Here is a 52,485-nt window from a genome sequence, read left to right on the forward strand (position 1 = left end):
AAGCCGCCACCGGTCAATCCAAGCCGACCAAAAGACCGAGCCTCTCCCAATCAGATGGCCTTCATATATGAATAACTTTCCCCGGACAGCCCTGCCGTTTACGGGGAGAAGGGAAGCTACCGCCCCTCGCGGTACCACATCGAGCCCAATGCCAGAAGCAGCAGGCCGAGGCCGAGGAACCCGCCGAACAGCGGCACGCGCGAGACGGCCTTCAGCACGCTGTCGTCGGTGGTGCGCAGGCCGATCCAGTCGTTGCCGGCCGCCGCGCCCGTGGAGCGGACCGGGACGACCGACGGCAGCGTTACGCCGCCGGTGAGGTTGCCAAGGGTCGACGATTGTGCCAGCCGGCGCACGCTGCCGCCGGTGGCCTCGGCCGGCGCTTTCAGCCGGTTCTCGGTAGAGACGACGTCGGTGAATTCCGGCGCGTTGACCGGGCCGACATGAGCAAGCGCCTTCAGGTCGCCATTGCCGACCTGATAGAGGCCGATCTCGCTGGTCTCGATGCTGCCCAGGAAGACGCCGGGTTCGGCTCTCTCGAGCTTGACGGTCATCGCCTTGCCGGACGGCGTGATGATCTGCGCCGGGCCGGGATCGTCACTCATCGTCTGGCGGCGGATTTCCAGCATCATGCCGCGGCCGTCGGCGGTCAGCCGCTCCTCCTCGAGTTCGGGCTCCTTCATCAGCCAGTGGGCGATGCGGCGATAGAGCTGGACATGCGGGCCGCCGCCCTCGAAGCCACGCGCCCACAACCAGCCCTGGTCGGACAGAAACATGCCGACGCGGCCTTCGCCTTTGCGGTCGAGCAGGAGCAGTGGACGGTTGTCCGCCCCCTTCATCACCGCCTCGCCCTCGGGGTTCTCGACGCCTATGGTGCGGAACCAGCGGCTCCAGTGCGGCGGCTCGGTGGCGGAGCCGTCGAGCCCGCGCGTCACCGGATGGCGCTGGCCGAGCTCGGTGAGGCGCGGGTAGAAGGCCTTGTCGACGACTTCGCCGGTCGGCATCGCCGGCAGCGCCGACATCAAAGGCGTGCGGGCGATGGAGCTTTCGCCGGCATATTCGGGCCCTGCCGCGATCAGCAGCGCGCCGCCCTTTTCGACATATTCGGCGATGTAGTCGTAGTAGAGGATCGGCAGCACGTCGCGGTGCTGATAGCGGTCGAAGATGATCAGGTCGAAATCCTTGATCTTCTCGACGAACAGCTCGCGCGTGGGGAAGGCGATCAGCGACAATTCGTTGATCGGCGTGCCGTCCTGCTTTTCCGGCGGCCGCAGAATGGTGAAGTGGACCAGATCGACCGAGGCGTCGGATTTCAGAAGGTTGCGCCAGGTGCGCTCACCGGCATGCGGCTCGCCGGAGACCAGCAGCACGCGCAAATTCTCGCGGATGCCGTCGATCAGCGCGATAGCGCGGTTGTTGGTGTCGGTGAGTTCGTCGGGCTCGGGATCGATAGCGAGTTCGACGATGTTGCGGCCGGCGCCGGGAATGGTCACTTGCAGCGGCATAGCCTGGCCGATGGTGGCGCGCTCGACCGAAACCTGCTCGCCATTGACCGACACGCGCACGTCGACCGAGCCGGCCTCGTTGTTGGTGCCGAGGACGCGATAGGTCATTTCGAGTGGCTTGCCGACCAGACCGAAGCGCGGCGCATTCTCGAAGCGGATGCGGCGATCCTTTTCCTGGTCGTTGCCGGTGATCAGCGCGTGCAGCGGGGCGTTGAAGTCGGGCGTGCCGCCGGGGGCGTCATGCACCTCGCCATCGGTGATCATGATGGCGCCGCCGATGCGCGAAGGCGGCACGTCGCGGAAAGCGCTTTCAAGCGCGCCGAAAAGCCGCGTTTCGGTGCGCTCCTCGGCGGCTTCCGACTTGCCGGCCTCGACGACGCGGACGTCGAACTGCTTGTTGCGGCCAAGGCGCTGCTGATGCCCGGCCAGCGCCTCGTCGGTCTGCTTGGTGCGCTCGCCAATATCCTGGCTCTGGCTGCGGTCGACGACGACGGCCACGACGCTTTTCAGCGCCTCGCGCTCTTCGTCGAGGAACACCGGGTTGAGCAGGGCCGCACCCAGCGCGAGCAGGCCGGCGAGACGGAAGACCGCGCCGCGCTGGCGAAACCACAGGCCGACCAATGCCAGCAGCAACAACGGCGCCAGCACCAAGCCGAGCAGCGGCCAGGAGATGAGGGGTTCGAAGGCGAGCGACCAGTTCATGGCTTATTGCCCCAGCCGTTCGAGCAACACAGGCACGTGCACCTGATCGGATTTGTAGTTGCCGGTCAGCATGTACATCATGATGTTGACGCCGGCGCGCAGCGCATAAATGCGCTGCATCGGGTCTGACGGCACGGTCGGTAAAAGCGGGTCGCCATTCTCGTCGACCGCCCAGGCGCCGGCGAAATCATTGGCGGTGATCATGATCGGCGAGACGCCGTCGCCGGTGCGCACCGGGCGGTTCTCGGTGTTGGCGGCTTCGAGCGACGCCGCGACCCAGAGGGGACCGCCGGCGAAACGTCCGGGAAACTCAGGCAGGATGTAGAAGGATTTGGTCAGCACGTGGTCCGACGGCACCGGCTCCAGCGCCGGCACGTTGAGGTTGCCGAGGATGTCGCGCAGCCGCTCCGTCGCCGGGCTGGCCGAATCCGCGCCGATGCCGGTGGCGAACTGGTCGCGCGTGTCGAACAGCACCGTGCCGCCCTGCTGCATATAGGCGTCGACGCGGGCGATCGCGGCCTGGCTCGGCATCGGTGCGGCAGGGTCGATCGGCCAGTAAATCAGGGGATAGAAGGACAGCTGGTCCTTCGAGATATCGACGCTGGCCGGCGCCCCCGGCTCGAGCGCGGTCTTTTCGATCAGGAAGCGGGTCAGGCCCTCCAGCCCGGCTTGGCTGATCGAATCGACGCTCCGTTCGCCGGTCTGTACATAGGCGATCCGGGTCTTGGAAATGTCCTCGATCGCCCGAGCGTCGCCGGGTTTGGCATCGCCGGGTTGGGCATCGTCGGCGCGGGCGATGTCGCTGTGGCCGACCAGGGCGCCGAGCGCAATCAGCAGCGCGGCGGTGGTCGCAGCAGCCGTGCCGGCGCGGCGCGGCCGGCGCGAGAACAGGCCGCCCATCCAGAACACGGCCAGCGTGTCGAGCACCATCAGCAAGAGAGCTGCCGCCACCAGCGGGCCCTTCAAATTTTGCGATTCGTCGAAGGCGTACTGGATGGTGGTGACCGGCACGGTGATCTGAGGACGGACCAGCGGTGCGAATCTGCTTTCAGCATTGAGCAGATTGTGGGCGAGGACGCCGGTTTCGGAGCCGTAGAGGCCGGGCGGGTTCTCGAACGTCACCGGCAGCGGGCCGGCGACCGGCACCAGCGGCCGTGCATCCGGCGTCGGCGGCACCAGCGTGCCGTCGGCTGATATCATGCGGTAGGGCGCCAGAGAGGTGACGGCGGCCTCGGCATTGGCGACCGCTGCACCCTGGTTGCGTGACAGTTGCACGATGCGGCGCAGCATCTCGACGAAGCTGCCGGAGATCGGCAGGTTCGACCAGGTCGCCTCCGGCGTGACATGGAACAGGACGAGCGTGCCTTTGCCCTTCTTCATCCCGGTCACCAGCGGCGTGCCGTCGGCAAGCGTCGCCCAGGTGCGCTCGACGATGTCGGGCGTCGGCTCGGCCAGCACCTGCCTGGTGACGGTGACCTCGGCGGGCGGCGCGAGGTCCGAGAAGGGACCGGTCTTCGGAAAATCGGTGACCGGCTGCGGCGTCGTCCATGACAGCGCGCCGCCGAGCGAGCGCTCTCCGGTGCGCAGCCTGACCGGCAGCAGGTCGTCGTCATTGCCGGCGGCGACCAGCCGCGAGCCGGCGAACCGCACCAGCGTGCCGCCATTGTCGACCCAGTCGATCAGCCTTTGCCGCACCTGCTCCGGAATGGTGCCGACATCGGCCATCACGATCATCGCCGGCTTCTGGTCGAGGAGTTGCGGGATGGCGTCGGCAAGATCGGCGCTCGACGGTTCGGCTAGATCGGCGAAGGGCTGCAGCGCGCGGCGGATGTAGTAGAGCGGCGACAAAAGCGGCTGCGCCTGGTCGGCTTCGGCCTGCGACAGCAGCCCGACGCGGCGGCGCTTGGAATTCTCGTCGAGCACGCGGACGGCGCCGGCCTGCCGCTGGCCGTCGAGCGCGATCGAGGCGAAATCATTGCGCAGTTCGAACGGCACCGCCATGGTGCCGGTGGCGGTGGATTCGCCCGGTGAGAAGGTCAGCGTGGCGTCGGCGATACGGCGGCCCTTGTCGTCGAAGGCGCCGGCGGTCACCTGAGCCGGCGCCGGATCGCCCGGCGCGCGGATGGCGGTCAGCTCGAAGCCGTCCACCTGGTTGTCGGCGCCGGTCAGGCCGATCAGGCCCGGCCGGTCGGAGGCGGCCCAGACGACGCGGGCGGCGTTCTTCGACAAAAGCGTGTTGAAGGCTGCCTCGTCGCCTTCCGCCGCCAGACCGTCGGCGAGCACGGCGACGCTGGCGCCCGGCAAGGTCTCCAGGGTTGCCGCGACGCGGGCGTAGACGGCAGGGCGGTCGGTCGGGATCGGCCGCGGCTTTGCCGCGCGCAGCCGGTCGAGCGCGGTGGCGGCGTCGAAGGGGCCGATCTCGGCATTCGGCTTCTCGGCGGTGAAGGCGATGATGACGGGCACGCCGTTGGAGCTGGCATCGGTGATCAGCCGTTCGGCGGTGGCGACGCGCTGGCCCCAGTCGGCGGCACTTGCCCAGTCATTGTCGATGACCAGCGCAAGAGCGGCGCCCTCGGCCGGCAGTCTTTCACGCGGATTGAAGACAGGTTCGGCCAGCGCCGCAACGATAAGGGCCGCCACCAGCAGCCTGAGCAGCGTGAGCCACCACGGGCTCTGCTGCGGCGTCTCCTCGCGCTTCAGCACCCGGGCCAGGATCTTCAGCGGCGGGAAGACCTCGGTCTGTGGCTTGGGCGGGGTGAACCGCAAAAGCCACCAGATCACCGGCAGCGCCAGAAGACCCCACAGCACCATCGGCGCCCCGAAGGAGAGCGGCAGCCAACTCATGCGCGGATCCTCCCGGCTGAGCTGCCATCGACGGTCATCGCCATGTGGACACGCACCAGTGCATCGGAGGCGAGGCGGTCGGTGTGGTTGACGGTGAAGCTCCAACCAAGCCGCTTGCACCAGTCGGTCAGTTCCTGGCGGCGGGCGATGTAAAGCAGGCGGTATTCATCGCCCAGCGTTTCGGCACGGCCGGCGGTCAGCTTGTCGCCGGTCTCCGGATCGGTGAATTCGGTGCGGCCGGCATAGGGGAATCTCTCCTCGGCGGGGTCGGCGACCTCGATCAGATGGGCACGCACGCCGTGGCGGGCGAGCACGTCGAGCCAGGCGATGGTGTCCTCGGCCGGATCGAGGAAGTCGCTGACGATGACGATGTCGCAGAAGCGGCGGATGGCGGACAGGTCGGGCTTTGCCGGCAGATCGCCGGCATGGGTGAGCTGCGCCGCGATGCGTTCGGCGCCGTTGCGGGCGGTGAACGGATCGGTCAGTCCGGGCCAGGCGATGCGCTCGCCGCTGCGCGACAGAAGCTCAGCCATGGCGAGCGCCAGCACCAGCGCGCGGGACTCCTTCGAGACGGTGGCTCCGGTCGATTTGTAGAGCATGGAAGGCGAGGGGTCGGCCCACAGCCACACCGTATGGGCGGCCTCCCATTCGCGGTCGCGCACATAGATGTGGTCGTCGCGGGCCGAGCGGCGCCAGTCGATACGCGACGAGTCGCCCTCGACATAGGGCCGGAACTGCCAGAAGTTCTCGCCGATGCCGCGCTTGCGGCGGCCGTGCCAGCCGGCGATCACCGTGTTGACGATGCGGCGCGCCTCGACCAGCAGGTCCGGCACCAGCGACGCCCGCAACCGGCCGCGGGCGAGCGCGTCACGCGTCGCCGCCGGTGCCTGGGCCTCGCCTATACGCGCCATCAGATGCCTTTTGCCAGTTTCGCCACCACGTCGCGCACGGTCGTGCCCTCGGCACGGGCGGCAAAGGTCAGCGCCATGCGGTGCTGCAGCACCGGCTCGGCGAGCGCTCTGATATCGTCGATCGACGGCGCCAGCCGTCCGTCGTAGAGGGCGCGGGCGCGGGCGCACAGCGTCAGCGCCTGGCTGGCGCGCGGGCCTGGGCCCCAGGCGACGTGCTTGTCGGTCTCGGCATTGCCCTGGCCGGGGCGCGCCGAGCGCACCAGCTGGAGGATCGCCTCGACGACGCTTTCCGGCACCGGCATGCGGCGGATGAGGGTCTGGATCTCCTTCAGCCGCGCCGGCTGCAGCACGTTCTGCGCCTTGGCGTCCTCGATGCCGGTGGTTTCCAGAAGAATGCGGCGCTCCGCCTCGATTTCCGGATAGAGGATGTCGACCTGCATCAGGAAGCGGTCGAGCTGCGCCTCGGGCAGCGGATAGGTGCCCTCCTGCTCCAGCGGGTTCTGCGTCGCCAGCACATGGAAGGGCGCCGGCAGGTCGTGGCGGACACCGGCAATGGTGACGTGGTATTCCTGCATCGACTGCAGCAGGGCCGACTGGGTGCGCGGCGAAGCGCGGTTGATCTCGTCGGCCATCAGCAGTTGCGCGAAGATCGGCCCGGAGATGAAGCGGAACGAACGCTTGCCGAATTCGTCCTGCTCCATCACCTCGGAGCCGAGAATGTCGGACGGCATCAGGTCGGGCGTGAACTGGATGCGGCGAGAATCGAGGCCGAGCACGATGCCCAGCGTCTCGACCAGCTTGGTCTTGGCGAGGCCGGGCACGCCAACCAGCAGCGCATGGCCGCCGGCCAGCAGCGCCACCAGGGTGCGTTCGACGACGCTTTCCTGGCCGAAGATGACGCGGCCGACGCCATCGCGAACCCTGGAAATGTCGGCCAGCGCCGTCTCGGCCTGTCCGATCATATCCTTTTCGCTGATCGGGCTTTCCTTGATCATCACGCTCATGCAGCATCGATCCTTCTCGTTGGAAATACCGGCTTGCACCTTCGACGCTGCAGAGTGCCGCGATTCGGCCTCGCGTGGCGCCTGTCTTTGAACTTAAATCACTGACTTATGCTGACAAGCGGAACAACAGTGACTATTTCGTGACCATGACGGAACGCGCCGACGATCGTGAAGAGAACCTGACGGCCGCCACCGAGGCGCGCGGACTCGAGGCGCTCGTCTCCCGCGCAACGCGTGCAGGCAAGGGGCCGGCGCCGGTGGAGCGCTGGAATCCGGCTTTTTGCGGCGATCTCGATATGGAGATCAGAGAGGACGGCACCTGGTTCTATCAGGGCACGCCGATCGGCCGCATGCCGCTGGTGCAGCTGTTTTCCTCCGTGCTGCGCAAGGACGAAGACGGCAAGACCTATCTGGTGACGCCGGTGGAAAGGGTCGGCATCCGCGTCGTCGATGCGCCCTTCATCGCCGTCGAGATGGACGTTTCCGGCACCGGCGATGGCCAAGTCATCACCTTCCGCACCAATGTCGGCGATGTGGTCGAGGCCGGTCCGGAGCATCCGCTGCGCTTTGTCGACGAGGATGCGACCGGTGGCCTGAAACCCTATGTGCTGGTGCGCGGGCGGCTGGAAGCGCTGGTGGCGCGGCCGGTCATGTATGAACTGGTCGAGCATGGCGAAGAGATCGAGGTCGGCGGCAGAAGGATGTTTGCCGTCCGTTCGAGGGGCGCGGTCTATCCGATCATGCCGGCCGAAAAACTGCAGCGGCTGAGCGCATGATGGATAGCGAATGATGGACCAGGGTGACGCGATGGACCAGATGACACGGGCGCCGTTTTCCGCCGCGGATTTTCGCGCCCGCGTCGCCGCGCAGCCGCTGGCGCATGCCGCCGACGATTATGGCGACCATCGCTTCAACCCCGGCCATCCGCGTTTGAAGCTCGCAAAGGCGCTGCGCGATGCCGCGGTGCTGATCCCGGTGGTCGATCACGGACGCGACGCCACGGTTCTGCTCACCAAGCGGGCGGAAAAGCTCCGCAACCATTCGGGGCAGGTGGCCTTTCCGGGCGGCACGATCGACCCTACCGACCCGAGCCCGGAGGCGGCGGCCCTTCGCGAGACATTCGAGGAGATCGGCCTCGGGTCGGACCGGGTCGAGATCATCGGCCGCATGCCCGATTACGTCTCCGGCAGCGGCTACCGCATCGCCCCGGTGCTGGGAATAGTGCGGCCGGGTTTTTCACTGACGCTGAATCCCGAGGAGGTCGACGCCGCTTTCGAAGTGCCGCTGCGCTTCCTGATGGACCCGGCCAACCACGGCCGCGACAGCCGTATGTGGAACGACCTCGAATGGGTCTTTTACGAGATGCCTTATGACGGGCAACGCATCTGGGGCGTCACCGCCGGCATCATCCGCACGCTTTATGAAAGGCTCTATACGTGAGCGGCCGGGTGTCGCTCGCGGGCAAAGCCGACTGGCTCGGCGAACGGCACCTGCAGCGCCTGCTGACGGTTCTGGCGGATGGCGGCGAGGAGGCGCGCGTCGCCGGCGGCGCGGTGCGCAATGCGCTCATCGGCCAGCCGGTCGCCGACGTCGATATCGCCACCACGACCGTGCCTGATGAAACCATCCGCCGCGCCGAGGCGGCGGGCTTCAAGGCCGTGCCGACCGGCATCGAGCACGGCACCATCACGATTGTCGCCGGCGGGAAGCCGTTCGAGGTGACCACGCTGCGTGCCGACATCGAGACCGACGGACGGCGGGCCAAGGTGTCGTTCGGGCGTGATTGGAAGGCCGATGCGGAACGGCGCGATTTCACCATCAACGCGCTTTATGCCGAGGCCGACGGCACAATCGTCGACCTGGTCGGCGGCGTCGCCGATATCGAGGCGCGCCGGCTGCGCTTCATCGGCGATCCGGAGGCGCGCATCCGCGAGGATTATCTGCGCATCCTGCGCTTTTTCCGCTTCTTCGCCTGGTATGGCAACGGCCGGCCGGATGCGGAAGGGCTGAAGGCTTGCGCCCGGCTTAAGGAGGGGCTTGGCCAACTCTCGGTCGAGCGCGTCTGGTCCGAGTTGAAGAAGCTGCTGTCGGCCCCCGATCCATCGCGCGCCTTGCTGTGGATGCGCCAAGCCAGCGTGCTCACCAGCGTTCTGCCGGAGAGTGAGAAATGGGGCATCGATACGATCCATGCGCTGACCAGGGCCGAGAAGGATCTGGGCTGGATGCCGGACCCGCTGCTCAGGCTGGAAGCGATCGTGCCGCCGGACGCCGCGCGGATGAAGATGCTCGCTGAGCGGCTGAGATTCTCCGTCAGCGATGCCGGCCGTCTGAGGCAGTGGGCGCTGACAGCGCCTGTCGAGCCGAAGACGACCGAAGCGGACCTCGCAAAACGGCTCTATCGTGGCGATCGTCAGGGCTTCGTCGATCGCTTGCGGCTGTCGCTCGCTTCCGCTCGAGCCCGCGCCGTCGAGGACAATGACGCGCTGCTCGAAGCCGGCGGCTTCTCGCGCCTGCTGGCCTTCGCTGGAAAGTGGAAAAAGCCCGACTTTCCGCTCAAGGGCGCCGATCTGACGACGCTTGGCGCGTCGCCCGGACCGAAACTCGGCGCAACCTTGAAGAACCTCGAAAACGAATGGGTCGAGTCCGGCTTTGCGCTGGATCGCGGCGCACTCCTCGAGCGCGCCGCAGAAGCACTCGAAAATTAGGCAAAGTCAGGCCGCGTCGCGGGGCTTTTCGATGCGCGAACGGATGGCTTCGATCATCGTCTCGCGGATGATCGTCTCGCCATGCGTCTCACGCATGTGCTCGACCGCACGCCGCATGATCTCGGCTTCCTCGTCGGCGCGCGTATGCCAGTCACAACCCGGAACGAGCGAGCCGCAGTGGAATTCCTTCATCGGATTTCTCCCTTCCTCCTCGGAGCGTCGCATCTGCTCTGACACGGAAGCTCCAGCACCTTTGATCGACGCATGATCCCTGCCGAAAACCGGTTCGGTTTTCGGGACGCGCAGGCCGAGCCAGCATAACACGATCGAATGGTTTTGGTTGCTGCGGAGACCAAAAAAGGCGGCGCAGCGCTGCTCCGCCTTCTTACGCTACCCTAGAGACAAGACGGTGTCTTGCTCTCGGGGCAAGACCTCGTCCTGCTCCAGCGGGCAGGCGATCACTTCATGATCCTGACTGCCTCGGCAATTTTGTGCTTGCCGCTCATGTCCCACGAAACGCGGACCTTTTCGCCGGCCTTCAGGCCAGGATTCTTGAAGGCCTTGGGCAACGTAAAGGTAGATCCGTCATCCAGAACAAGGCTCATGGCCGTTCCATCATAGGTCTTGACCGTGCCCGTTGTGTGCTTGACCGCTGCAAAGGCAGCGCCACCAGAGGCAAGAACGGCAGCAGCCGCAACCGACATAATAAGCTTGCGCATGACATGCTCTCCTGGAAAATGAAGGCACCTTTTTGGGAAGGTGCCCCACTCAATTATGGGCCGTCCGGTCGCGTCGGGTCGCGGTTCTAGGGAGGCGAGAACCGCCGGCGTTTCCCGGCCCGGAACGAAAAATAGTCCTGTTTTTTCAAGTGGATATTTAGACGAAAAAGATATTCTGCGCGCCACATTCGCCGCCAAAATCAAACGATTTGGACCTCATTGCGGCTCACGTCCGACTCACCGAGATTTTACGGCTCGTCTATGCGAGCGGCGCCGAGATACTAAGTCTTCGGCTGGAGTCTTCGGAATCCCCATCGCTGGTCGCATGCCTCCACGAACTTCCTAGCGTCAATCGCCGGATCTGATGCGTCCTGATTTGAAACGCTTTGAACGAGACTATAATCGGCGGTGTCCCGATCGATCTGAGCACGGATAAGGAAAAGACCCGTTTCAGCCAAGACTCCTTGTTCCCGCTCTACGATCTTTCCATAGGCCTCGATAATGTGCTTGTGGCTCTGAGGAAAATCCTTTCGCTTACCGACCCCACCCGCAGCGAGGATTGCTGCCGCTGCGCAGTGGTGCATGGCGTAATAGGCCGAATCCACACATGCATTTGGCGTTGTAGCCGCTTTCGCAAGCAATTCCGCCTCCTTAAGATGTATTTCCGATTTGATGAATTCTTGGCGTGCAAGCGTCAGCCGCTGTTCTTCCGTCAGAGGTATTACCGGTTCAGAACGGGGTCGTGTGGCGTGCTTTTTCTTAGGAGGATGACTTCTTTGCCTTTTTTTCACCTGATTACAACGCCATCGCGTGCGATATTCAGTGCGAGCAATTCATCATCAGAATTCAAGTAGTTTGAAGGCACTGAAACAGGACTGATGTGGACACCCGCCAGTATATGTTTGTAGGCGGCATCTTCCAGCGCATGGTCCACGAATCGCCGATTGTTTAAGTCGCTGATGAAGACAGCCACGTCGTAATCTGATCCACGTCGTGAATCACCGCGTGCCCTTGACCCAAACAAAACAACATTGGTCACTTTGCCGGGGAATATGCGCTCGGCTTCACTTCGAAATGATCGCAAATGTCGTGCCGCTCGCTCAGATACGATACTGTCCAAATCGGCCTTTGTAAGCATCGACATCATAAATCATTTTACCTTATCGAAGCCGAGCTTGGCAATCGTGGGGGGTGCTACGGCCATTTCGCCTCTGGCGGCAGGCTGGACAGGATCGAGGCGACGTTGCCGCCGGTCTTCAGTCCGAAGATGGTGCCGCGATCGTGAAGCAAGTTGAATTCGACATAGCGGCCACGGCGAATGAGCTGTTCTTCGCGGTCGCCGTCGGTCCAGTTGTCGTTGAAATTGGCCCGCACCAGATATCCGTAGACGACGAGAAAAGATCGCCCGACATCCTGGACGAAGTTGAAATCGGCATTCCAGCCGCCTTTGTCTTCATCCGAATGCAGCCAGTCGAAAAAGATGCCGCCGGTGCCGCGCGGTTCGTCGCGGTGCGGCAGATAGAAATACTCGTCGCACCAGGCCTTGAATTTCGCGTGGTCGGCAACGCCAGCATTCTTCTGGCAGGCGAATTGCATGGCCCGGTGGAAGGCGACCGTGTCCGGATCGTCCTGGGTGCGGCGACGGTCGAGCACCGGGGTCAGGTCGGCGCCGCCGCCGAACCACTGGCGCGAGGTGACGACCATGCGCGTGTTCATGTGCACCGCCGGCACGTTGGGATTCCAGGGATGGGCGATCAGCGAAATGCCGCTTGCCCAGAAGCGCGGGTCTTCCTCGGCGCCCGGCATCTGCTTCCTGAACTCCGGCGAGAACTCGCCATAGACTGTGGAGGTGTGGACGCCGACCTTCTCGAAGACGCGGCCACGCATCATCGACATAATGCCGCCGCCGCCCTTGCCGGCGTCGCGCTCCCATGGCGTCTTTTCGAAGCGGCCGGGCGACCATGAGGCCTGCGGCCCCTGCAGGTCCTGTTCGATCTGCTCGAAGGCGGCGCAGATGCGCTCGCGCAACGTCTCGAACCACAGCCGCGCCTTCATCTTCTTCTGTTCGATGTCGGCCGGCAGCCCCGCCGGTATTTCGGGTCGTTGCAAATGCTGTCTCCGTTGTGGGGGCGCGTACCCCGACAAATGACTCGTCTTTTCCGGCCGCGATCCCTAATCTCTTAGGTGCAAGGGTCAAGTGTGAATGGAGTTCTTTCGTGCGCACCCCGGCAAGACCGCCGCTGGATGGCCTGAAGAAGAGGCTCGACCGTTCGCGCGCCGAGCGCGCGCGCATGCCGCGCGACGGATTCCTGCGCGAGACCTTCGTCCTGCCGCGCTCCGATGCGCGGCTTAAGGCGAAGGAGTGGTTCGAGCGCTTTCCCAAGCAGGCCTACTGGACCGAGATCGAAAGCTGGTTCGAGCGGCCGGGCGACGTCATCGAATTCACCATCAGGCGATTGCCCGCGGCAGATTAACGAGCGACCAACAACCGCCTTGCTCCTGGGCCTTGGGCGCTCAATCGGTCGTCCTTGTTCCGCAGCGGGCATTTGTCGATCGACATGCAGCCGCAGCCGATGCAGTCGGTCAGCCCGTCGCGCAGCTTCTTCAGCTGGGCAATCTTGCGATCGAGCTGGTCGCGCCAGGCCGTTGAAAGCAGGTTCCAGTCCTCGCGCGTCGGCGTGCGGCCTTCAGGCAGCGATTCAAGTGCGGCACCGATCTCGGCCAGCGAGATGCCGACCTCCTGCGCGATCCTGATGATCGCCACACGCCGCAGCACGTCGCGGCCGTAGCGCCGCTGGTTGCCTGATGTGCGGTGGCTGCGGATCAGTCCGCGATCCTCGTAGAAATGCAGCGCCGACACCGCCACGCCGCTGCGCATTGCCACCTGGCCGACCGTCAGTTCCGTCACCGCAGCCATTCGAATTTTCCGCTTGACCTCAAGTTAGGTTGAGCTTGTAACGAAGAAACCCTGGACATGCAAACCGCAGGAGAAGGCTATGTGCGCCTGGGTGAGAATGACTAGAGAGGGTGCGGTCATTGGCCAAGAAGCAGCCGGGGGCCAGAAAGCGGCCATAATCGTTGCGCCCACTGAGGGGCTGCGAATGCTATCCGAGCTGCCGGATCGCCTCACCGGCCACCATGGCGACGGACAGCGCGACGTTGAGGCTGCGCGCGCCCGGCTGCATCGGGATGATCAGTCGCGCATCCGCCGCCTGGTGGACAGGATCCGGCACGCCTGCGGATTCACGGCCGAACAAAAGAATGTCGGCGTCGGCGAAGGCGAAATCGGTGTAGGCGGTCGCGGCTCTGGTCGACAGCAGCACCAGCCGCCGCGCTTCGCCTCTGCGCCAGTTCTCGAAGGCGTGCCAGTCGACATGCCGGGTCAGAGCCGCCATTTCGAGATAGTCCATGCCGGCCCGTTTCAGCGCCCGGTCGGAGAGCGGGAAGCCGGCCGGTTCAATGATGTCGACGTCGAGACCGAGGCAAGCCGCAAAGCGCAGGATTGTCCCGGTGTTGCCGGCGATATCCGGCTGGTAGAGCGCGATGCGGAGACGGTTGTTCATTTCCGCATCCTTCTAATAAGTGGCAGATCGGCCACAGCAGGTTCGCGGTTTTGGAAATTGCTGGACTGGCGGGTGGTCATTTTCTGCGAAGTCGGTTATACGCCGGGCATTGTCAACCCGAACCGATGGAGGGGTAATTCATGATGATCATGTACATCCAGCGCCCCTCTTGTGGGCTTACCAGCCTGCCGGCGGTTTCGGTACGACGATTCTCCTGACTTTTTAGACTTCGATCGCACCGATTCTTCGCCGAAACCTTTTTCGGCCTTCGAAGGAATCCTGCGATGTTTTTCAAGCTGTCGAAGGGGCTGAACGCCCCGCCTGAACACGCCTCTGTTCAATGCCTGCCATTCGCCGGCCATTCGCCTGCGAACAGGCCGGACTTTTTCCGTATTTTCACATGGAGGACGGACGGATGTTCGATCCCTGCAAAATTCCCGGTTCAAGAAGCCTGCACGAGCGCAGGATGGCGACATGTGCGCTTTTGATCGGCGAAACCTATTCGTCTGCGGCTCACGCCGAGACCCGTCGGCGCCCGCATCGCGGCATGCTGCCGGACGTCGATTTCTCGCGCGCGGTTCCCGATCGCAGCCGGCCGTCGCTGGTGCGCCGGATCATCAGGCTGATCCGGCCCGGCGCAAAAACCGGCGCGAAACTCCGGGTCGTCGACACGGCGCTGTCAGGATCGTCAAGGGAGCCTGTCGGCGAAAAGCCCGCGACATCCTATATTGCGCGAAGCAGGACCGGCGGCCCGGGTGGTTCCGGGACGCCGGTTCTTGCCGCCACGCGATGCCATGACGCTACCCCGGACGCTAAGCGCTCCCAGGACGCTAAGTGCTCCCGCGCCGCGTGAGCGAAAACGAGCATGTGAGTACCGAGACAATGTTCCGCTGGTTTGAAACAAGGCTCGATCCGTTCCCTGCCGAGGAGCCGGTCGAGCCGCCGAAGACGCTGATCGCCTTCTGCGTGCACTATACGCGCGGGGCCTGGCCCTACATCGCTGTCGATGCGATGCTGGTGACGGCTATCGCCCTTGCCGAGGTTTGGATGTTCGGCTTCATGGGCCGGATCGTCGACTGGCTGTCGGCGCAGAACCGCGAGACGTTCCTGCAGACCGAGGGCTGGAAGCTCGCCGGCATGGCTTTCATCGTGGTGTTCGCGCTGCCGGCGACGGTCTGTTTCCATGCGCTCCTCAACCAGCAGACGCTGATGGGCAACTATCCAATGCGTATCCGCTGGCAGGTGCATCGCTACCTGCTCAAGCAGTCGATGGCCTTCTATCAGGACGAGTTCGCCGGACGCATCGCGACCAAGCTGATGCAGACCGCACTCGCCGTGCGTGAGTGCGTCATCAAGCTCATCGACGTGCTCAACTATGTCGTGGTCTATTTCCTCGGCATGCTGTTCATCGTCGGCTCGGCCGACTGGCGGCTGGCGGCGCCGCTTGCCGTCTGGCTTGCCGGCTATGTCCTGCTCTTGCGCTACTTCATCCCGCGGCTGGGCAAGGTCGGCGAGGAGCAGGCCAATGCGCGCTCGACCATGACCGGCCGCGTCGTCGACAGCTACTCCAACATCCAGACGGTCAAGCTGTTCTCGCATGCGCGGCGCGAGGCGTCCTTCGCCCGGGAAGGCATGGCCGGCTTTCTCGATACGGTCTACCGGTCGATGCGGCTGGTGACACAGCTCTACGGCCTGCTCTACGTCCTGAACTCGCTGCTGTTGTTTTCGGTCACCGCGATCTCACTGTGGCTGTGGCTCGGCCAGGTAGTGACGATCGGCGCCGTCGCTCTGGTCATCGGCCTGGTTCTTCGGCTTTGGGGCATGTCGCAATGGATCATGTGGGAGATGTCCACGCTGTTCGAGAATATCGGCACGGTGCAGGACGGCATCAGCTCGATCTCGTTGCCGCGCGTCGTCGAAGACAGGCCTGGCGCCAAGGACATTGTCGTGACCAAGGGCGAGATCCGCTTCGAGGACATCCGCTTCCACTACGGCAAGCAGAAAGGCATGATCGAAAGCCTGTCGATGACGGTGAAGCCGGGCGAAAAGGTCGGCATCATCGGCCGCTCGGGCGCCGGCAAGTCAACGCTGGTCAACCTTCTCTTGCGCTTCTACGACCTTGAAAGCGGCAAGATCCTGATCGACGGCCAGGACATCGCCGCGGTGACGCAGGATTCGCTGCGCGCCCAGATCGCAATGGTCACGCAGGACACCTCGCTGCTGCATCGTTCGGTGCGCGAGAACATCCTGTATGGCCGGCCGGACGCCAGCGACGAGATGCTGGTCGAGGCAGCACGCCGCGCCGAGGCACTTGATTTCATATCAAAGCTTTCGGACGCCAGTGGCCGCACCGGTTTCGATGCGCATGTCGGCGATCGCGGCGTCAAATTGTCCGGTGGCCAGCGGCAACGCATCGCCATTGCCCGTGTTATGCTGAAGGACGCGCCGATCCTCATTCTCGACGAGGCGACGTCTGCGCTCGATTCGGAGGCCGAGGCGGCGATCCAGGAGAACCTTTACAAGCTCATGCAAGGCAAGACCGTCATCGCCATCGCGCACCGGCTCTCGACCATCGCGGCGATGGACCGGCTCGTCGTCATGGACAAGGGCCGCGTCATCGAGGAAGGTTCGCACGAGGAACTCGTCGCCAGCGGCGGCCTTTATGCGCAGCTTTGGCAGCGCCAGTCGGGCGGCTTCCTGCTCGACGACGGTGCCACCGCCAACGATGCCATCGCTCGGGGTCAAGCAGCAGAATGATGGCCGCCGAATGATGATTGCCGTCTATCGCTGGTTCGAGAACTGGGTCTATCCGTTCAGGGAGCCTGCGAATCTTCGGCCACCGGTCAGCGTCAGCGGGTTCCTCTGGCACTATGTCGGCCAGGCGAAGGTCGCCTTCTTCGCCATGCTGGTCATCGGCGGCATTGCGCCGCTGGTCGAAGCTGGGCTGTTCTACTTCGTCGGGCGGCTGGTCGACATTCTCGACCAGCTCCCCGGCGAGCGCAGCTGGGACGCGCTGTGGACTGCCGCCGGTCCCGAACTTGTCTTCATGGCCGCCGTAGTGCTGGTCATCCGCACCATCGTCGTCGGCCTGGCGGCGCTGGTCGACGAGCAGACGATCACCCCCGGCTTCTACAATCTGGTGCGCTGGCAGGCGCACCGCCATGTCTCGCGGCAGTCCTACGACTTCTTCCAGAACGATTTCGCCGGCCGCATCGCAACCAAGGTCTGGCAGGCGGGGCAGGCGACCGGCGATTTGATGGAAAGCTTCATCGGGGTGGTCTGGTTCATGGTCGTCTACACGGTGACGACGCTGGTGCTGGTCGCCGGCCTCGACTTGCGGCTGGCGGTGCTGGTGGTGATCTGGATCACCGCCTTCGGCTGGCTCGCCAAGCGCTATCTGCCGGCGATCCGCAAACACGCCGAGGCAACCGCCGAGGCCGGTTCGATGATTACCGGCCGCATCGTCGATTCCTATTCGAACGTGCAGACGCTGAAGCTGTTCTCCGCCGACGGCGACGACCGCTACATCAGGAGCGGCTTCGATATCTATCTCGACGCGCTGCGGCCGTTCACCCGCCGGCTGACCGGCGTGCGCATGGCGCTGACGACACTGTCGGGGATCATGATCACGGCGATCGCATGTTTTGCCGTCTATCTCTGGGTCGAAGGCTCGATCACCGTCGGCGCCGTCGCCTTCACGCTGTCGCTGGTGCTGCGGCTCAACATGCTGCTCGGCCGGCTGATGATGCAGCTCAACGGCATCCTGCGGAATCTCGGCGTGCTGGAAAACTCCAAGGCGCTGATCTCGCAGCCGCTCGGCCTGATCGACGCACCCGACGCCAGGGAGCTTGTCGTGACCGGCGGCCGGATCGACATGAAAAAGGTCGAGTTCCACTACGGCAAGGGATTCGGCGTGCTCAACGGCATCGACCTTGTCGTGCGGCCCGGCGAGAAGGTCGGACTGGTCGGTCCGTCCGGCGCCGGCAAGACGACGCTGGCCAATCTGATCCTGCGCCTCTACGACCTCGAGGCCGGCAAGATCACCATCGACGGCCAGGATGTTTCAAAGGTGACGCAGGATTCGCTGCGCGCCAATATCGGCGTCGTCAGCCAGGATACTGCGCTTTTCCACCGCTCGCTTCGCGACAACATCAAGCTCGGTATGCCGGAAGCGACCGACGCGGAGGTGATCGCGGCCGCGAAGAAGGCCGAGGCGCACGACTTCATCCTCGACTTGCGCGACAATCGCGATCGCCAGGGCTACGAGGCCTTTGTCGGCGAACGCGGCGTGAAATTGTCTGGCGGCCAGCGCCAGCGCGTGGCGATCGCCCGCGTCTTCCTCAAGGACGCGCCGATCCTGATACTCGACGAGGCAACGTCGGCGCTTGATTCCGATATCGAAGCGGCCATCCAGGAAAATCTGGCGATGCTGATGGAGAACAAAACGGTCATCGCCATCGCGCACCGGCTGTCGACCATCGCGGCACTCGATCGTCTGGTGGTGCTCGACGGCGGCCGGATCGTCGAGCAAGGCACGCATGACGAACTGGTGGCGCTCGACGGGCTCTATGCGCGGCTGTGGAAGCGGCAGTCCGGCGGCTTCCTGTTCAACGAGGAGAGCGTGCTGGAGGAAACGCGGCCGGCGGAGTAGGGCCAGATTTCAGCAAAAACCGGAGTGGACCATGTCGGTGCGAATGCCATCGAATTTCGGACGGTCGGGGACGCAGGAGAGCGCGCTCGACCTGCTCGGCCATGAAATCGTCGGCGAAAAGGCGGCGGCGCTCGGCCGCGCCGGCCGGCGCGTGGATGAGACGCTGGCGAGATTGCGTGAACATGGCGACGATGGCGAACATCGTGCCCGGCTGCTCAAGGACGCGGCGGAGGCGGTCCACGGCTATTTCATCCAGCGCGAATTGTGCGGTTTACGCAAGCACGACGCGGTGATCCGGGAATACAACATTCCCAAGGCCGTACTGGCCAAGCTTGGTGCGAAGTAGACAATTAGTGTTGAAAATCTGATGGAACCGAAGACGAAATACCGATTTCGACCCGTTCCAGAAGTTCGGGTGCGAGCGCACTTTGGCGCATAGGCGGCCCCATTGCCGACTTTTCCGCACCCAATATTGCTTGCGAAAGATGATCCTTCATTGAGGGCAATCAGCGCTCATGCGCCCAAAGACTTCACAGGTTTAGCGGCCAATCGGTGTTCTCCCGGGTCGCATACGGTCAGCCGTCACTCCGGCAGCCCCGCGATCCGCATGTGTTCGATCCAGCGCTCGAGGCTGGGAGCGGCCCACATCTTCCCCCACTGCTTGCGTTGCTTGCTGATGGAGTCGCCGGGCGAGTCTTTGAGGAAAACCGCAAGCGCTTCCTGTGCCTCCCGCTTGTTTCCCAGACAAGCGTGAATCCCCGCAAGCATTCGGTGCGCGCCGCTCGGGATTCTGGACATTTTCCGCATCGCCGTCAGCGCAGCCCCGCAATCGTTCTTTTCCCAGAGCGCCCAGCCCATGTCCCAGTGGAACCAGTCAGGGTGGAAAGGATCGATGCCCTTGGCCTGCTCGATCCGATCGATAGCTTCGTCGATTCGGCCGGCAAAGATCAGCGGGGACGCACTGCCGGCGAGGATATTCGAGGCGCTCGGATTCAGGGCGATCGCCTGATCGTACCGCGCAATGGCCTGCTCGATCTCTCCGGCTTCGGTATGAATTTTGGCGCGGACATAATGCGCGTTGGCATCGTCCGGAGCGAGCAGGATTGCCTTGTCGGCATACTCGGCGCCGCGCTTCAACGCCTCGTCGGGGTTATTTTCCTGCTTGTGCCAGAATAGCGCGTCATTGCGATAGGCAAAGGCCAGCCCGATATAGCCGAACTGGGAGTTCGAATCCGCTTCGATCGCCTTGAGGCTGAACTGCCGAAGCAGCTCGTTCCCCGCGGCAGAGAAATCCTTCTCTGTCTCGGCAAACCCCATCTGGACATAGTGAAGCGCGCTGACCTGCGCGGCGTCGCTCTTCGGCAGCGGGCGCTCGATCCTGCGCCCGACCCGATCCGCAAGCGTGCGGATGATTTCCTCCTGGACGACGAAAAGATCGCCAATCTCCTGGTTGTAGGTGTTGGCCCAGACATGCGACCCGTCATGCGCGTTCAGCAACTGGGCGGTCACTTTCAGCCGGTCTCCGATCTTCTGCTGGCTGCCTTCGAGCAGGTAGTCGACGCCGAGTTCTTCTCCGATCTGTCTGACATCACTCGGCTGATCTCGATACCTGAAGCTCGAGTTCCGGGCGATGACGGCATAAGTCTTGCTCCGGGCCAGCTCGGTGATGATCCCCTCGGCGACGGCATCGCTGAGATATCCCTTGTCCGCGCCGGTACTGAAGTCCTCGAAGGGAAGCACCGCGATCCTCGACATGTCTGTCGAACGAACCGGAGCGGCTCGCCATACTTCCGCGCCGCAGTATGCGCCGATGGCTGCCGCAACGAGAACGATTGCACCAAGTATGAAGCCGCGCCGCGAGGATCGCGTCTTGGCACGTTCCGTGCCGGCTGCGGCGTTTGGGTCCGCCGCGTCCAATGGATCGGCGGCATTCAGCCGGTAACCTCGCTTGGGGAGGGTTTCCACGATCACGTGCGCGTCGTCCCCCACCGCGCGGCGAATATCGGCAATGCATTGAGTGAGGCTGTCGTCGGTCACGAAGGTATCGGGCCAAACCGCCTGCATCAGCACATCCTTGGACACGATCTCGCCCGGTCGCGCCGCGAGCACTGAGAGCACCTCGGCGGACTGACTGCGAAGATTGACCGCTTTGCCTTCGACCGTCTGAAGCTGTTCGCATTTTGTCATGAAGACAAAACCGCGAAACCTGATCGTTTCAGCAGATTTCGGGTCAATTTCAGGAGTCTTTCGGGACATTTCACCTTCCTGGCGCGCTTCCTGGCGCAGCCAATTCGGTCGTCGCTTCCAACTGATCCCAACAACACCGGATTGGAAAGGAGGATAACATGAAAAGCGCCAAGCTCATCATCGCTCTCGCTCTTCTCTTGGCGGCGCAAACGGCCGCAAAAGCGGATTCCCGCATCGCGAAACTCAGCGGCCCTGACCATGTCAACGAGGTTGCCTCAGACGACGCACGTCCTAACCCCGGCGGTTATTACGTCGCCAGCCTTAAGCCGATGGATGACTGGGCCATGTTCACCGCCATCGCTGTCACAATCCTTCTGACCAACCAGGGGGAGCTAATCAGGCTCCCCCTCGTAAAACCCATGACCTCCATGGCCGAGTGCAGAGCTTGGACCCATCAACAGGAGTTCATGCGCGTACTCCCCGGCTATCTCGCTACCTTCCATTACTGCGACTACGCATCAGAACCATAATGTTGCAAAGGTTCTGTGTTCGCGCTTGGACCGAAGGATGGAACTAAGGTCGTGAGATCGGACCGGTCCCTCCGATCAGCGAAAGCCTTTGCTGCGCGTCAACCGCGCCGGTGGATCACCTGGCGTCAAGACGCCGTTGTCTAACCTCGGGCACCAAGCGTCAGATTTTCACCACTACTTTTTTGGCCATGGTCTTTTTCCGAAAACCGGTTTCCGATTTTTGCTAACGCGGACCTTCGGTTCGGGATCATGATCTACTCCAGCCACTCGGTGACGAAGCTGCCGTTTTCGTGGATGTCGGTGGTCTCCAGCGGGCCTGGGCCGAGATTGGTGAATTTGTGCGGCGTGTTCGGCGGCACGATCAGGATCTGGCCAGCCGACGCCTCGATCTGCCGGTCGCCGACGGTGAACAGCCCGGTTCCGGCGCGGATGATGAAGATCTCACAATAGGGATGCGTGTGCAGCCGCGGGCCGCCGCCGATCTCCGGCAGATAGTTGAAGATCAGGCAGCTTTTGGAGCCGTAGGCGCCGCACTGCAGTTCGCCCTGCCAATGGTCGAGGCAACGGTCGGGCGTCCTGGCCCATTTGTCGCGATCGATGACGTGCGCCATGAGCCGAGGATAGACCGAGGCTGGGGCTTCTGTCGAGGCAAACACCGGCGCCGGTTTTGCCATTGTTTTCATGTGGTTTCGCCGTCTTCGTCGCCATGCCGCCCGACGCCGAATTGCGTCCCCGCGACAATCTGCCCTTGTGCCTTCACCCGTCTGGACAAAAACGGGCTTCACGCATAAACCGAAGGCCAATTGCCGGAGGAATTCGCTAGCCTGTTCGCCATGCGCTGTCGGGTTGGCGTGAAAGAGCGGGGAACAAGCCTCGGCCCACTGGCACGGAAGAGGCGAAAGGATCAGGCACCCGTGAGCGCAACCGACATCCAGGATCCCAACCGTCGTGATTTTCTCTACGTCGCCACGGGCATGGCCGCGGTGGTCGGCGCGGGTGCCGTCGCTTGGCCGTTCATCGACCAGATGCGCCCGGATGCCTCGACGCTGGCGCTCGCCTCGGTCGAGGTCGACGTCTCCTCGCTGACGCCGGGGATGTCGCTTGTCGTGAAATGGCGCGGCAAGCCGGTGGTGGTGCGCAACCGCACCGAACAAGAGATGAAGGACGGCGAGGCGGTCGATCTGGCCCAGCTCAAGGATCCGCTCGCCCGCAACGCCAATTTGCCGGCCGATGCCCCGGCAACGGACGCCAACCGCACCATGCCGGGCAAGGAAGCCTGGATAGTGATGGTCCAGGTCTGCACCCATCTCGGCTGCATCCCGCTCGGCCAGGAAGGCGAGTTCGGCGGCTGGTTCTGCCCGTGCCACGGCTCGGTATACGACACCTCCGGCCGCGTCCGCGGCGGGCCGGCGCCGGAGAACATGTCGGTGCCGGTGTTCCAGTTCATTTCCGACACCAAGATCCGTATCGGCTAAGGCTAAGGGATATTTCGATGAGCGAGGGACACTCGACCTATACGCCCAAGACCGGTATCGGACGCTGGTTCGACGCCCGCATGCCGCTGCCGCGGCTGGTCTATGACAGCTTCGTCGCCTATCCGGTGCCGCGCAACCTCAACTATGCGTGGACCTTCGGCGGCATCCTGGCGCTCATGCTGACGGCGCAGATGCTGACCGGCATCGTGCTGGCTATGCACTATGCGGCGGACAGCACTCTCGCCTTCGATTCGGTCGAAAAGATCATGCGCGACGTAAATTCGGGCTGGCTGTTGCGCTACATGCATTCGAACGGCGCGTCGTTCTTCTTCGTCGCTGTCTACATCCACATCTTCCGCGGCCTCTATTACGGTTCCTACAAGGCGCCGCGCGAGCTTCTGTGGATCCTCGGCTGTATCATCTACCTTCTGATGATGGCGACAGGTTTCATGGGCTATGTGCTGCCCTGGGGACAGATGAGCTTCTGGGGCGCCACCGTCATCACCGGTTTCTTCAGCGCCATCCCGCTGGTCGGCGACTGGATCCAGCAGCTTTTGCTCGGCGGCTACGCTGTCGACAACCCGACGCTGAACCGCTTCTTTTCACTGCACTATCTGCTGCCGTTCATGATCGCCGGCGTCGTCGTGCTGCATATATGGGCGCTGCATGTGGTCGGCCAGTCGAACCCGACCGGCATCGAGGTCAAGTCGAAAACCGATACCGTCGCCTTCACCCCTTACGCGACCATCAAGGACGCGTTCGGGATGCTCGTGTTCCTGTTCATCTTCGCCTATTTCGTTTTCTACCTGCCGAACTTTCTCGGTCACCCGGACAACTATGTAGTCGCCGACCCATTGAAGACGCCTGCCCATATCGTGCCGGAATGGTACTTCCTGCCGTTCTACGCGATCTTGCGCGCCATCACCTTCAATATCGGGCCGATCAACTCCAAGCTCGGTGGCGTGCTGGCGATGTTCGGCTCCATCGCCATGCTGTTCCTGGTGCCGTGGCTCGACACCTCGAAGGTGCGCTCGGCCGTCTACCGGCCCTGGTACAAGCTGTTCTTCTGGCTGTTCGTGATCGATGCCGTCCTGCTTGGCTGGCTGGGTTCGCAACCGGCCGAAGGCAGCTACGTGTTCATGGCGCAGATGGCGACATTGTTCTATTTCGCCTTCTTCCTGGTCGCGCTGCCGGTGCTTGGCCTGATCGAGACTCCGCGGCGGTTGCCGAATTCGATCACCGAGGCGGTGCTCGAGAAGAACAAGCATGGCGGTGGCGGGCATCCGGCTCGCGCGACAGCCGCACCGGAAACCAAGAGCTGAGCATGTTGCCGAAAAGTGGAGACCGGTTTTCGGAAAGATCATGCTCGAGACGACGGCGCGGCAGAGAATCTCAAGGGGATTTGGTATGAAGACGATTCTCACCTCGCTGGCGCTGCTCGGCCTTGTGTTGGCAGGCACAGCGGCCGCGACCACTGGGGCGACCGCCCAGGAGGAGGCGCACAACGAGGCCGCGCCGACGCATTTCCCGATACACGAGCCGAAGGAGATGGACTGGACCTTCGCCGGGCCGTTCGGCACCTACGACAAGGCGCAGTTGCAGCGCGGGCTGAAGGTCTACAAGGAAGTCTGCGCGGCCTGCCATTCGATGAAGTTGGTGGCGTTCCGCACGCTGGAAGACCTTGGCTATTCGGAAGCGCAGGTCAAGGCGCTGGCCGCCGAGTACACGATCAATGATGGTCCCAACGATGCCGGCGACATGTTCGATCGTCCCGGCATACCGTCAGACTATTTCCCGGCGCCGTTCCCCAACGATCAGGCGGCAGCGGCCGCCAATGGCGGGGCTGCCCCGCCCGACATGTCGCTGCTGGCCAAGGCGCGCGGCGTCACGCGCGGTTTTCCGCGTTTCGTCTTCGACATCTTCACGCAATACGCCCAGGGCGGTCCCGACTATATTCACTCGCTGCTGACCGGCTATGACGAGCAGCCGCCGGCGGGTATGGAGATACCGGAAGGCACGCACTACAATCCCTACTTCATAGCCGGCGTGTCGCTGAAGATGCCCAACCCGCTTTCCGACGATCAGGTGACCTATGACGACGGGGCGCCGCAGACGGTCGACCAGTATTCCCGCGACGTGTCGGCGTTCCTGATGTGGGCGGCCGAGCCGCATCTGGAAGCCCGCAAGAAAACCGGCTTTCGCGTGCTGGTCTTCCTGTTGCTGTTCGGCGCGCTGGTCTATCTGACCAAGCGCAAGGTGTGGGCCGGCGTGGCGCACTGAGCTACGCAAAGCCATCAGATCGAAAGGGCGTCGAAAGGCGCCCTTTTGCATTTCCGAACACTGCCTCCGAAGACCGCCGGCCCAATCCTTTGCCGGACAATTTTCTTGCAGGCGCTATATCGCGATAGCCGTCGCCGGCCGCGCCGGGTTACGATCGGCCGGAGTTCCTTTTCACGTCTTCAAGTCGAATCGGACGAATGCCCGGAGAGCCGCCCCATGAAACCTTCGCTCGAAGACACGCTGCTTGCCGCGATCCGCACCATTCCGGACTATCCCAAGCCGGGTATCCTGTTTCGCGACATCACCACCCTGCTAAGCAATGCGCGCGCCTTCCGCCGCGCCATCGACGAGCTGGTGCATCCCTATGCCGGCCAGAAGATCGACAAGATCGCCGGCATCGAGGCGCGCGGCTTCATCCTTGGCGGCGCCGTCGCCCATCAGCTCTCGGCCGGCTTCGTGCCGATCCGCAAGAAGGGCAAGCTGCCTTACGAGACGGTGCGCGTCGCCTACAGCCTCGAATACGGGCTGGACGAGATGGAGATGCACAGGGACGGCGTGTCTCCGGGTGAAAAGGTGATCCTCGTCGACGACCTGATCGCCACCGGCGGCACGGCGGCGGCGGCGGTCCAGCTGTTGCGCCAGATCGGCGCCGACATTCTCGCCGCCTGCTTCGTCATCGACCTGCCGGACCTCGGCGGCCGCGAAAAACTCGAAGCGCTCGGCGTGCCGGTCAGGACGCTGATCGGGTTTGAAGGGCATTGATACGCTTTTTCCTTCTTCCCCTTGTTGTGGGAGAAGGTGGCCTCGCGAAGCGAGGTCGGATGAGGGGTGTTCGACCGATCGCAGCGCTGAAGGCGTAAGTGCTTCAAATAATTTGATTTTTAGACGCATCGTTTCTTCCAACACCCCTCATCCGTCTCGGCGCTTTGCGCCGATCCACCTTCTCCCACAAGGGGAGAAGGAAAGAACTCTGTTCACCCCATCTTCACCAGCACAGCGCTTTCGAACTCGATGACCTTGTCGCCGGTCGAATCGAAGGCTTCCGAGCGCAGCGTCAGCAGCCGCCAGCCCGGCCGTGACATGATGGGGCGGTGGGCAAGCGCGGTGCGGGTGAAGGTCACGGTTTCTCCGGCATAGACAGGCTTCAGCCATTTGAGGTTCTTGAAGCCGGGCGAGGGGCCGAATTCGGGCGCCGGCCCAGCGCCGGCCCAGCGGGCGCCCTCGGCCTCCACGCCGGTCTCTAGGTTCAGTTTCATCCAGGTTGCAGCGGTGTGCCAGCCCGAGGCGCACAGGCCGCCGAACACGCTTTTCGTCGCCGCCTGTTCGTCGAGATGGAATATCTGCGGATCGTATTTCGTGGCGAACGCCTTGATCGCCTCGGGCTCGAATGTATGCGACCCAAGGGTGACGGTGACGCCGATGCAGAAGAACTCGTCCAAAGTCATGAGGGGCCCTGCGCGGCATCACGGGCGAGGAACATGACGGTGTTCTCAAGTTCGAACACGCCTTCGCCACGCTGGTTGAAAAGCTCGCTGCGCATAGTGACGAGGCCGAGCTGGGGCTTGGACCTGGACAGGCGCTTGGCAAGGACGGTGGTGTTGCCGCTCAAGATGTCGCCGGCCAGCACCGGCTTCTTCCACCGGACCTGGTCGACGCCGGGGGCGCCTTGCGAGGTCGAGTCCAGCAAGAAGGCATCGCACAGCATGCGCATGAACATCGCGCAGGTGTGCCAGCCGGAGGCCGCCAGCCCGCCAAGGATGCTGGCCTTGCCCGCCGTCTCGTCGAGATGCATCGGCTGCGCATCGAACTCTTGCGCGAATTCGATGATCTCGGCCGCACTCACCAGCTTCGTGCCGAGGTCGAGCGAAGCGCCCTCGACGAAATCCTCATAGGCCCAAGTCTTTCCGGTCATGGTCTGGAACTCTTTCCGGTCATGGTCTGGAATCCGGTTCAAGGTTGTACGATCGCCACGGATCGGGGTTCCCGGATGCAGGCGGGGCGCAATTTGGTCAAGTAATTTCTGATGCGCCAGGCCATCACACCCAACGGAATAGAAGCTCCGAAGGCCCTACAACCAGCCGCGGCGGCGGAAATACCAGAAGGGCAGGATCGCCGATAGGATCATCAAGCCGATGGCGAAGGGGTAACCGAAATGCCAGTTCAGCTCGGGCATGACATTGAAATTCATGCCGTAGATCGACGCGACCAGCGTCGGCGGCAGGAAGATGACCGCGGCGACGGAGAAGATCTTGATGATGGCGTTCTGCTCGATCGAGATCATGCCCAGCGTCGCGTCGAGCAGGAAGTTGATCTTCTGCGACAGGAAGGTGGCGTGGTCGGCGAGCGACAGCACGTCGCGCGATAAGGTCTTGATGCGCGCGCGGATGTCCTTGCTCATCTTGGTCTGGGTTGAGGCGTGGGTGAGGAAGCCGGCGAGCCGCTGCAGCGAGATCAGGCTGTCGCGGATCGAGGAGGCAATGTCCTCCTTGCGGCCGATGGCCTTCAGCAATTCCTGAAAATCGCGGTTGCGTTTGGAAGCCTTGGTCGAGCTTGCCTGGAAGATGTCTCGCGAGATCGTCTCGATGTCGCGGCCGGCGCGCTCCAGAATGTCGGCGAGGCGGTCGACGATTGCCTCCAGCAGGCCGATCAGGATGGTGTCGCCGCTGGTGCAGCCGGTCGCCACCTTCTCGGCGCGCAGCGGAAACGTCTTGAACGCCTTGGGTTCGTGATAGCGCACGGTGATCAGCCTGTTGCCGGCCAGCACGAAGGTGACCGGCGACATCAGGGGATCGTCGGCCTCGGTCTGGGCCGGCAGAATGGCGATCATGAAATAGGCGCCGTCTTCGACGTAAAGGCGGCTGGAAATCTCGATCTCCTCCATCTCCTCGCGCGTCGGAATGGCAACGCCGAGCCAGGCCTCGATGGCCGCTTCCTCTTCCTTTGTCGGGTTCAGAAGATCGGCCCAGACGATTTTGTCGCTGTTTTGCAAGAGATCGTCGGCAAGGCGCAGGCGATCATTGTCCACGACGAATGCCTTGATCATCACCGGGTCTCCCTTGCTGAGGCCAAAAGGATGGGTTCGAGCGGGCGCGTCGTTTCGGATTGCACGGGACAGGCGCTTTCGACGAAAGCACGGGCCGGTGCAGACGCCCCTTAGACCGGGCATTGCGGGCAGTCAAGCCGCGCGGAAACGGCCTGTGCGGCGTGCACGAGGCTGTGATCGCGCCGGCGGCATGAGGGCTTCCGACGCGCCGTCGGTCCGGTCAGGTGTTGAACTTGAACAGCATGATGTCGCCGTCCTGGACGACATACTCCTTGCCTTCGTCGCGCGCCTTGCCGGCTTCCTTGGCCGCCACTTCGCCGCCCAGCGTGACGAAATCGTTGTAGGCGATGGTCTGGGCGCGGATGAAGCCGCGTTCGAAATCGGTGTGGATGACGCCTGCCGCCTGCGGCGCCTTGGCGCCCTTGTGCACGGTCCAGGCGCGTGTCTCCTTCGGCCCGACGGTGAAATAGGTGATGAGCTGCAGCAGCTCGTAGCCGGCGCGGATCACCTTGTTCAGGCCAGGCTCATCGAGGCCCAGCGTCGCCAGGAATTCCATTTCCTCTTCGTCGCTGAGCTGCGCGACCTCGGCTTCGATCGCCGCGGAAATCACCACGGTGCGGGCGCCTTGCGCGGCAGCCATCTGTTCGACCGCTTTGGTGTGCGCGTTGCCGGTGGCAGCATCGGCCTCGGCGACATTGCAGACATAGAGCACAGGGTGTGACGTCAGCAGGTTAAGCCCCTGCAGGATGCGCAGATCCTCCGCAGAGATATCTTTGAGCAGGATGCGGGCTGGCTTGCCGGCCTGCAGGAGTTCGAGAGCGGCTTCCATCATCGGCAGCACGGTCAGCGCCTCCTTGTCCTTGCCGGAGGCGCGCTTGCGGAACTGCACGATGCGGCGCTCGAGGCTGTCGAGATCGGCGAGCATCAGCTCGGTCTCGACGGTCTCGGCGTCGGCGACGGGATCGATGCGGCCTTCGACATGGGTGATGTCGTCATCCTCGAAGCAACGCAGCACATGGACGATGGCGTCGACCTCGCGGATGTTGGCCAGGAACTGGTTGCCCAGTCCTTCGCCCTTCGAGGCGCCGCGCACCAGGCCGGCGATGTCGACGAAGGAGATGCGGGTCGGGATGATCTCCTTCGACTTGCCGATTGCCGCGATCTTCTGCAGGCGGGGGTCGGGCACCGCCACCTCGCCGGTATTCGGTTCGATGGTGCAGAACGGGTAGTTGGCGGCCTGCGCCGCCGCCGTCCTGGTCAGCGCGTTGAATAGCGTCGACTTGCCGACGTTGGGCAAGCCAACGATGCCGCATTTGAAACCCATTTTTATCCGGTCCTATCGGGAAATCGAAATTTGATGAGGGCTATGGGCGAAAGGGGTGACGAACGTCAAGCCCTCCGGCTCCGTTCACGCGGAAGCTCACTCCTTGCCGCCAAACAGCTTCTTTAGCATGGCGGCCATCGGGCCGGTTTCGGGCAGCTTGACCGCCGGCTGCTGCGGCCGCGCCTGACGGACGTGACTTTGTGCTTTTGGCGCCTTGGGTGGCGGGCGGTCGTCGTCGCCTGTCGGCGTGAGCTTGTCGCGCAAGGCCAGCGTCACGCGATTCATGAAGGAATTGTCGTCGCCCTTGGCAAGCAGTCCAGCATCGTCGGCGATGGTGTCGAGCAGCGCGTCCAGCCACTCGCGGTCGCTTTTGGCGAAATCGCCAAGCACATGACCATGTACCATTTCCTTGATGCCGGGGTGGCCGACGCCAATGCGCACGCGGCGGAAATCCTTGCCGACATGCTGGTCGAGCGAGCGGATACCGTTGTGGCCGCCGGAACCGCCACCGACCTTGACCCGCACCTTGCCGGCGGCAAGGTCGAGCTCGTCATAGAAGACCGTCAGCGCCGAGGGGCCGAGCTTGTAAAAGCGCAGCGCTTCGCCGATCGACTGGCCTGAATTGTTCATGAAGGTCTGCGGCTTGATCAGGATGGTCTTTTCGCCGGCAAGCGTGCCTTCCGCGATCAGGCCCTGGAACTTTTTCGACCAGGGCGAAAAGGAATGGCGGCGGGCGATTGCGTCCGCCGCCATGAAGCCGACGTTGTGCCGGTTGTTGGCGTACTTCGCGCCCGGATTGCCGAGGCCTGCAAACAGCAGCATCGTCACCTCTAGTGTGGTGGATTTGAAGTTCCTGTTGCTTTGACGGTATCAGCGTTCAGGAACTTCAAATCCAAAAACCACACTAGAACTCATGGTTGCTAATGTGGCCTTAGAATCCGAAATTCGCCCAGTGCGCTGCTCCAAGGTGATGCGAATTTCGGATTCGTCACACTAGGCGAAAAGGGATTACTTCTCTTCGTCGGCAGGAGCCGCCGCTTCGGGTTCAGCCGCTTCGACCGTCTCTTCCGCCTCCGGCTTCATCGCCGAGGAGCCGGCAATGGTCGCGACGGTGAAGTCGCGGTCGGAGATCACCGGCTTGACGCCGGCCGGCAGCTTGACCGCCGAGATGTGGATCGAATCGCCGATATCGGTGCCGGTGAGATCGACGGTGATGAATTCCGGGATCGCATTGGCCGGGCAGTGGAACTCGACTTCGTGACGCACGATGTTGAGCACGCCGCCACGCTTGATGCCGGGCGACTTGTCCTCGTTGATGAAGTGGACCGGCACGTCGACATTGACTTCGGTGTCCTTGCCGATGCGCAGGAAGTCGACATGGACCGGGAAATCCTTGACCGGGTCGAGCTGGTAGTCCTTGGGCAGGACCTGGATCTTCTTGCCGTCGACATCGATCGTGGCGATCGTGGTCAGGAACCCGCCGCCATGGATCTTGTAGTAGATGTCCTTGTAGGTCAGCGCAATTGCCAGGGGAGGCTGCTTGTCGCCGTAAATTACTGCAGGCACTTTACCGTTGCGGCGAACTGCACGGGCGGACCCCTTACCGACCTGTTCGCGCGCTTCGGCCTTGAGCTCGTAAGAATCTTGGCTCATGGCATTTCCTTTCGCGTTGTTCTGGAGCGTTCGCGGCCGGCGAGATGCCTGGGCCGTAAACGTCGAAAGCCGTCATGGCCTTACATGATCTGGTCCAAAATCTATTTTGGGATCACGCAGGCCGGACAGCCTTCCGCCGCGTTGCCTCCAAGGGTGTCTACGCGGGTGGCGGCTCTATAGCGGAAGGTGGGGCGGGGTGCAAGCCAAAGGCGGGTGGACAGTGTCTCGCTTTGAACTACCCCTTTGTCAGACATTTGGGTCGTGTCTTGAATGCCGACCGCAACCGATCAGTGTCAGACCGGAAACAGGAGTGCGGAAAGCAACGCAGCGACATGCAGCCCGACCCCGAAGGACAGATGAGTCATGAGGCCGCGCAGACGCGCAGTGTGCGGATTGGGCGTTTTCGAGGCTGCAACTCCGGCTCCAAAAGCTGGCTGCATTATGAAGAATGGGGCGACAACAGTGGATATGCCGACAAGAAGGGCGGGTAGCAATGTCGGATGTCGAGCCCAGTTGAGGCCCCATACTCCCATCAGCAATGCAGCAAAGACGATGCCGATCGCGTAATGCGCGACCCATCCAACGGGCGTTTCACCCCGAATTCGGGGAGCCTGCGCGATATTCGCATGCGCGAAACGTCCTTGCGGGAAGTGCCCGATCCAGCGGCCGACCCAGGCATAATCAAGCGATGGGATCGCCAACGCTCGCTTCAGAAACAATCCCCAAAGATCCATCACCGCCGTCGCGCCCGCTCCGATCGCGGCTGCGCGGACAACGAATTCCACCTGCTCGTTCATTCTATGCTTCTGTCCTGTCCATGCTTCGCTCGGCCGCAGACACTAGCTGATTGAAATCCGTCATTCAATGTATTGATTGATTGATGAGTTCATGGTAGGCGATGCGATATGAAAAACGCAGATGTCCATCATCCGATCTTTGACGAAATAGCGGATATCGCCCGCACGCTGGGGCATGCACACCGGCTGGTTCTTCTTCGCCACATTGCCGACGGCGAACTGGCCGTGGAGCAGCTGACGCAACTTTCCGGGATCGCGTTAGCCAACACGTCGCAGCATCTTCAACACCTCAAGCGGGCCGGCCTGGTGCAGACCCGGCGAGACGGGAAACGCGTGCTCTATCGTTTGGCCGATGGCCCGATCGAAAACGTGCTCGCGGCCCTGCGGAGCCTTGCGAACCATAGGCGCGAGCAAATCCGTGAGCTCATCAACGACACTATGAGCCGGCCGGACAGGCTGGAGAACATCTCGCGCGAGGAACTCGTGCGCCGCATGCGGAACGACGAAATCGTGCTGCTCGACGTCCGGCCGCAGGAGGAATACGCGGCGGGGCATTTGCCGGGTGCGATCAACATTCCCGTGGATGAGCTGGAAGAACGACTTGCGGAACTTCCACGAGAGAAGGTCATCGTCGCCTATTGCCGGGGTGTCCAGTGCGTTCTCTCTGCCGACGCGCTGGCAATCCTGAGGGCGCGAGGCCGGGCCTCACGCCGGTTCGAAGGCGGCTTTCCCGAGTGGCTGACCTCAAGCCTTGATGTCGACGGCATGAACTACGATAGCGGCTGACAGAAGCCGAGGTCGGGGTCGATCCAGCGCGGCTTGGAGAGCGGTGCGCTGGTTGCGGCCATCTGCGCGCATAGCGGCCGATTGGTTCTTGAACCTGCTGAGCGGTGATCTGCAGATCCGGCGGGTCATTCACGCTCTGCCGGTTCCTTCAGACAGGGATGTCCATTCAAGAGTGGTTGCCGCAATCAGTGCATTTAGAAAGCTTTGCAGCGCGTGAGGGCAAAAATCGATCTGTGCCCGGTCCACGCATGAGGTGGCAGGAAGAGAGAGCTCCCGACCCTCTACGGGGCGGGCCGAGGTCCAACTCAAGCTTCACCCGATCGTGGGCTCTTCCTCGAGCTTCCTCGCGTGCTTCATATTCGGCAAGAAAACCGTCAGCAGCCCGAGCAGCGGCAAATACGAGCAGACCTGAAAAACGAAGTCGATGCCTTTCATGTCGGCGACGACGCCGAGCACGGCGGCGGCGATGCCGCCCATGCCAAAAGCGAAGCCGAAGAAGATGCCGGCGATCATGCCAACGCGGCCGGGCACCAGTTCCTGAGCGAAGACGACGACGTTCGAGAAGGCCGAGGACAGGATCAGGCCGATCAGCACGGTCAGGATCATCGTCCATTCGAAATTGGCGTAGGGCAGAGCCAGCGTAAAAGGCAGCACACCAACGATCGAGAACCAGATCATCGGCTTCTGCCCGTAGCGGTCGCCGAACGGGCCGCCGAGCAGGATGCCCAGCGCCGAGGCGCCGAGGAACAGGAACAGCATGACCTGCGACATCTGCACCGAAACGCCGAATTTATCGATGGCGTAGAAGGTGTAGTAGCTGGCGAGGCTGGCGATGTAGGCGTTCTTGGTCAGCACCAGCAAGGTCAGCACCGCCAGCGCGCCCATCACCTTGCGGCGCGGGAAGGGCGAGACAAAACCTGGCGCCTTGCTGTTGGCGAGCGAGGCGCGCAGGCGGCTGTACCAGCCGCCGACCCGCCACAGCACGACGATGCCGATCAGCGATCCGGCGGCAAACCAGGCTATGCTGGTCTGGCCGAAGGGTACAACGATGAAGGCAGCCAGCAGGGGCCCTATGGCCTGGCCGAAATTGCCGCCGACCTGGAACAGCGATTGCGCCAGGCCGAACCTGCCGCCCGAGGCGAAGCGGGCGATGCGCGAGGATTCCGGGTGGAAGATCGCCGAGCCGATGCCGATCAGCGACGCACCGATCAGCAGCAGCCAATAGTGTCCGGCATAGGCCAGCACGATCAGGCCGATCAGCGAGGACGCCATGCCGTAGGGCAGCGAATAGGGCATTGGCCGCTTGTCGGTGACCATGCCGATCAGCGGCTGCAGCAATGAGGCCGTCACCTGGAAGGTGAAGGTCAAAAGGCCGATCTGCCAGAAATCGAGACCGTAATTGTCCTTCAGCAGCGGATAGATCGCCGACAGCAGCGACTGCATGATGTCGTTGACACAATGACAGAAGCTCACCGCAAGGATGACGGTGAAGGCCGTCGCCTGCGCCGAAGTGTGGCTGGCCGTCGCAGGCGTAGCGACGGTGGTGGCTGTCGTGTCGGTCAAGGCATGCTCCGTGGTCTTTTGGCGGGCGCTGCAGCAGGCGGCCTCATAACCCGTTTGCTTTATATAGGCCACTTGCCGGGTGACTTCTTTCGTGGTTTGGTCCAATAGTTTCGCGAGTGGGCCAATACCCAATGCCGCATGACAACGAAATCTTCAAAGCGGGCGACACCGATCTCGGCCAGTTTACCGACCTTGGGCAGTTGCATGAGCGCCGCTGGCAGTGGCTGGAGCAGGCCGTCGGGCCGGCGGTGGCCCTGCCGACCGAATATCCCGACGGCTACCACGTGCCGCAGCACCGTCACAGTCGCAGTCAATTGCTGCATGCGCTTGTCGGCGTCGTGCTGGTGACGACGCGGCATGGTCGCTGGATGGTGCCTCCCGATCATGCCATGTGGATTCCCGCCGGCACCGAGCATTCCGTCGAGATGCTTGGCGACGTCAGCATGCGCTCGGTCTATGTGATGCCGGACGCCATTGCGGGGCTGCCGCATGGGCTGCGCGTCGTCGGCATCACCGATCTGATGCACAGCCTGATCGTGGAATCGGAAAAGCTGCCGCAGGGCGCCGAGCTGGAGGGGCGCGGCGGGCTGATCATGAGCCCTCCTGTTGCATGAAATCCCGAACCTGCCGGAACGGCCGCTCGGCCTGCCTTTTCCCATGGATCCAAAGCTTGCGGCACTGTGCCGGCGCTTCGTCGCAGCACCCCTCGCCGCACGCGACAATCGACGAATGGGCCGATATCGTCGGCATGAGCCGCCGTTCCTTCACCCGCGCCTTTCATCGCCAGACCGGATTGTCCCTGTCGACATGGCGCCAGCAGGCCTGCCTGTTCGCGGCCTTGCCGAGGCTGGCCGACGGCGAGCCGATCACGAGGGTGGCGCTCGATCTCGGCTATGACAGCGTGCCGGCCTTCATCACCATGTTCAAGCGTATGCTGGGGGCATCGCCGCGCGGCTATATGCGCGGGTCAAGGGACAACATCAGGGCGTCGAACGGGTAGCGCATGACCCCGAACCTTCGGTTGCGCAAAATCAAAGTGCTACAGCGTCCGCTGGACGCGCGGCACTGTAGCGCTGGCGGAGTTTCAGTCGAACAGGCTCGATACCGATTCCTCGGTCGCCGTGCGCGAGATCGCCTCACCCATCAGGTCGGCGATGGAGATGACGCGGATGTTGCTGGCGTCAAGCACCGCCTGGGTCGGTTGGATGGAATCAGTAATGACCAGTTCCTGCAGCTTCGAGGCGCCGATGCGGGCGATGGCGCCGCCCGACAAAACGCCATGGGTGGTATAGGCAGTGACGCTGGTAGCGCCGGCGGCAAGCAGTGCATCGGCCGCATTGCACAAGGTGCCGCCCGAATCGATGATATCGTCGATCAGCAGGCAATCCTTGCCGCGCACGTCGCCGATGACGTTCATGACTTCCGATTCACCGGGGCGCTCGCGACGCTTGTCGACGATGGCGAGCTGGGCATCGATGCGCTTGGCCAGCGCGCGGGCGCGGACCACGCCACCAACATCCGGCGATACGACCATGACATTGGCAAGCTGCTTGTATTTCGCCTTCACGTCCCGGGCCATGACCGGCACCGAGAAGAGATTGTCGGTCGGGATGTCGAAAAAGCCCTGGATCTGGCCGGCATGGAGATCCAGCGTCAAGACGCGATCGACGCCCGCCCGCGTGATCATGTTGGCGACCAGCTTGGCCGAGATCGGCGTGCGGCCCGAGGCGCGGCGGTCTTGCCTGGCATAGCCGAAATAGGGAATCACCGCCGTGATGCGCTTGGCCGACGAGCGCATGAAGGCATCGATCATGATGAGCAGTTCCATCAGGTGATCGTTGGTCGGGAACGAGGTGGACTGTAGGATGAATACATCCTCGCCGCGCACATTCTCCTGGATCTCGACGAAGATTTCCTGATCGGCGAAGCGCCTGACGCTGGCTTTGCCCAGCGGGATGTTGAGATAGCGGGCGACCGCTTCGGCCAGCACCCTGTTGGAATTGCCCGCGAAAAGCTTCATGCACCGTTCCTGGTGAAGGATGGAGACTCTGGCAGACTCTCTTGAGCCCCTTAGTCGGGGCTTTTAGCGGCCCGTGCCGGTATTGCAAGCGTCGTGATCGGAATCCGCCGGCTAATCTCAATAAACGTCTACGACGAGGGAAGCCGGCAACATGTCAGCCCGCCAGTCACCCCGCTTGGCCGCCAAGCCATGTGGCAAACTGGTCGATCGTCTGGTCGGCGATCGCCTGCATGGTCTCCGGCGCGACCGCAGCCCAGCCTTCGCCATCATTGACCGAGGGCGCCTTCTGCTGGCCATTGATGCGATGCAGCCGGTTGCCTGCCGGGTCATAGATGTCCCAGACATAGATGACGGTGGTCTCCTTGCCTTCCGACATCGTCGAGAAATAGCCCTTCAGCACGTGCGTAGGGGTCTGGCCGGCGCTGCCTGCCAAGGTGATGCCGCGCTGCTTGGCTCGCGTCTGAAGCTCCGCGGTCAGCGGTGTGGCGGCTTCCACCGAGGCGCCGACAATCGGCGCTACCTGCAGGCGAGTTCGCGCGATGACGGCGGCGCTCTTTGCGGGCGGTACGGTCGTGGTTGCGGGCTGCGTAGGGGCGGAAGGTTCTGTTGCTGCGGAAGGCTGTGCAGTCGTTGCAGGCGTGGTCGGCGTAGCCGTGCCGGTTCCGGTCGTTGGTACCGCCGGTGTCGACTGCGAGGCGATCGCGGAGGGTTCGAGAACGTCCTTCGCGTTGGTGCAGGCGGCCAGCGTCAGCGCCGCGAGCAATGACACGGTCGTCACATGCGATCGCCTCATTTGCTCAAAACTCCCTGGCGATGGACGCCCCTTGCATTCTTACCATTATGGATTCATTGCACAATCAAGTCGAGATCATGGCGGGACAGCGGTTTCGGCTGCGATTCAGTCGTCAGATAGGTGCGGCCGAGCGTCATTGCCGTCTCGGTTTCGGAGTCCATGATGATCATGTGGGCGAACAGCGTCATGTTTGGCGCGATGGGTTCCGGATTGCCCTGATAGAACATCGGCATGTCCATCCATGACGGGGTGAAGCGGGCGCCGAGCGAATAGCCGCAGGCGTTGAGCCGGTGCTTGGTCAAGTTGTGCGCTTCGAGCGTGCGGGCATGCGCGTCGAACACATCGCCGAAGGTATTTCCGGGCGTCATCGCCTTTTCGACCGCCAGAAGTGCGGCGCGCGCGGCATCGAACAGTTCCTGGTGACGTTTCGACACTTTGCCGGTCAGCACCGTGCGCATCATCGCCGCATGGTAATGGTGGAAGACGCCGGCCCATTCGAGCGTCAGCTGGTCGTTCTTGCTCAGCTTGCGGCGGCCGGCCTTGTAACGGCAAAGCAATGCGTCCACGCCAGAGCCGATGATGAATTCGTTGGCCGGATAATCGCCGCCGCCGGCAAAGATCGCGCCCTGCATGGCAGCAAGGATCAAGGCTTCGTCGCCACCCTGCTTTATCAGCGGCAGGGACGCGTCCAGCGCGTCGTCGGCGAGATTTGCGGCCTTTTCCACCTTGGCGATCTCGGCCGGGCTCTTGAACAAGCGCAGCCGGCTGACGATGCCGGACGCGTCGGCGATCTGGCCAAAGGTCTGCAATTGCTCGTCCAGGCGCCGGCCATTGTAGGCGGTCAGGCCGTGAGTGTCGTATTCGACGCCGATGCGGGCGCCGAGCAGGTCGAGGTCGTTGAGCAAATTGCGCAGGTCGATCGCCGGATTGGCGCCGTCGCGATCGGTCCACAGCACGATATTGTCGATGATCGAGGTGTGGCGCGCCTGGCGCAGATCGGCCGAGCGCGTGAGCAGGATCATCGAGCCGTCCGCCTTCACCACCAGGCACTGGAAGAAGCAGAAGCCGAACGTATCGTAGCCGGTCAGCCAGTACATGCTCTCCTGCGCAAACAGCAGGACGGCATCGAGCTTCTTCTCGGCGATCTCGATCATCAGCCGATCGCGCCGCGCGTCAAATTCCGACCGTTCGAAATGCAGCGCCATTATTCTGTCTCCAAAACGATTGCCGAAATCTGCCGCCCGTAATCCGGCTCCTTGCGATGCGTGCTGCGCCGGTAGGAATAGAACAGATCCTCCTCGGCGTAGGTGCAGCGGCTGAGCCCATCGGCGGTGACGCCGGCCCGGGTCAGCCGATCGACCGTATAGCGGTTGAGGTCGAACATTGCATGTTCCGGCTTCGCCGAGGGCGCGAAATAGCCGAGATTGTCGGCATCGGCCTCGACGAAACGAGCGATGAATTCCGGCCCGACTTCATAGTTTTCCGGGCCGATGGACGGACCGAGTACCGCAACGATGCGCTCGCGCCGGGCGCCGAGGCTTTCCATTGCCGCAATTGTGTTTTCCAGCACGCCTGACAAGGCGCCCTTCCAGCCGGCATGGGCTGCGCCGATGACACGCGCCTCGGCATCGGCGAACAGCACCGGTCCGCAATCGGCGGTCGAGGCGCCGACGGCGATGCCCGGCCGGTCGGTGACGACGGCGTCGGCCTTCGGCCGCTCGCTGGGAAAGGGCTCTCTGGCGATGACGACGTCGGGCGAATGGATTTGATGGGCGGTCAAGAGATGGTTTGATGGCACGCCCATCCAGTCGGCGACGCGGCGGCGGTTCTCGGCTACTTGCGTCTGGTCGTCGCTCGAGCCGGTGCCGATGTTGAGGCCCCGATAGATGCCGCTGGAGACGCCGCCGATGCGGGTGAAATAGCCGTGGCGAATGCCTTGCGCCCGCGCCTTTTCCAGCAAGGGCGACCGAACGGGATCCGGTTTGGTCTGATTCAGCATGGCGGCGTTGTTGTCCGTGTGGGCGATTTCGTCAAGCGACAGTCCAAAGATCGCGACAGTCCACAGATGAGTTACACTCCAAAGATCGGCGACGGTCGGAAGTTGGGAGAGTGGGAGAGGCGGCAGTGAAAAGTCAATCCGCCGTTGCAAAGGGCGGAACGGCGATGCCGGCAGGCAGGACGGCAAGCACCTTGAACAGGTCGCCCATGGCTTGCGGACCGGCGAGGCGTTCGACCTCGCCTGCAATCTTTTCGCGAGCCGCCTCATTGGCATTGGCGCCGAGCTGGCCGGCGCGTTCGAGCAGGCCCATTTCCACCAGGAATTCGCCTTGCGTGGAGAGATGGGCATCGAGGCCATGCGCCCGCACGATCGCGGCAAGGGCGGCGAAATCGACATGGGCGGTGAGATCGGCTTCGCCCGGATTGGCCAGCACATCTTCGTGATCGTGCTTGCGCAAGGCCTGCAACGTGTCGCCGGTCCCTGGCTGGAGATAGCCATAGTCGAGGAACAGGCCGGCGCCATTGAGCCGGGCCAATCGCTCAGCGATGGTCGCCATCAGCGCGGCACGGGCCGGCGCGACTTCGACGATCGCGCCCTGTGGTGCGTTTTCGGCATCGTTCGGCAACAGCGTTGGATCGACCGAGCCGGCGCCGGCGAAGAAGTGCAATTCGTCCGCGCTGTCGAGGCCGATCATCCGTTCGCGCCAGCCTGTTCCGGCGCGGACGAACTGGCGGATCGGCACCGCGTCGAACAATTCGTTGCCGACGATGAAAAGCGGGGCCTGCGGCAGCGTGTCGATGCTTTCGTGCCAGCCGATCGCGGCAGGCGTGGCGGCAAGCGTTTGCTTCTGGACATCGGCCAGCCGCGGGCTGGTCTCGATCATGGCAAACGATGCGCCGGCGGTCAGCCCCGGATCGAGCCGCGAAAGCGTGCGCAACATGTCCTTCATCAGCGTGCCGCGGCCGGGGCCGATCTCGGCGATGGTGACCGGCATCGGCCGGCCGGTCGCCAGCCAGGCTTCATAGAGCCAGACGGCGATCAGCTCGCCGAACATCTGGCTGATCTCCGGTGCGGTGACGAAGTCGCCGGCAGCCCCGAACGGCTCGCGCGTCGTATAGTAGCCGTCCCGCGGATCGAACAGGCAAAGCGCCATGTATTGGTTGACGGGGATCGGCCCCGCCGCACCGATCAGCTCGACGATGCGGGTTTTCAGTCGGGTCATACCGGCTGTGGCTGCGTAACCGGCTTTGCGGTCGCCATCGCCCATATGCCGGCCAGCAGCATCGGCAGTGACAGCACCATGCCCATCGTCAGCCAGCCGGTGGCGAGGAGGTAGCCGAGCTGCTGATCGGGCTCGCGGAAGAATTCGACGAAGATGCGCGAGAGACCGTAGCCGGCGATGAAGGCGCCGCCTACGAAGCGCGGCGTCTTCAACTTAAGCTTGGAATGGGTGAGGAAGCGCAGGACCAGGAACAGCACCAGACCTTCGAGCAGCGCCTCGTAGAGCTGGCTCGGATGGCGCGCAAATGGCCCGCCATTGGGGAATTCGACCGCCCATGGCACGTCGGTCGGCCTGCCCCAAAGTTCGGAGTTGATGAAATTCGCCATACGGACGATGCCAAGGCCGACCGGCACGCCGGCCGCCACCACGTCGAACAGCGACCATGTGCGGATGCCGCGCGACCAGGAAAACAGCGTCATGGCGAGGACGACGCCGAGCAGCCCGCCATGGAAAGACATGCCGCCCTGCCAGACGGCAAGGATATCGAACGGATGAGCGATGTAGCGCGGCAGGTCGTAAAACAGCACGTAGCCGATACGCCCGCCAAGCACCACGCCGATGGCCGCCCAGACGATGAAGTCGTCGAGATCCTCGGGCCTCATGGGCGCGGTGCAGTCGGGCCAGAGCCTTGCATTGGTGACGAGCCGCTTGGCATACCACCAGGCGAAGAGAATGCCGACGATGTAGCCGACGCCATACCAATGCACCGCCAGCGGCCCGATCTGGACGATGACCGGGTCGATGTTGGGGAAGGGCAGGGCGGCCAGCGGCAGCATAAGATACTCGCTCAACAGGATCTCCGGGTTGCGATCACGTTCGGGCGCGGACCATGCGGCAGGGTTTTGGCGGGGTCAAGGCGACGTGGGTGCTGTCATTTCGCAGGGAACAGGATGGCATCAAAATCCATCGCGCCGTGCAGGACGTGCAGTATCTCCACTGCGTCGGTGTTAACGCGGTAGAAGATCAGATAGGTGCCATGAACGCGACGGCGGACGCCGGAAGATCGATGACGCTGCAAGAGCGGATATCGCTCCGGCATGGTCCGTAGTTCCAGGCAATCGGCACGCAATTCCCGGATGATGTCACGCCTCGAAGCGGGCTGTCCAAGGCGATGTGATCGTCAATGGCTCCAATATCTGCCTCAGCCTGATGGGTGAAGATCAGCCGCTTCACCGGGCCTTCTCGGCCATCGTCTTATATCTGGCCTCTAGGCGGTCAAGCACGTCTTCCCCGGGCTTCACCCGCCCTGCGTCGGCATCACCGATGCCTTTGGCGAGCGTGGCGTCGAGTGCTGCCAGGCGCTTCTCTCGCTCTTCAACGAGGCGAACACCTTCGCGCAGCACTTCACTCTTCGAATTGTGGCGGCCCGTGCTAACAAGCTGGTTTACAACGTCCTCCAGACGGTTGCCCAAATCTGCGCTGATGGCCATGGAGTGCTCCTCGAAGATGCCTTTCGGGGTGATAATAATAGTTATTGATCCGCTCAGCCAGTGTTCAGTTGACCAAAGTGCACCGGCAGTCGATGCTCGCCGGTTTCAAACGTTCTTGCATTCCGCCTCGCGCGCCACTACGTCAAATCGAGCAAGCGAGGATTTGCCATGTCGACCGGACCGAACCGCATTCTCGATGAATTCGCCAAGCTGATGACCGACGCCGCGGGTGCCGCGCAAGGCGTGCGTCGCGAAGTGGAAACCGCCTTCAAGGGGCAGGCCGAGCGCGTTCTCAACTCAATGGACCTGGTGCAGCGCGAAGAATTCGAGGCCGCCCGCGATATGGCTGTCAAGGCCAGGGAAGAAAACACCCGTCTCGCTGTGTGCATCGAGGCGCTCGAGGCGAAGCTCGCCGAATTGACCGGACAGGCAGCACCTGTGGCTGCGGCAAAGCCCAGATCAAAAAAATAATCGTTAAACTTTTCCACAAAGCACAATCGCAAAAAGCGCTTTGTCGTGAATCGCTTACCGGCATTGCGTGAATCTTTGTGACAGCGGCTTTCCACATGCGAATGACGCAGTGCGAAAAATTGGGCTGGTCACGCGACTCCCGATCAATAGACTGAATTTGTTGCATGATTCGGAGCAGGGTCATGCGCCGGGCGGTGGGGTCCGGTCTGGGGTCTTTGCGTTGACGAAGTCCCGGCCGTCCGAGTTCTAGACAAGATTGTTCGTTGTGTGTGCCCCGCGGAGCGTGTGGCGCTCACTAGAGCGACGTGCGTCCACTTGGACGCACAAAATACGCTCTAGAACTTTGAACGTTCGCATCGTGCTTTCCGAAAATCGAACCGATTTTCGGGCCGATGCGAAGGAACGACAGGAAGCATTCATGGAACTTCTCGAACTCGAATTCTCGCGCGAAATCCATCCGGTGGATGTTATCGAGCAAGTAGCCCACAACAATGAGTGGTCCTTCGAACGGGCCGGCGACGACGAGATTTCGATTTCGGTTGCCGGAAGCTGGACCGACTACCACGTCTCATTCTCCTGGATGGAGGATTTCGAGGCGCTGCATCTGGCCTGCGCTTTCGACATCAAGGTGCCGGAGGCGCGTGCGCTCGAAGTGATGCGGCTGCTCTCGCTGATCAACGAGCAGATGCTGTTCGGCCATTTCGACCTCTGGGAACAGGAAGGCGCGATCATGTTCCGCCAGTCGCTGCTGCTCGCCGGTGGGGTCGAGCCGTCGAGCCAGCAGGTCGAGGTGCTGTTGTCGTCGGCGCTGGAAGCCTGCGAATGCTATTTCCAGGCGTTCCAGTTCGTCGTCTGGTCGGGAACCTCGGCCAAGGATGCGCTGGCCGGCGTCCTGTTCGAGACCTACGGAAACGCCTGAATCAGGTCCTCAATGAGTTCGAGCAGCCAGCGCAAGCCCGAGATCAGCTTCGCCGATTTCGACCGTGTCGATATCCGTGCCGGCACGATCGTCGAGGCCGAGCCTTTTCCGGAGGCGCGAAAGCCGGCGTTCAAGCTGAAGATCGATTTCGGCCCGGCGATCGGGATAAAGAAATCGTCGGCGCAGATCACCAAATATTATGCGCCCGAGACGCTGATCGGCCGGCAGGTGTTCGCGGTAGTCAATTTTCCGCCGCGGCAGATCGGACCCTTCATATCGGAAGTGCTGACGCTTGGTTTTCCCGACGAGGAGGGTGCTGTCGTCCTCGGCGCAATCGAACGCAGGGTGCCAAACGGCGGCCGACTGTTCTAGCTTCGTCGTCCACCTCGGGTCTGCGCGTCGGCTTCGCCGCCGCTTTGCCCGTGGATGACGAAAGTTGGTGTCAGTTTGCGTGGGGTGCCCAGCGCCTCTTCAACCGTCTCCAGGAACATCTCCCCGCAAGCCTTCCAGCTATAGCGCATTGCCCGTTGGCGCGCCTCGGCGCGGTTGACATGGAGCGCGGCGAGCGCGGCCTCACGCAAATCGTTCGACACCGCTCCGCCAACGCCGTCGCCGACAATGTCGATCGGCCCGGTCACCGGATAGGCTGCGACCGGCGTGCCGCTGGCCAGCGCCTCGATGATGACATTGCCGAACGTGTCGGTGCGGCTGGGAAAGACGAAGACGTCGGCCGAGGCGTAGATTTCGGCCAGTTCGTCGTTCGGGCGGTGGCCAAGGAAATGGGCATCGGGGTATCTGGCCTTGAGCCGGGCCAACTCCGGTCCCTCGCCGACGATCACCTTGCTGCCGGGCAGGTCCAGGTCGAGGAAGGCGGCCAGGTTCTTTTCGATCGCAACGCGGCCGACGCAGAGGAAGATCGGTCGCTTGAGCCCCAGATCCTTCCTCTTGTCCGGCCGGAAATGGTCAGTGTCGACGCCGCGCGTCCATGGCCTTAGCTTGGTGAAGCCGCGCGCCGACAGATCGTCCGCCAGCGACTGGGTGGCGACCAGCGTGCATTGTCCGGAATTGTGGAAATCGCGAAGCCAGCGATAGGCCCAGGCTTCCGGTATTGGCAGCCGCGCGCTCAGATATTCTGGAAAGCGTGTGTGATAGCTCGTTGTGAACGGCCGGCCGGCCTTGCGGCAATAGCGCCGCGCCATGATGCCGAGCGGGCCTTCGGTGACGATATGGATATGATCGGCTTTGCGCACTTCGATCAGGCGCGCGACGTGGCTTGGCGTCGTCAGCGCCAGCCGGATGTCGGGGTAGGTCGGCAGGGGCAAGGTGCGAAAGATGTTCGGGGTCAGGAAGTCCGTCTCGACGTCGAAGGATTTCAGGGTTTCCGAAAGCCGTTCCAGCGTGTGGACGACGCCGTTGACTTGCGGGCGCCAGGCGTCGGTGACCATCAGGATGCGCATAGCAGCCCTTTGCTTGAAAGGTCGTCGGTTTCCTTGACGCGAGGCCGCAAGGCCGAATCAATCAGGATCACGCGCTTCATGCGCGCTCTTCAGCATGGTTTCATGACGCGCCGATGAAGGCATAGCCGATGGTCGTTTACAACCGCCGGAAAGCAGCGCATCGGCCCGAAAATCGAATTCGTTTTTCGGAAAGCACGATGCGTAGGTTCAAAGTGTTAGAGCGTACTTTGTGCGTCCAATTGGACGCACGTCGCTCTAATCAGGCCGGAACCTTGATGACGGCGCGCAAGCCGCCGAGCGGGCTCTTGTCCAGCATGATGTCGCCGCCATGGCTGCGGGCAATGTCGCGGGCGATGGAAAGACCAAGGCCGGTGCCGCTGGCGTCGAGATTGCGGGCTTCGTCAAGCCGCACGAAAGGCTTGAACACGTCCTCGCGCTTTTCGGGCGGAATGCCCGGGCCGTCGTCGTCGATGGTGACGAGCAGCGAGCCGCGGCCGTGGTTGGCGTTGATCTCAACCGTCTTGGCGTAACGGAAGGCGTTGCCGACGACATTGGACAACAGCCGAGCAAAGGCGTGGGGCCGCACATGCACATTTGGATCGCCGGCGAGAGCGGTCGACAGTTTGCGCTTGCGCAGCGTGGCCTCCTCGCCGAGCTTCTCGAAATAAGCTTCAAGATTGAAACGGCCGGCGTCTTCCGCTGCCTCACCGCGGGCAAAGGCGAGATAGCCTTCCAGCATAGACTGCATGTCATCGATATCCTGGCCGAGCGCCTCGGTGTCGGCCTTGGTCCCGGTCAGCGCAAGCTGCAGCTTGAAGCGGGTGAGGATGGTTCTCAAATCGTGACTGACGCCGGTCAGCATGGCGGTGCGCTGTTCGAGCTGGCGTTCGATGCGTTCGCGCATCTGGATGAAGGCAAAGCCGGCGCGGCGAACCTCCTCGGCGCCGCGCGGACGGAAATCGAGCGGCATCGGCCGGCCCTTGCCGAAACTTTCGGCGGCCTCGGCCAGCGTCAGGATCGGCCGGATCTGATTGCGCAGGAAAGGGATAGCGATCATCAGCAGCACCAACGAGGTGCCGACCATCCAGATCAGGAAAATGTGCGTGTTCGAGGCATAGGCTTGGCTGCGGCGCACGAAGGCGCGCAGCACCTTGCCCTCGAGCTGGACACGGACCTCGATGATATTGGAATTGCCGACCGTATCGATCCAGAACGGGCGGTTGATCTGATGGGTGATCTCGGACGAGAGAATTTCGTCTAGGATCGAGAAGAACGGCTTTGGACCGGGCGCCGGCAGCGGATCGGGCGGAAGCAAATCGATCTTCAGCTGCATGCGATCCTGCGCGATGCGGATGATGTTGGCGTAATCGGCGTCGTTCGGATAGGTTTCTACCAGGTCGACGATCGCGGCAATGTCGCGAACCGTGGCCTGCGACAGGCGCTGCGTCACGGTCTGCCAGTGCCGTTCCATGAAGACAAAGGCGAGGACCGATTGCAGCAGGATCATCGGTGCGATGACGATGATCAGCGAGCGGGCATAGAGCCGCTTCGGCATGTAAAGCGAAACGAGGCGCCAGAACCGTTTCCAGGCAAGCGGCACCGCCTTGAGCGCCCGCGTGGCGCGAGCGCTCAAGCCGCGATCTCCCGGCCGTTCCAGTTGTGTGGTCGCCATTCGCCCTTTTTGCTCATCTTCAGCCACTCAACAAGGGGCTGCGGGCGGCAGTCTATTCCACGCTGAGCCGATACCCAATACCGCGCACGGTCTGCAGCCAGACCGGATTGGACGGATCGCGTTCGATCTTGCGGCGCAGCCTGTTGATCTGGACGTCGATGGTGCGCTCGCCGACTTCCGACTCGTCGCCGACAAGCTCATGCCGCGGTATCGTTTCGCCGGCCCGCGCCGCGAAGATCGCCAGGATCTCCTGCTCGCGGTCGGTCAGCTTCAGAGCCTCGCCGCCGCGCTTGAGCTCCCGCCTGGCGATTTGGAACGTGTAGGGACCGAAGACCAGTTGCTCGACCTTGGGCGTCGTTGCCGGACCGCCGCGGCGCAGGATGTTGTTGATGCGCAGGATCAATTCGCGGGGATCGAAAGGCTTCGGCAGATAGTCGTCGGCGCCGGCCTCGAGGCCGGTGATCCGGCTGTCGGTCTCGGCGAGCGCGGTAAGCATCAGGATCGGCACGTTCTTGCTTGCCCGCAGCGCTTTGGCGAGATCGACACCGGTTTCGCCCGGCATCATGATATCGAGCACGAGCAGATCGAAATCGAGGCCGGCGAGCTTGCGCCGCGCTTCGCCGGAATTTCCGGCAACGGTGACGCGAAAGCCGTTTTCGGTCAGATATTGTTTGAGAAGATTGCGGATACGGGTATCGTCATCAATCACCAGCAGATGCGGCGCGTCGTCGTCCGGTGCTGCCGGTTGATCAACCCTTTCAATGGTCTCCATGGCTTTTCCCTGACGTTTTTGCCGGCGCAATGTCGATCTGCGCCCTTAGTTCCGGATTGACCATCGCTTCCAGGAAGCGCTCGATCAAGGCGCGTTCGGTGGCTCCGGAATCTTCCAATGCAGCATGGATGCGGCGTGACTGTGGCCGTGCCAGCGCCAGTGCCAGGGCGCGGCCCTTGGCTGTCGGATAGAGCTCGCGCTGGCGGCGGTCGCGCGGACCCTGCAACTGGACGATGTGGTCGGTGTCGATCAGTTGCTTGAGCACGCGCGCCAGGCTCTGCTTGGTGATCTTCAACACGTCGAGGAGTTCGGCGACCGTCAGGCCAGGCCTGCGATTGACGAAATGCAGAACCCGGTGGTGGGCGCGGCCGAAGCCATAGTCGGACAGGATCTGGTCCGGATCGGAGGTAAAATCGCGATAGGCGAAGAAGAACAATTCGATGATGGCAAAGTCGATGCCGTCCTCGTCGGTGATCGCCGTCCTGATCGGTTTTCCGGCTGGGTGGCTGCGATCCGTCATCTTTTCTCCGTGCGAAAGGGAAATTATGTCAGTACTATTGACGTAATTTCCCGGCAATGGTAATTTTTGACAAGCTTTGCGGCGGATTGCGAACGAAAAGGCAAGGGAAAGCCGTTTTTCCGGAACTTCCTGTGTTTGCCAGAGCTTATATATCCGCCTACGCTTCGAGATACCGGCCGCCCGGTGCGGCTGACAAGAAACGCGCAACGACAATGTGCGGGCGGTCGCCCGCGGGAGGTTACCATGGCATCCGTTCCCTTTGACCAAATGGACGGCTTCATCTGGATGAACGGCGAGTTCGTCAAATGGGCCGACGCCAAGATCCACGTGCTGACCCATGGCCTGCACTATGCTAGCGCGGTGTTCGAGGGCGAGCGAGCCTATGGCGGCGAGATTTTCAAGCTGACCGACCACAGCGAGCGCCTGCACGAATCGGCACGCCTGCTCGGCTTCAAGATTCCCTATTCGGTTGCCGAGATCGACGACGCCTGCCGCACGCTGTTGAAGAAGCAGGGTTTCCAGGATGCCTATGTCCGGCCGATCGCCTGGCGCGGCAGCGAACAAATGGGCGTTTCGGCGCAAAACAGCCGGATCAACTGCGCTATCGCCATCTGGCAGTGGCCGAGCTATTTCGATCCGGCACAGAAGCTGAAGGGCATCCGTCTCGATCTGGCCGAATGGCGCCGCCCCGATCCGCGCACCGCGCCGTCGAAATCGAAGGCTGCCGGCCTCTACATGATCTGCACCATGTCCAAGCATGCCGCCGAAGCCAAGGGCTATGCCGACGCCATGATGCTCGACTGGCGCGGCCAGGTTGCGGAAGCGACCGGCGCCAATATCTTCTTCGTCAAGGACGGCAAGATCCACACGCCCACCCCCGATTGCTTCCTCGACGGCATCACCCGCCGTACGGTGATCGGGCTTGCCAAGGATCGCGGCTTCGAGGTGATCGAGCGCACCATTATGCCGGAAGAGCTCGAAGGCTTCCAGCAGTGCTTCCTCACAGGAACAGCGGCCGAGGTGACGCCCGTTTCAGAGATCGGTCCATACCGATTCGAGGTGGGTGAAATTGCCAAGACTCTGATGAACGACTATTCTTCAGCCGTTCAACCCAAGCACGCAATCGCAGCAGAATAACGAAAGTCACAGCTTTTTTTATAAGTAGGGGCGGTTTTCGGGCCGCCCCTTTTATTTAAGCACTTCTGCATTTGACTTTCGTCCAATTCGGCGTCTCATGATGCTGTCGGCCCGGGAGGCTGGCAGCTATGGAGGGACTGGTAATATGGACATGAACACGCTTCTTCCGATCATTGTTCAGGTGATTATGGGTATCATCGGTGGCCAGGCGGTGGGCGCGGCGCTCAAGACAGCGGCAGTGGGGCAGCTTACCAAAATCCTGGGCGGCGCCCTTGGCGGCGTCGGCGGTGCGGCCATCCTCGGCAGCCTGCTCGGCGGTGGCACGATCGATCCGGCTGCAGCCGCAGCGGCAACGGGCGGATTGGGCAGCGCGCTGAATGTGCAGAACATCCTCGGCGGTGCCGGTGGTGGCGCCATTCTGACGGCCATCATCGGCGCGGTCATGAATGCGACGAAGAAGGCAGCCTAGCGGTTTCGGGCTTTTGCATGGGCGGCTTCGGCCGCCCATTTCTTTTTTGCGTTGTGGCGACAGCCGGATGCGGTGGACGACGTTCGCGTGTGTATCTACATCAGGGGCGACACAGCGAAAGGACGATCATGGGTCAGCTCAACGCCGGCGTCGTGCCGGTCACGGCCTTCCAGCAAAACTGCACCATCCTCTTCGACATGGACGACAGACAAGGCGTCGTCGTCGATCCGGGCGGCGACATCGAGAAGGTGCTGGCGGTGCTCAAGGACAATGCGATCAACGCCGGTGCGATCTGGATCACGCATGGTCATATCGACCATGCCGGCGGCGCCATGGAACTGAAGGAGGCGCTTGGCGTCGAGATCATCGGCCCGCATGAGGCCGATCGTCCGTTGCTTGCCAATCTCGAGAAACAGGCGAAACACTACGGCATCACCGATCCGGTGCGCAACTGCGTGCCCGACCGCTTTCTCAGCGAGGGCGATACAGTCTCGTTCGGCCAGCACGCGTTCGAAGTCTTTCATTGCCCCGGCCACGCGCCCGGCCATGTCGTCTACTTCAATCGTGCTGCGAAGTTCGCCCATGTCGGCGACGTGCTGTTCCGCGGCTCGGTCGGGCGCACCGACCTGCCGGGTGGCGACCACGCCGCGCTGATCGCCTCGATCAAGGACAAGCTTCTGCCGCTCGGCGACGACATCGGCTTCATCTGCGGCCATGGTCCCGGCGGCCGCTTCGGCGAGGAGCGTCGGAGCAATCCATTCCTGATTTAAAACGCGTTGCGGCTGAGGAGCCTCACGCGACGCGCATCGGTTCTCTTGTCTTACCTTAATGTATGCCGACGACAAAAAGCGCTGGCCTGGCGGACAGCGCTTTTGTTTGGGGCAGGGAAGCCTCAGTTCGCGGTGCAGAAATGCTGTTCGCCGTCATAGCCGGTGAACGTGCCGGTGCGGGCGTTGAAAGAACGATAGCGATCCGAACAATATTCATACCAGCCACGGGTCCATGGCTCGGCATAGCCGTCATTGTAGACGACTCGCGGTTCCGCGTAGTAGCGGCGCACCGGGGCGGGCCGTGGGTAACGAACATAATCGTCATAGCCGGGGTCGTAATAGCTGGGCTGCGGGTTATTGAGCGCACCAACGATCAGGGCGCCGGCCGCGAGGCCAAGGACGCCTGCCGCGATCGCATCGCCATTGTCACGATGGTGGTGCCGGTGACGCCAGTCACCAGCGCTGGCCGCTGGCAAGGTCGCGAGCGTGGTCGCAACAATCGCGGCGGACAGGATGGTGGTCTTGAAAATTCGGTTCATGTCGGTCTCCTTCGTGCCGGCCCGGGTAATCTGGGGGATGCGGTCCGGCTTTACTGAAGCTAATAGGCGACCGTGGCTGAACGGGGGCTGAACGAAATTGACGGGATGGGACCAGTCGATATTGATTGGTCAAGCACGGCGCAAGGCACAAATATCGTACGCTCAACAAGGAGCGGACCTGCACGACGGGACCGTCCGACGCTGTCTCGAGCTCGGCTCAGCCGATCGACAGGTTGACGGCTTTCGGACCCTTGCCGCGCTTGTCCGGCTCGGTGTCGAATGTTACCTTCTGCCCATCCTCAAGACCGGGAAGACCCGACGCCTGCACGGCCGAAATGTGGACGAAGACATCCTTCGCGCCATCATCCGGCGTGATGAAGCCGAAGCCTTTGGCATGATTGAAGAATTTGACGGTGCCGGTCTGCGGCATGGGAAGCTCCTTTGATCCCATCAAGTCCAGTCTCGGGCCGGCAAATGCCCGAGTGAAATTTGTCCTTTATTTTAGCGCTATCGGCAAGAGAAAGTTTTGCGAGCATTTGGCATGCCGCCCTGCCACGAAAAAGGCGCGACGAAAACCGCCGCGCCTTCGAAACTCGGGTCCGGCCCTGAAAGCCGGTTCAAGGCCTTTGGAGTGCCTCGGGCGCATTCTTGGCACGTCCCGACGCACGTGCGCGCCGACGGTTCAGTCCGCGCGGAGATTGACCGCCTTCGGCCCCTTGCCCATGCGGTCGGGCTCGACGTCGAAGGTGACCTTCTGGCCATCGACGAGCGTGCGCAGGCCCGAAGCCTCGATCGCGGAGATGTGGACGAACACGTCCTTGGCGCCGTCATCTGGCGTGATGAAGCCGAAGCCTTTGGTAGCGTTGAAGAATTTAACGGTGCCGGTCTGGGCCATTGGGGAAACTCCTTCACCCGTGTCAGTCTTTGTGGTTTGCCCGCCGCCTGACGCCGTGGGCAAGTCCGGTGGTTGCTTCGGCAGTCATGCATTGGCGCATGGTCAAAACCCCCCGCCGAAAAACGGGGCCGTCAGAGATTCACAGTATCGGGGAAAGGTCGTCCAAAACGTTCCGCTCTCCGGGTCGCAAATGCCCGAACACGAAATTTATCGCACGGAAAGGTGATCGTTGCAAGGTAGCGCCCGCGGGCCGCCAGATGGGCGCATTCCGACGCATAGCATCGATAGAACGGGGGCTCGCCCGGTCATCGGCCAGAGCCTGGCCACGGATGGTCCAGCGGGCTGGGGCAGCTTGCAAACAGGGGTTGCATTTGGCAGCGGAATAGCGAGGATCGGCCTAGAGTGGAGCGCATCTTGCGCCGGAGCGGGGGCTCGGGAGGTATAGTTATGAAATTTCTTGCGGCAATCTTCTCGCGGCAGGGTTTTGCCATCCTGTTGCTGTCGGCAGTTCTTGCAGCCTGTACCGCGGTGGTGGTGGAGGAAGGACCGGGGTACCGCCCGCCAAGGCCCGAGCCGCAATTCTGCACCAGGCAGTATGATCCGGTCTGCGCCCGGCGCGGTGGCGACCGCCAGACCTTCGCCAATGCCTGCCTTGCCGAGCGGGCCGGGTACCGCATCATCCGCGACGGCCAGTGCCGCGACGGCGGCGGCGGTGGTGAAGAGCAAACATTCTGCACGCGCGAGTATGCCCCTGTCTGCGCACGCCGCCGTGGCGAATTGCGCACCTTCCCCAACGCCTGCGAGGCTCGCGCCGCCGACTATCGCATCGTCGACGACGGTCCCTGCTGAGAGGCTGATTTCCTCCCCGTCTCCGGACGGGGAGGGGCCCCATCTGTTAACTGGACACAGGCGGGCGACGGCAGCTGGCACCTCTTGCCTCTACGCCGGCAGCCTAGCGTTATGGCAATGGGCGATGAACTCGGCCCTAGCCAATCCTAACCATATGGCTTCGACGTTACGTGATCTTTAATCCGATCCGCGCGGTGGCTGGATGAATGCAGGGCTGCTCATCCGGCACTAGCCCTTGGATTTCGGCTTCAA

Annotated in this window: 59 protein-coding genes and 1 pseudogene (1 of these 60 only partly in view); 22 read left to right on the top strand and 38 right to left on the bottom strand. The window is 62.7% G+C overall.

Annotated features, from left to right (window positions below):
• Positions 1 to 116 precede the first annotated feature (116 nt).
• From NKH12_RS10295 to NKH12_RS10310, 4 genes are read right to left on the bottom strand one after another with little or no spacing between them, the layout of a single operon-like run.
• Positions 117 to 2,204 carry a hypothetical protein gene (locus NKH12_RS10295; protein WP_352953010.1) on the bottom strand — a complete coding sequence of 696 codons (2,088 nt, stop codon included), beginning with the start codon at positions 2,202 to 2,204 and terminating at the stop codon, positions 117 to 119.
• 3 nt (positions 2,205 to 2,207) lie between these two features.
• Positions 2,208 to 5,048, bottom strand: a complete 2,841-nt coding sequence (locus NKH12_RS10300) for a DUF4159 domain-containing protein (protein ID WP_352953011.1) — start codon at positions 5,046 to 5,048, stop codon at positions 2,208 to 2,210.
• Positions 5,045 to 5,959: a DUF58 domain-containing protein gene (locus NKH12_RS10305; protein ID WP_352953012.1), complete on the bottom strand. Its 915-nt coding sequence runs from the start codon at positions 5,957 to 5,959 to the stop codon at positions 5,045 to 5,047. The genes NKH12_RS10300 and NKH12_RS10305 overlap by 4 nt, the downstream gene beginning before the upstream one ends.
• Positions 5,959 to 6,963 carry an AAA family ATPase gene (locus NKH12_RS10310; RefSeq protein ID WP_352953013.1) on the bottom strand — a complete coding sequence of 335 codons (1,005 nt, stop codon included), beginning with the start codon at positions 6,961 to 6,963 and terminating at the stop codon, positions 5,959 to 5,961. The genes NKH12_RS10305 and NKH12_RS10310 overlap by 1 nt, the downstream gene beginning before the upstream one ends.
• 146 nt (positions 6,964 to 7,109) lie before the next feature.
• Between NKH12_RS10310 and NKH12_RS10315 the strand changes: the two genes are divergently transcribed.
• From NKH12_RS10315 to NKH12_RS10325, 3 genes are read left to right on the top strand one after another with little or no spacing between them, the layout of a single operon-like run.
• Positions 7,110 to 7,739 (top strand): DUF1285 domain-containing protein, encoded by a 630-nt coding sequence (locus NKH12_RS10315; protein WP_352953079.1) that lies wholly within the window; start codon positions 7,110 to 7,112, stop codon positions 7,737 to 7,739.
• A gap of 31 nt (positions 7,740 to 7,770) precedes the next feature.
• The gene (locus tag NKH12_RS10320) at positions 7,771 to 8,403 is read left to right on the top strand and encodes a CoA pyrophosphatase (RefSeq protein ID WP_352953080.1); all 633 of its coding nucleotides are present in this window, start codon (positions 7,771 to 7,773) and stop codon (positions 8,401 to 8,403) included.
• Positions 8,400 to 9,668, top strand: coding sequence for a CCA tRNA nucleotidyltransferase (locus NKH12_RS10325; RefSeq protein ID WP_352953014.1), 1,269 nt, complete (start codon positions 8,400 to 8,402; stop codon positions 9,666 to 9,668). The genes NKH12_RS10320 and NKH12_RS10325 overlap by 4 nt, the downstream gene beginning before the upstream one ends.
• A 6-nt stretch (positions 9,669 to 9,674) precedes the next feature.
• Here the strand turns inward: NKH12_RS10325 and NKH12_RS10330 are convergent, their stop codons facing one another.
• The 5 genes from NKH12_RS10330 to hemF all read right to left on the bottom strand — a co-directional run bounded on the left by NKH12_RS10330 (position 9,675) and on the right by hemF (position 12,496).
• On the bottom strand, positions 9,675 to 9,860 hold the full coding sequence (locus tag NKH12_RS10330) for a DUF1059 domain-containing protein (protein WP_029349897.1): 186 nt from the start codon (positions 9,858 to 9,860) through the stop codon (positions 9,675 to 9,677).
• Positions 9,861 to 10,126: 266 nt separating this feature from the next.
• Complete coding sequence (locus NKH12_RS10335; RefSeq protein WP_352953015.1) at positions 10,127 to 10,387, bottom strand: DUF1344 domain-containing protein; 261 nt, start codon at positions 10,385 to 10,387, stop codon at positions 10,127 to 10,129.
• 281 nt (positions 10,388 to 10,668) lie between these two features.
• Positions 10,669 to 11,178, bottom strand: a complete 510-nt coding sequence (locus NKH12_RS10340) for a hypothetical protein (RefSeq protein ID WP_352953016.1) — start codon at positions 11,176 to 11,178, stop codon at positions 10,669 to 10,671.
• Positions 11,175 to 11,534, bottom strand: a complete 360-nt coding sequence (locus NKH12_RS10345; RefSeq protein WP_352953017.1) for a nucleotidyltransferase family protein — start codon at positions 11,532 to 11,534, stop codon at positions 11,175 to 11,177. Before NKH12_RS10345 ends, NKH12_RS10340 begins: the two co-directional genes overlap by 4 nt.
• Before the next feature lie 47 nt (positions 11,535 to 11,581).
• Positions 11,582 to 12,496, bottom strand: coding sequence for an oxygen-dependent coproporphyrinogen oxidase (gene hemF / locus NKH12_RS10350; RefSeq protein WP_352953018.1), 915 nt, complete (start codon positions 12,494 to 12,496; stop codon positions 11,582 to 11,584).
• Positions 12,497 to 12,603: 107 nt separating this feature from the next.
• On the opposite strand from hemF, the gene NKH12_RS10355 reads away from it, so the two are divergent.
• Positions 12,604 to 12,861: a hypothetical protein gene (locus tag NKH12_RS10355; protein ID WP_192356034.1), complete on the top strand. Its 258-nt coding sequence runs from the start codon at positions 12,604 to 12,606 to the stop codon at positions 12,859 to 12,861.
• Here the strand turns inward: NKH12_RS10355 and soxR are convergent.
• Together soxR and NKH12_RS10365 are read right to left on the bottom strand one after the other, a co-directional pair.
• Positions 12,858 to 13,304, bottom strand: a complete 447-nt coding sequence (gene soxR / locus NKH12_RS10360) for a redox-sensitive transcriptional activator SoxR (protein ID WP_352953020.1) — start codon at positions 13,302 to 13,304, stop codon at positions 12,858 to 12,860. The genes NKH12_RS10355 and soxR overlap by 4 nt on opposite strands.
• 187 nt (positions 13,305 to 13,491) lie before the next feature.
• Positions 13,492 to 13,950, bottom strand: coding sequence for a tRNA (cytidine(34)-2'-O)-methyltransferase (locus NKH12_RS10365; RefSeq protein WP_352953021.1), 459 nt, complete (start codon positions 13,948 to 13,950; stop codon positions 13,492 to 13,494).
• A 415-nt stretch (positions 13,951 to 14,365) separates the two neighbouring features.
• On the opposite strand from NKH12_RS10365, the gene NKH12_RS10370 reads away from it, so the two are divergent.
• Genes NKH12_RS10370 through NKH12_RS10385 form a run of 4 tightly spaced genes read left to right on the top strand, consistent with a single transcriptional unit; the run spans position 14,366 to position 18,947 of the window.
• Entirely contained in the window at positions 14,366 to 14,803 is a 438-nt protein-coding gene (locus NKH12_RS10370; protein WP_352953022.1) for a hypothetical protein, read from the top strand.
• Positions 14,804 to 14,832: 29 nt separating this feature from the next.
• Positions 14,833 to 16,707, top strand: a complete 1,875-nt coding sequence (locus NKH12_RS10375; RefSeq protein ID WP_352953081.1) for an ABC transporter ATP-binding protein — start codon at positions 14,833 to 14,835, stop codon at positions 16,705 to 16,707.
• 10 nt (positions 16,708 to 16,717) lie between these two features.
• On the top strand, positions 16,718 to 18,601 hold the full coding sequence (locus tag NKH12_RS10380) for an ABC transporter ATP-binding protein (RefSeq protein ID WP_352953023.1): 1,884 nt from the start codon (positions 16,718 to 16,720) through the stop codon (positions 18,599 to 18,601).
• A gap of 31 nt (positions 18,602 to 18,632) precedes the next feature.
• Entirely contained in the window at positions 18,633 to 18,947 is a 315-nt protein-coding gene (locus NKH12_RS10385) for a DUF6665 family protein (RefSeq protein WP_352953024.1), read from the top strand.
• A gap of 236 nt (positions 18,948 to 19,183) precedes the next feature.
• Here the strand turns inward: NKH12_RS10385 and NKH12_RS10390 are convergent, their stop codons facing one another.
• Positions 19,184 to 20,857, bottom strand: coding sequence for a winged helix-turn-helix domain-containing tetratricopeptide repeat protein (locus NKH12_RS10390; RefSeq protein WP_352953025.1), 1,674 nt, complete (start codon positions 20,855 to 20,857; stop codon positions 19,184 to 19,186).
• Between the two features lie 89 nt (positions 20,858 to 20,946).
• Between NKH12_RS10390 and NKH12_RS10395 the strand changes: the two genes are divergently transcribed.
• Positions 20,947 to 21,318, top strand: coding sequence for a hypothetical protein (locus tag NKH12_RS10395; RefSeq protein ID WP_352953026.1), 372 nt, complete (start codon positions 20,947 to 20,949; stop codon positions 21,316 to 21,318).
• 254 nt (positions 21,319 to 21,572) lie between these two features.
• Here the strand turns inward: NKH12_RS10395 and NKH12_RS10400 are convergent, their stop codons facing one another.
• Positions 21,573 to 21,929, bottom strand: a complete 357-nt coding sequence (locus NKH12_RS10400) for a cupin domain-containing protein (protein WP_352953082.1) — start codon at positions 21,927 to 21,929, stop codon at positions 21,573 to 21,575.
• Positions 21,930 to 22,232: 303 nt separating this feature from the next.
• Between NKH12_RS10400 and petA the strand changes: the two genes are divergently transcribed.
• The 4 genes from petA to NKH12_RS10420 all read left to right on the top strand — a co-directional run bounded on the left by petA (position 22,233) and on the right by NKH12_RS10420 (position 25,835).
• Positions 22,233 to 22,793, top strand: a complete 561-nt coding sequence (gene petA / locus NKH12_RS10405) for a ubiquinol-cytochrome c reductase iron-sulfur subunit (protein ID WP_352953027.1) — start codon at positions 22,233 to 22,235, stop codon at positions 22,791 to 22,793.
• 17 nt (positions 22,794 to 22,810) lie between these two features.
• Positions 22,811 to 24,115 (top strand): cytochrome b, encoded by a 1,305-nt coding sequence (locus NKH12_RS10410; RefSeq protein WP_352953028.1) that lies wholly within the window; start codon positions 22,811 to 22,813, stop codon positions 24,113 to 24,115.
• Between the two features lie 85 nt (positions 24,116 to 24,200).
• Complete coding sequence (locus tag NKH12_RS10415; RefSeq protein ID WP_352953029.1) at positions 24,201 to 25,073, top strand: cytochrome c1; 873 nt, start codon at positions 24,201 to 24,203, stop codon at positions 25,071 to 25,073.
• A gap of 216 nt (positions 25,074 to 25,289) precedes the next feature.
• Positions 25,290 to 25,835 (top strand): adenine phosphoribosyltransferase, encoded by a 546-nt coding sequence (locus NKH12_RS10420; protein ID WP_352953030.1) that lies wholly within the window; start codon positions 25,290 to 25,292, stop codon positions 25,833 to 25,835.
• Positions 25,836 to 26,047: 212 nt separating this feature from the next.
• Here the strand turns inward: NKH12_RS10420 and NKH12_RS10425 are convergent, their stop codons facing one another.
• From NKH12_RS10425 to NKH12_RS10460, 8 genes are all read right to left on the bottom strand, one after another.
• On the bottom strand, positions 26,048 to 26,518 hold the full coding sequence (locus NKH12_RS10425; RefSeq protein ID WP_352953031.1) for a MaoC family dehydratase: 471 nt from the start codon (positions 26,516 to 26,518) through the stop codon (positions 26,048 to 26,050).
• Positions 26,515 to 26,985, bottom strand: a complete 471-nt coding sequence (locus tag NKH12_RS10430; RefSeq protein WP_352953032.1) for a MaoC family dehydratase — start codon at positions 26,983 to 26,985, stop codon at positions 26,515 to 26,517. The genes NKH12_RS10425 and NKH12_RS10430 overlap by 4 nt, the downstream gene beginning before the upstream one ends.
• A 156-nt stretch (positions 26,986 to 27,141) precedes the next feature.
• Positions 27,142 to 28,116 (bottom strand): magnesium/cobalt transporter CorA, encoded by a 975-nt coding sequence (gene corA, locus NKH12_RS10435; protein ID WP_352953033.1) that lies wholly within the window; start codon positions 28,114 to 28,116, stop codon positions 27,142 to 27,144.
• A 220-nt stretch (positions 28,117 to 28,336) separates the two neighbouring features.
• Positions 28,337 to 29,440 (bottom strand): redox-regulated ATPase YchF, encoded by a 1,104-nt coding sequence (ychF, locus tag NKH12_RS10440; RefSeq protein ID WP_352953034.1) that lies wholly within the window; start codon positions 29,438 to 29,440, stop codon positions 28,337 to 28,339.
• 96 nt (positions 29,441 to 29,536) lie between these two features.
• On the bottom strand, positions 29,537 to 30,262 hold the full coding sequence (pth, locus tag NKH12_RS10445; RefSeq protein ID WP_352953035.1) for an aminoacyl-tRNA hydrolase: 726 nt from the start codon (positions 30,260 to 30,262) through the stop codon (positions 29,537 to 29,539).
• Between the two features lie 186 nt (positions 30,263 to 30,448).
• Positions 30,449 to 31,093, bottom strand: coding sequence for a 50S ribosomal protein L25/general stress protein Ctc (locus NKH12_RS10450; RefSeq protein WP_352953036.1), 645 nt, complete (start codon positions 31,091 to 31,093; stop codon positions 30,449 to 30,451).
• Positions 31,094 to 31,386: 293 nt separating this feature from the next.
• Positions 31,387 to 31,890, bottom strand: a complete 504-nt coding sequence (locus NKH12_RS10455; protein WP_352953037.1) for a DUF2938 domain-containing protein — start codon at positions 31,888 to 31,890, stop codon at positions 31,387 to 31,389.
• Between the two features lie 60 nt (positions 31,891 to 31,950).
• Positions 31,951 to 32,133: a hypothetical protein gene (locus NKH12_RS10460; protein WP_352953085.1), complete on the bottom strand. Its 183-nt coding sequence runs from the start codon at positions 32,131 to 32,133 to the stop codon at positions 31,951 to 31,953.
• Here NKH12_RS10460 and NKH12_RS10465 point away from each other — a divergent pair.
• Positions 32,077 to 32,676, top strand: coding sequence for an ArsR/SmtB family transcription factor (locus NKH12_RS10465; RefSeq protein ID WP_352953083.1), 600 nt, complete (start codon positions 32,077 to 32,079; stop codon positions 32,674 to 32,676). The two genes, NKH12_RS10460 and NKH12_RS10465, sit on opposite strands and share 57 nt — an antisense overlap.
• A 312-nt stretch (positions 32,677 to 32,988) precedes the next feature.
• Here NKH12_RS10465 and NKH12_RS10470 read toward each other — a convergent pair whose 3' ends face one another.
• Positions 32,989 to 34,239, bottom strand: coding sequence for an MFS transporter (locus tag NKH12_RS10470; RefSeq protein ID WP_352953038.1), 1,251 nt, complete (start codon positions 34,237 to 34,239; stop codon positions 32,989 to 32,991).
• A 131-nt stretch (positions 34,240 to 34,370) separates the two neighbouring features.
• Between NKH12_RS10470 and NKH12_RS10475 the strand changes: the two are divergent.
• Positions 34,371 to 35,239 (top strand): annotated as a pseudogene (locus NKH12_RS10475) (AraC family transcriptional regulator).
• 84 nt (positions 35,240 to 35,323) lie between these two features.
• Here the strand turns inward: NKH12_RS10475 and NKH12_RS10480 are convergent.
• The 8 genes from NKH12_RS10480 to NKH12_RS10515 form a co-directional block, all read right to left on the bottom strand.
• Positions 35,324 to 36,259, bottom strand: coding sequence for a ribose-phosphate pyrophosphokinase (locus NKH12_RS10480; RefSeq protein ID WP_128204445.1), 936 nt, complete (start codon positions 36,257 to 36,259; stop codon positions 35,324 to 35,326).
• 166 nt (positions 36,260 to 36,425) lie between these two features.
• A complete protein-coding gene (locus tag NKH12_RS10485) occupies positions 36,426 to 37,052 on the bottom strand; it encodes a hypothetical protein (protein WP_352953039.1) in 627 nt (208 codons plus the stop codon).
• A 53-nt stretch (positions 37,053 to 37,105) separates the two neighbouring features.
• Complete coding sequence (locus tag NKH12_RS10490; protein WP_352953040.1) at positions 37,106 to 38,257, bottom strand: M24 family metallopeptidase; 1,152 nt, start codon at positions 38,255 to 38,257, stop codon at positions 37,106 to 37,108.
• Positions 38,257 to 39,051 (bottom strand): peptidoglycan editing factor PgeF, encoded by a 795-nt coding sequence (gene pgeF / locus NKH12_RS10495; RefSeq protein WP_352953041.1) that lies wholly within the window; start codon positions 39,049 to 39,051, stop codon positions 38,257 to 38,259. Before pgeF ends, NKH12_RS10490 begins: the two co-directional genes overlap by 1 nt.
• Before the next feature lie 133 nt (positions 39,052 to 39,184).
• A complete protein-coding gene (locus NKH12_RS10500) occupies positions 39,185 to 40,273 on the bottom strand; it encodes a class I SAM-dependent methyltransferase (protein WP_352953042.1) in 1,089 nt (362 codons plus the stop codon).
• The gene (gene lgt / locus NKH12_RS10505; RefSeq protein ID WP_352953043.1) at positions 40,270 to 41,124 is read right to left on the bottom strand and encodes a prolipoprotein diacylglyceryl transferase; all 855 of its coding nucleotides are present in this window, start codon (positions 41,122 to 41,124) and stop codon (positions 40,270 to 40,272) included. Before lgt ends, NKH12_RS10500 begins: the two co-directional genes overlap by 4 nt.
• 80 nt (positions 41,125 to 41,204) lie before the next feature.
• Complete coding sequence (locus tag NKH12_RS10510; protein WP_352953044.1) at positions 41,205 to 41,372, bottom strand: type II toxin-antitoxin system RelE/ParE family toxin; 168 nt, start codon at positions 41,370 to 41,372, stop codon at positions 41,205 to 41,207.
• Positions 41,373 to 41,502: 130 nt separating this feature from the next.
• Positions 41,503 to 41,763, bottom strand: a complete 261-nt coding sequence (locus NKH12_RS10515; protein ID WP_352953045.1) for a type II toxin-antitoxin system ParD family antitoxin — start codon at positions 41,761 to 41,763, stop codon at positions 41,503 to 41,505.
• Positions 41,764 to 41,931: 168 nt separating this feature from the next.
• Here NKH12_RS10515 and NKH12_RS10520 point away from each other — a divergent pair, with 168 nt between their 5' ends.
• From NKH12_RS10520 to NKH12_RS10530, 3 genes are all read left to right on the top strand, one after another.
• Entirely contained in the window at positions 41,932 to 42,234 is a 303-nt protein-coding gene (locus NKH12_RS10520; protein ID WP_352953046.1) for an accessory factor UbiK family protein, read from the top strand.
• A 418-nt stretch (positions 42,235 to 42,652) separates the two neighbouring features.
• Positions 42,653 to 43,153 carry a type III secretion system chaperone family protein gene (locus NKH12_RS10525; RefSeq protein ID WP_095491597.1) on the top strand — a complete coding sequence of 167 codons (501 nt, stop codon included), beginning with the start codon at positions 42,653 to 42,655 and terminating at the stop codon, positions 43,151 to 43,153.
• Positions 43,154 to 43,165: 12 nt separating this feature from the next.
• Positions 43,166 to 43,525, top strand: coding sequence for a tRNA-binding protein (locus tag NKH12_RS10530; RefSeq protein WP_352953047.1), 360 nt, complete (start codon positions 43,166 to 43,168; stop codon positions 43,523 to 43,525).
• Here NKH12_RS10530 and NKH12_RS10535 read toward each other — a convergent pair.
• The 4 genes from NKH12_RS10535 to NKH12_RS10550 all read right to left on the bottom strand — a co-directional run bounded on the left by NKH12_RS10535 (position 43,522) and on the right by NKH12_RS10550 (position 47,574).
• Positions 43,522 to 44,610, bottom strand: a complete 1,089-nt coding sequence (locus tag NKH12_RS10535) for a glycosyltransferase family 4 protein (RefSeq protein ID WP_352953048.1) — start codon at positions 44,608 to 44,610, stop codon at positions 43,522 to 43,524. The genes NKH12_RS10530 and NKH12_RS10535 overlap by 4 nt on opposite strands.
• A gap of 259 nt (positions 44,611 to 44,869) precedes the next feature.
• The gene (locus tag NKH12_RS10540; protein WP_352953049.1) at positions 44,870 to 46,282 is read right to left on the bottom strand and encodes an ATP-binding protein; all 1,413 of its coding nucleotides are present in this window, start codon (positions 46,280 to 46,282) and stop codon (positions 44,870 to 44,872) included.
• Between the two features lie 52 nt (positions 46,283 to 46,334).
• Positions 46,335 to 47,054 (bottom strand): response regulator, encoded by a 720-nt coding sequence (locus NKH12_RS10545; protein WP_352953050.1) that lies wholly within the window; start codon positions 47,052 to 47,054, stop codon positions 46,335 to 46,337.
• On the bottom strand, positions 47,041 to 47,574 hold the full coding sequence (locus NKH12_RS10550) for a MarR family winged helix-turn-helix transcriptional regulator (RefSeq protein WP_352953051.1): 534 nt from the start codon (positions 47,572 to 47,574) through the stop codon (positions 47,041 to 47,043). The genes NKH12_RS10545 and NKH12_RS10550 overlap by 14 nt, the downstream gene beginning before the upstream one ends.
• A 243-nt stretch (positions 47,575 to 47,817) precedes the next feature.
• Here NKH12_RS10550 and NKH12_RS10555 point away from each other — a divergent pair, with 243 nt between their 5' ends.
• The 3 genes from NKH12_RS10555 to NKH12_RS10565 all read left to right on the top strand — a co-directional run bounded on the left by NKH12_RS10555 (position 47,818) and on the right by NKH12_RS10565 (position 49,950).
• Complete coding sequence (locus NKH12_RS10555; RefSeq protein WP_352953052.1) at positions 47,818 to 48,711, top strand: branched-chain amino acid aminotransferase; 894 nt, start codon at positions 47,818 to 47,820, stop codon at positions 48,709 to 48,711.
• A gap of 145 nt (positions 48,712 to 48,856) precedes the next feature.
• Positions 48,857 to 49,180 carry a hypothetical protein gene (locus NKH12_RS10560; RefSeq protein WP_352953053.1) on the top strand — a complete coding sequence of 108 codons (324 nt, stop codon included), beginning with the start codon at positions 48,857 to 48,859 and terminating at the stop codon, positions 49,178 to 49,180.
• 128 nt (positions 49,181 to 49,308) lie between these two features.
• Positions 49,309 to 49,950 carry an MBL fold metallo-hydrolase gene (locus NKH12_RS10565; RefSeq protein ID WP_352953054.1) on the top strand — a complete coding sequence of 214 codons (642 nt, stop codon included), beginning with the start codon at positions 49,309 to 49,311 and terminating at the stop codon, positions 49,948 to 49,950.
• A 122-nt stretch (positions 49,951 to 50,072) separates the two neighbouring features.
• Here NKH12_RS10565 and NKH12_RS10570 read toward each other — a convergent pair whose 3' ends face one another.
• The 3 genes from NKH12_RS10570 to NKH12_RS10580 form a co-directional block, all read right to left on the bottom strand.
• Positions 50,073 to 50,489, bottom strand: a complete 417-nt coding sequence (locus NKH12_RS10570) for a BA14K family protein (RefSeq protein WP_352953055.1) — start codon at positions 50,487 to 50,489, stop codon at positions 50,073 to 50,075.
• 217 nt (positions 50,490 to 50,706) lie between these two features.
• Positions 50,707 to 50,919: a cold-shock protein gene (locus tag NKH12_RS10575; protein ID WP_006202521.1), complete on the bottom strand. Its 213-nt coding sequence runs from the start codon at positions 50,917 to 50,919 to the stop codon at positions 50,707 to 50,709.
• Between the two features lie 252 nt (positions 50,920 to 51,171).
• Positions 51,172 to 51,384, bottom strand: a complete 213-nt coding sequence (locus tag NKH12_RS10580; RefSeq protein ID WP_023799871.1) for a cold-shock protein — start codon at positions 51,382 to 51,384, stop codon at positions 51,172 to 51,174.
• A 447-nt stretch (positions 51,385 to 51,831) separates the two neighbouring features.
• Between NKH12_RS10580 and NKH12_RS10585 the strand changes: the two genes are divergently transcribed.
• Positions 51,832 to 52,233, top strand: coding sequence for a Kazal-type serine protease inhibitor domain-containing protein (locus NKH12_RS10585; RefSeq protein ID WP_352953056.1), 402 nt, complete (start codon positions 51,832 to 51,834; stop codon positions 52,231 to 52,233).
• A 228-nt stretch (positions 52,234 to 52,461) separates the two neighbouring features.
• Here NKH12_RS10585 and NKH12_RS10590 read toward each other — a convergent pair whose 3' ends face one another.
• Positions 52,462 to 52,485 carry the final stretch of a hypothetical protein gene (locus tag NKH12_RS10590; protein WP_164547135.1) on the bottom strand. The gene runs 114 nt beyond the window's last position, so 24 of the gene's 138 nt are visible here — the last part of the coding sequence; its start codon lies beyond the right edge, outside the window; it ends in the stop codon at positions 52,462 to 52,464.

Source organism: Mesorhizobium sp. M1322, from assembly GCF_040318085.1.
Taxonomy (GTDB): Bacteria; Pseudomonadota; Alphaproteobacteria; order Rhizobiales; family Rhizobiaceae; genus Mesorhizobium.

What these genes read in the sequence shown, in the direction of transcription:
- NKH12_RS10295 (WP_352953010.1), bottom strand. Translation starts at nt 2,204, where the DNA reads ATGAACTGGTCGCTCGCCTTCGAACCCCTCATCTCCTGGCCGCTGCTC.
- NKH12_RS10300 (WP_352953011.1), bottom strand. Translation starts at nt 5,048, where the DNA reads ATGAGTTGGCTGCCGCTCTCCTTCGGGGCGCCGATGGTGCTGTGGGGT.
- NKH12_RS10305 (WP_352953012.1), bottom strand. Translation starts at nt 5,959, where the DNA reads ATGGCGCGTATAGGCGAGGCCCAGGCACCGGCGGCGACGCGTGACGCG.
- NKH12_RS10310 (WP_352953013.1), bottom strand. Translation starts at nt 6,963, where the DNA reads ATGAGCGTGATGATCAAGGAAAGCCCGATCAGCGAAAAGGATATGATC.
- NKH12_RS10315 (WP_352953079.1), top strand. Translation starts at nt 7,110, where the DNA reads ATGACGGAACGCGCCGACGATCGTGAAGAGAACCTGACGGCCGCCACC.
- NKH12_RS10320 (WP_352953080.1), top strand. Translation starts at nt 7,771, where the DNA reads ATGGACCAGATGACACGGGCGCCGTTTTCCGCCGCGGATTTTCGCGCC.
- NKH12_RS10330 (WP_029349897.1), bottom strand. Translation starts at nt 9,860, where the DNA reads ATGAAGGAATTCCACTGCGGCTCGCTCGTTCCGGGTTGTGACTGGCAT.
- NKH12_RS10335 (WP_352953015.1), bottom strand. Translation starts at nt 10,387, where the DNA reads ATGCGCAAGCTTATTATGTCGGTTGCGGCTGCTGCCGTTCTTGCCTCT.
- NKH12_RS10345 (WP_352953017.1), bottom strand. Translation starts at nt 11,534, where the DNA reads ATGATGTCGATGCTTACAAAGGCCGATTTGGACAGTATCGTATCTGAG.
- soxR (WP_352953020.1), bottom strand. Translation starts at nt 13,304, where the DNA reads ATGGCTGCGGTGACGGAACTGACGGTCGGCCAGGTGGCAATGCGCAGC.
- NKH12_RS10365 (WP_352953021.1), bottom strand. Translation starts at nt 13,950, where the DNA reads ATGAACAACCGTCTCCGCATCGCGCTCTACCAGCCGGATATCGCCGGC.
- NKH12_RS10370 (WP_352953022.1), top strand. Translation starts at nt 14,366, where the DNA reads ATGTTCGATCCCTGCAAAATTCCCGGTTCAAGAAGCCTGCACGAGCGC.
- NKH12_RS10375 (WP_352953081.1), top strand. Translation starts at nt 14,833, where the DNA reads ATGTTCCGCTGGTTTGAAACAAGGCTCGATCCGTTCCCTGCCGAGGAG.
- NKH12_RS10380 (WP_352953023.1), top strand. Translation starts at nt 16,718, where the DNA reads ATGATGATTGCCGTCTATCGCTGGTTCGAGAACTGGGTCTATCCGTTC.
- NKH12_RS10385 (WP_352953024.1), top strand. Translation starts at nt 18,633, where the DNA reads ATGTCGGTGCGAATGCCATCGAATTTCGGACGGTCGGGGACGCAGGAG.
- NKH12_RS10390 (WP_352953025.1), bottom strand. Translation starts at nt 20,857, where the DNA reads ATGTCCCGAAAGACTCCTGAAATTGACCCGAAATCTGCTGAAACGATC.
- NKH12_RS10395 (WP_352953026.1), top strand. Translation starts at nt 20,947, where the DNA reads ATGAAAAGCGCCAAGCTCATCATCGCTCTCGCTCTTCTCTTGGCGGCG.
- NKH12_RS10400 (WP_352953082.1), bottom strand. Translation starts at nt 21,929, where the DNA reads ATGGCGCACGTCATCGATCGCGACAAATGGGCCAGGACGCCCGACCGT.
- NKH12_RS10410 (WP_352953028.1), top strand. Translation starts at nt 22,811, where the DNA reads ATGAGCGAGGGACACTCGACCTATACGCCCAAGACCGGTATCGGACGC.
- NKH12_RS10415 (WP_352953029.1), top strand. Translation starts at nt 24,201, where the DNA reads ATGAAGACGATTCTCACCTCGCTGGCGCTGCTCGGCCTTGTGTTGGCA.
- NKH12_RS10420 (WP_352953030.1), top strand. Translation starts at nt 25,290, where the DNA reads ATGAAACCTTCGCTCGAAGACACGCTGCTTGCCGCGATCCGCACCATT.
- NKH12_RS10425 (WP_352953031.1), bottom strand. Translation starts at nt 26,518, where the DNA reads ATGACTTTGGACGAGTTCTTCTGCATCGGCGTCACCGTCACCCTTGGG.
- NKH12_RS10430 (WP_352953032.1), bottom strand. Translation starts at nt 26,985, where the DNA reads ATGACCGGAAAGACTTGGGCCTATGAGGATTTCGTCGAGGGCGCTTCG.
- corA (WP_352953033.1), bottom strand. Translation starts at nt 28,116, where the DNA reads ATGATCAAGGCATTCGTCGTGGACAATGATCGCCTGCGCCTTGCCGAC.
- ychF (WP_352953034.1), bottom strand. Translation starts at nt 29,440, where the DNA reads ATGGGTTTCAAATGCGGCATCGTTGGCTTGCCCAACGTCGGCAAGTCG.
- pth (WP_352953035.1), bottom strand. Translation starts at nt 30,262, where the DNA reads ATGCTGCTGTTTGCAGGCCTCGGCAATCCGGGCGCGAAGTACGCCAAC.
- NKH12_RS10450 (WP_352953036.1), bottom strand. Translation starts at nt 31,093, where the DNA reads ATGAGCCAAGATTCTTACGAGCTCAAGGCCGAAGCGCGCGAACAGGTC.
- NKH12_RS10455 (WP_352953037.1), bottom strand. Translation starts at nt 31,890, where the DNA reads ATGAACGAGCAGGTGGAATTCGTTGTCCGCGCAGCCGCGATCGGAGCG.
- NKH12_RS10480 (WP_128204445.1), bottom strand. Translation starts at nt 36,259, where the DNA reads ATGAAGCTTTTCGCGGGCAATTCCAACAGGGTGCTGGCCGAAGCGGTC.
- NKH12_RS10485 (WP_352953039.1), bottom strand. Translation starts at nt 37,052, where the DNA reads ATGAGGCGATCGCATGTGACGACCGTGTCATTGCTCGCGGCGCTGACG.
- NKH12_RS10490 (WP_352953040.1), bottom strand. Translation starts at nt 38,257, where the DNA reads ATGGCGCTGCATTTCGAACGGTCGGAATTTGACGCGCGGCGCGATCGG.
- pgeF (WP_352953041.1), bottom strand. Translation starts at nt 39,051, where the DNA reads ATGCTGAATCAGACCAAACCGGATCCCGTTCGGTCGCCCTTGCTGGAA.
- NKH12_RS10500 (WP_352953042.1), bottom strand. Translation starts at nt 40,273, where the DNA reads ATGACCCGACTGAAAACCCGCATCGTCGAGCTGATCGGTGCGGCGGGG.
- NKH12_RS10510 (WP_352953044.1), bottom strand. Translation starts at nt 41,372, where the DNA reads ATGCCGGAGCGATATCCGCTCTTGCAGCGTCATCGATCTTCCGGCGTC.
- NKH12_RS10515 (WP_352953045.1), bottom strand. Translation starts at nt 41,763, where the DNA reads ATGGCCATCAGCGCAGATTTGGGCAACCGTCTGGAGGACGTTGTAAAC.
- NKH12_RS10520 (WP_352953046.1), top strand. Translation starts at nt 41,932, where the DNA reads ATGTCGACCGGACCGAACCGCATTCTCGATGAATTCGCCAAGCTGATG.
- NKH12_RS10525 (WP_095491597.1), top strand. Translation starts at nt 42,653, where the DNA reads ATGGAACTTCTCGAACTCGAATTCTCGCGCGAAATCCATCCGGTGGAT.
- NKH12_RS10530 (WP_352953047.1), top strand. Translation starts at nt 43,166, where the DNA reads ATGAGTTCGAGCAGCCAGCGCAAGCCCGAGATCAGCTTCGCCGATTTC.
- NKH12_RS10535 (WP_352953048.1), bottom strand. Translation starts at nt 44,610, where the DNA reads ATGCGCATCCTGATGGTCACCGACGCCTGGCGCCCGCAAGTCAACGGC.
- NKH12_RS10540 (WP_352953049.1), bottom strand. Translation starts at nt 46,282, where the DNA reads ATGGCGACCACACAACTGGAACGGCCGGGAGATCGCGGCTTGAGCGCT.
- NKH12_RS10545 (WP_352953050.1), bottom strand. Translation starts at nt 47,054, where the DNA reads ATGGAGACCATTGAAAGGGTTGATCAACCGGCAGCACCGGACGACGAC.
- NKH12_RS10550 (WP_352953051.1), bottom strand. Translation starts at nt 47,574, where the DNA reads ATGACGGATCGCAGCCACCCAGCCGGAAAACCGATCAGGACGGCGATC.
- NKH12_RS10555 (WP_352953052.1), top strand. Translation starts at nt 47,818, where the DNA reads ATGGCATCCGTTCCCTTTGACCAAATGGACGGCTTCATCTGGATGAAC.
- NKH12_RS10560 (WP_352953053.1), top strand. Translation starts at nt 48,857, where the DNA reads ATGGACATGAACACGCTTCTTCCGATCATTGTTCAGGTGATTATGGGT.
- NKH12_RS10565 (WP_352953054.1), top strand. Translation starts at nt 49,309, where the DNA reads ATGGGTCAGCTCAACGCCGGCGTCGTGCCGGTCACGGCCTTCCAGCAA.
- NKH12_RS10570 (WP_352953055.1), bottom strand. Translation starts at nt 50,489, where the DNA reads ATGAACCGAATTTTCAAGACCACCATCCTGTCCGCCGCGATTGTTGCG.
- NKH12_RS10575 (WP_006202521.1), bottom strand. Translation starts at nt 50,919, where the DNA reads ATGCCGCAGACCGGCACCGTCAAATTCTTCAATCATGCCAAAGGCTTC.
- NKH12_RS10580 (WP_023799871.1), bottom strand. Translation starts at nt 51,384, where the DNA reads ATGGCCCAGACCGGCACCGTTAAATTCTTCAACGCTACCAAAGGCTTC.
- NKH12_RS10585 (WP_352953056.1), top strand. Translation starts at nt 51,832, where the DNA reads ATGAAATTTCTTGCGGCAATCTTCTCGCGGCAGGGTTTTGCCATCCTG.